Genomic DNA, 49,506 nt, shown 5'->3' with positions numbered 1-49,506 from the left:
TTCAACTGATAAGGTGCGGTTTATCATGAAAAAATATCATTCTGACTTTGTTAAATCTCGGACATTGGTGCTCGAGCCATGTTTAATCGCAGATTGAATGCCTTTTTTGGCCGCGACTTCATTATCGTGAGATTCGCTGATGCCGATAACTTGATAGTTTCTCGCTTTCAGCACGAAATAGGACTTGCCAGATTTGTTTTCTCTGATTTCGAAGTTTTTTTTCTGCCGGTGAATTTGCTTGGACAGAACGAATTCCTTTATTCGCTGCTGCCTTGGTGGTGTACATTTCACTGGTAAGGATAACTTCACCGTTCGATGCTTTTAAATTGAAGTAATACTGCTTGTTTTTTGTTCTCTTAAGATCATAATGACCTATAGCCATAAGAAATTCCTCCAATTAAAGGTAAGTATTTTTAATATAGCTGAATTTCTGACCGGTGAAAGGTTGAGAGAAATTTAATTCAGTTAAAATGTGACAGTTATAACAAACGGCATATATCCGCTTCCCATCGGTAACCAAGTCCATAAATAGAACGAATGAATGTTTTACTGTTGTCCAATTGTTCCAGTTTACGGCGTAAGTTTTTAATGTGACTATCAATAGTACGGTCTGTCACGATTCGGTGATCGTCATACAGATTATTCAGTAACTTATCGCGGGAAAATACTTGTCCTGGGCGACTTGCCATCGTTTTTAATAACCGGAATTCAACCGGGGTTAAGTCCAATATTTTATCGCGGTAACGTGCTTGGAAACAGTCCTCGTCAATTTGCAGATCGCTTTGCTTGACAATATCTTGTGGTCGATAACAACGACGAAGAATCGTTTTAACTCGCGCAACAATTTCACGTGGACTATAAGGTTTACAAATATAATCATCTGCCCCGATTTCCAATCCAAGTAAACGGTCAATTTCTTCCGTTTTGGCGGTGACCATAATAATCGGTACGTCAGAGAAGCGGCGAATGTCCCGACAGATAGATATGCCATCACAGCCTGGAAGCATCAGATCCAGCAAAATAATATCTGGAATATGTTGTTGTACGTGGGAGACAACTTCATCACCCCGCAGTAGCCACTGAGTTTTGTAATCAGCCGCCCGCAGGTAATCAACCAGCAACTGACCAAGCTTTGGTTCATCTTCAACAATCAAAACAGTATATTGTTCAAACTCTGTACTCATAACGTTTCGCCGTCGAGGGATTTAGTTAGCGGCAATTCTACGATAATTCTCAAACCACCTAAAGGTGAGGGTTTGGCATGGATTGTACCGCCATGTGCTTCAACAATGTTATAGCAAATAGCTAACCCAAGTCCTGATCCGCCACTGGCACGGTTTCGTGAGGATTCACTACGGTAGAATCGTTCAAAAACTCGTTGGCATTGCTCTGGTGACAAGCCGGGCTTACTGTCCTCCCAATTCAGAATGAAGTGGTGATCGTTAGAACAACCTTTAATGATTAATTTTCCATTATCAGCGGTATAGCGAAGACTGTTTTCCAGTAAATTGTGAAATAGCTGAGTCAATCTGCTTGGGTCAGCAAACACCATAATAGTTTCAGGAAGTTTAACATCTATTTGGATTTGTTTATCCAGGAAACGTCCACGATAAGATGCAATAGCAGCCTGAATTAACTCACTGATATTGATAAATTCTTTCCGGTATGCCAGCGCTCCGCGATCGGATAAAGAGAGTTGGTGTAGATCATCAACCAGTTTGGTCAATGTGGTAATTTCAGCCAATAACGAATTGAGCGTTTCTGGGGTGGGTTTGTGAACACCATCCTGTAACGCTTCCAATTCACCGCGCAATATAGAAAGGGGGGTGCGCAGTTCATGAGAAATATCTGCCATATAATCGCGACGCATCTGCTCGTTTTTTTCCAGGGTACTGGCGAGCTGGTTAAAATTGTGGGCAAGCTGACCAATTTCATCTTTACTTGATGGTGTGACTCGGGCGCTGAAATCGCCGGCTGCCAGTTTATGCGTTCCTTCAACCAAACGTTTAACGGGTTTTAACATACCGCGGGACAATAATAGCGTGGCTATGATTGCCAGCAAGGTAGATAAACCGGCGATGATCCAGCTTGTCAGTTGCTGTTGGCGATCAAAACTGATGTCAGCTTGACGGGTAATTTTATCTGATGTGCTGACAATGACCCAACCAACGACTTGATGATGATAGAGGATTGGTTTGCGATAGGTCTCTGCCGGGATTCTACCTTCATGACCGACCAGCAGTTTCATATCACTGTCTACTACCCAAAATTGAGTTCGCCAGCCGCGAGGAGGTGGACCTTGATAACTTTCGCTGGTTTGTTCAATGGAACGAATGATTTGAAAAATTACCCGGTCACTCCTCTTTAAGAATTTCCAGCTACCATATTGTTGATATTGTTCAGCCAGTGCTTCGGCTAACATAGCGGTACGTAACTGAATATTTTGTCTGATGTAACCAATAAAACCATGCTGGAAGCTGCTTCTTACTCCCCAGTGCATGGTGATAAGCACTAGCATACAAGTGGCGAAGATGGCCATAAACAGTTTACCACTGATGCCTGGTTTCATAATGGCTCCATAATTTGTCTGGTGGAACGCCGTTGTTGCCACTTTTCCCTTAGTCTATCAAAACAGAGATAGACAACCGGTGTGGTATATAGCGTTAAAAGCTGGCTCATGACCAAACCACCCACAATGGTTATTCCTAAGGGTTGGCGTAATTCCGCACCGTCGCCACTACTCAAAACCAGTGGCAGAGCACCAAATAAGGCGGCCAGTGTGGTCATCAGAATTGGACGGAAACGTAACAGGCTGGCTTGGAATATCGCATCACGGGCGCGGATATTACCGTTACGTTGAGCTTCAATAGCAAAATCCACCATAATAATGGCGTTCTTTTTTACGATACCAATCAATAACATGATGCCTATTAATGCTATCAGGCTGAATGGTGTGTCAAACAGTTCCAATGCCAGCAGGGCGCCAATGCCGGCAGAAGGCAGGGTAGAGAGAATAGTCAATGGATGGATATAACTTTCATACAGTATCCCTAGCACCAGGTAGACGGTAATAATGGCGGCCAGAATCAAGAATAATTGGGATTTCTGGGTTTCCTGGAAAATCTGGGCGGTACCAGCAAAAGTGCCGCGAACTGTCGAGGGTACACTAAGTTCGGTCATGGTTCTTTCAATTGCATTGACAGCATCAGAGAGGGTATAGCCTTCCGATATATTGAAAGCAATGGTTGAAGCAGCAGAAAGCCCCTGATGATTGACACTTAGCGGAGCGTTAGCCGGTTGCCAATGGGCAAAATAGGAGAGTGGAATAGCTTTTCCTTGATTGTTAATCACAAACATTTTTTCCAGCGCGCTGACATCCTGTGTATATTCTGGTGCAACTTCCATCACAACCTTGTACTGATTAAGTGGTTGATAAATAGTGGATATTTGTCGCTGACCAAAAGCATTATTCAGCAGGCTATTGGCTTCACTGACATTGATTCCCAGACGAGACATGGTATCGCGGTCATAGGTTATTGCCATTTCAGCCCCTTTATCCTCTTTATCCGAATTCACGTCGGTCAGTTGGGGCAATTGCCCTAATGCCTTACGGATAACAGGTTCCCATTTGCGAAGATCGTTTAGATCATCTGCCAGCAATGTAAATTGATAGCTAGCATTAGCCTGGCGACCGCCAGCCTTAATATCCTGTACCGGAATGAGAAACAGATTTGCCCCCGGTTCATTGGCAAGTTTAATTCTCAGGCGTGAAATAACCTGTTCAGCGCTTTCTGAACGCTCTTTTAATGGTTTCAGAGAGATAAACATAAAGCCATTATTTACCCTTCCACCACCGGTAAAACCGATAACGCTGTCTACCGTAGAATCTGCATTAATTGTCTGCATGAAGTTTTTCATTTTTTCACGCATAGATTGGAAAGAGATACTTTGGTCTGCCCGAACAAACCCTAGTAACCGACCGGTATCCTGTTCCGGGAAAAAAGTTTTGGGGATATGGATGTAGAGCCAAACATTTAGAGCAATGATGCCAGCCAAAATTAACAATACCCAACGGCTATGATTAAGAACCCACATCAGGGAGCGTCCGTAAATTTGCTGAATTTTCAGCAGAACTTTACCGAATCCCCGTATTTTCTTCTGTGCTTTGGGAAGCTGAGATTTTAGTAAATGAGCGCACATCATTGGCGTTAGTGTTAGAGAAACCAATAATGAGATGCCGATTGAGGTGGTTAAGGTAATGGCAAATTCACGGAACAGCCGACCAACCAATCCATCCATGAGTAGGAGTGGGATAAAGACGGCTACCAGTGAAATACTCATCGAAAGGACCGTAAAACCCACCTCCCGGACACCACGTAGTGCCGCTTGCAGAGGTTTTATGCCTGCTTCAAGGTGGCGGGAAATATTCTCCAGCACCACAATCGCATCATCCACCACAAATCCTGTGGCAACCGTCAGCGCCATTAAAGAAAGATTGTTCAAACTGAAACCGCACAGATACATGGCGGTAAAGGTGCCAATGAGTGAAACGGGTACCGCGATGGCCGGGATCAATGTTGCGCGACCGGAACGCAAAAACAGGAATACCACCAGAATGACTAGCCCGATAGCAATCACCAATGCACGCTCTACTTCTGCTAGTGAAGCACGAATCGTTGGTGTGCGATCTTGGGTAACTTTAAGCTGAATACTGGCAGGAATAGATTCACGTAATGTAGGTAATTGTTCCCGGATACGGTTTACTGTGGCAATAATATTCGCGCCAGCTTCACGGCGAATAATCAACAAAATAGCTGGTTCACCGCCAGACATTCCGGCTGCTCTGACATTCTGAACAGAATTTTTTACATTTGCTACATCCTGCAATCGCACTGGTGAACCGTTGTTATAGTGAACGATGATTGGGCGATAGCTTTCGGCTGTTTTTAACTCGTCATTCGTTTGAACTTGCCAGTGTTGCTGATCGGAATCCACATATCCTTGTGGACGGCGAACATTGGCATTGCTGATAGCTTTGCGTACCGCGTCTAGCGAAACTCCCTGATGAAACAGAGCGCCAGGATTTAATTCAACTCTGACTGCCGGTAATGAGCTTCCGCCAACAGAGACTTCACTGACGCCTTCAACTTGGGCGATTTTCTGAGCCAGTTGAGTAGAGGCAAAATCATAAAGCTGCCCTTGATTATAGGTATCAGAAGTCAATGTGAGGATCATAATCGGGGCGTCAGACGGATTGACTTTGTAATAATGCGGTCTGCTCGGCATACCTGAAGGCAACAGACTTTGAGCGGCATTCAGTGCTGCCTGTACATCCCTTGCTGCGCTGTTAATATCACGATTAAGGTCAAATTCAAGTGTGATATCGGTATTGCCAAGGGAGCTACTGGACGTCATTTCATTAACTCCGGCAATTCGGCCTAAGGCATGCTCCAACGGAGTAGCGACAGATGAGGCCATTGTCTCCGGTGAGGCGCCCGGTAATGAGGCGTAAACGGAGATCACCGGAAAATCCACTTGTGGCAAAGGAGAAACCGGCAACAAGGTAAATCCCAATACCCCACATAGGGTTATGGCTAAACTCAATAGCGTGGTGGCGACAGGACGTTGGATAAATAAGGCAAAAAATTTCACCGCGGCTCCTGATGATCAATAGATGAAGTGCCTGGGGTTGATAGCTGGCGATTGCGGCGATAGTGTGCCAACCGGTCAAACAGTAAATAGATCACCGGCGTAGTAAACAACGTCAGGATCTGGCTCATAATCAGTCCACCTACCATACAGATACCCAGAGGCCGACGTAATTCAGCGCCTACACCGGTGCTGAGCATTAAGGGGAGTGCTCCAAGCAACGCTGCCATTGTGGTCATCAGAATCGGGCGGAAACGTAATAAACACGCTTGATAGATGGCTTCGTAAGGCGATAATCCCTGTTCGCGTTCTGCCGCCAGCGCGAAATCGATCATCATGATGGCATTTTTCTTCACAATACCTATCAACAAGATAATGCCGATGATCGCAATGACATCCAGTTCCTGACCTGCCATCATCAGCGCTAATAGTGCACCCACTCCCGCTGTCGGCAACGTGGAAAGGATTGTTACCGGGTGGATGAAGCTTTCATACAATATGCCTAGCACGATATACATAGCGATAATAGCAGCCGCGATTAGCCACAATGTATTGCCCAGTGCGCTTTCAAATGCCAGCGTTGTTCCCTGAAATTGGGTAGAAATGTCTTTGGGCATTTTGATCAATTGTGCTGCATTACGAACAGCATTGACCGCCTGTTCGAGAGAAGCATCCTCGGCAACGTTGAAAGAAAATGTCGCTGAGGGAAATTGAGCAAGATGATTGATTGCCAGTGGGCCAAATCGTTGTTCAATAGTCGCAATGGCTCTGAGAGGTACGATGTGGCCGTCAGTTCCATTAAGGCGGATATTATCAAATGCTGCCAGCCCTGGAGTCGATGTTACATCATGTTCCAAGATGATCCGATATTGATTAGCCTGGGTATAAATGGTTGAAATTAGCCGCTGGCCGAATGCGTTGTAGAGTGCGTTATCTATAGCGGCCATTGAGATACCCAATCGGCTGGCAGTGTCTCGGTCTACTTTAACGTAAGCAATTAGCCCTTGATCTTGCCAGTCGCTGCTGATATCAACCAGTTCTGCTCTCTGTTTTAATTCAGCCAGCAATTTGGGCACCCAGATACTCAGTTCATCGAGAGAGGTTGCCTGCAAAGTGAATTGGTATTGGGTACGGGTAACCTGAGTGTCAATCGTCAAATCTTGTATCGGTTGCAGATAGAGCTTTATGCCGGGTATAGCGGCAACTTTTTCCTGCAAACGCGGAATAATGTCAACGATTCTGTCATCACGCTGATTCAGTGGTTTTAGTGTGATTTGCAGTCTCCCGTTATTCAATGTTGGGTTACTGCCATCAATACCGACAAAGGTGGCGATATTTTCTACTGCCGGGTCTTGCAGTAATAAAGATGAAACTTGCTGCTGTTTATCTACCATTGCAGCAAAGGAAATGGATTGCGGCGCTTCAAGTGTTCCCTGAATCAGCCCATTGTCTTGCGATGGAAAAAATCCTTTTGGAATCACCAGATAAAGCAGGACAGTTAGCGCCAATGTGCTTAGGGCGATGCCGAATGTGATCCACGGGTGGTTCAGCGCTCTTTTTAGCCATACGGTATAACCAGCGATCATTTGTTCAAAAAAGCGTTCACTGGCTTGTTCGAAACGATTGTGTTTTACCTGTGATTCTGGTTTCAGTATTCGAGCGCACATCATGGGGGTTAATGTCAGCGAGACAATGGCTGAAATCAGAATTGCCACGGCTAGGGTAATCGCAAACTCACGAAACAGGCGGCCAACGATATCGCCCATAAAAAGCAGCGGGATTAGCACCGCAATCAAAGAGAAAGTCAGGGAGATAATGGTAAAACCGATTTCACCCGCACCTTTCAATGCTGCTGTCATCGGTTTCTCGCCTTGTTCTATATAACGAGAGATATTTTCAATCACCACAATGGCATCGTCTACGACAAAACCGGTGGCAATGGTGAGCGCCATTAGCGTCAGGTTATTGACGGAGAAACCGCAGAAATACATCACTGCGAATGTACCAATCAGTGAAAGAGGAACGGCGATACTGGGAATGAGTGTTGCAATACCGTTACGTAAAAACAGGTAAATCACCATAACAACCAGTGCAATTGCTAGTAACAGTTCAAACTGAACATCTTTCACAGAAGCACGAATGGTTGTTGTGCGGTCAGTCAAGATTTTCATCTCGACGGATTTAGGCAAGCTGCTGATGAGTTCCGGCAACATCTGACGAATATTATCTGTGGTTTCAATGACATTGGCGCCGGGCTGGCGCTGAACATTAATCACAATGGCTTGTTTGTTATTTGACCATGCACCGAGTTTGGTGTTTTCAGCGCCTTGTTCAATGGTTGCGACATCTTGTAACCGTACCGGCGATCCGTTTTTATAGGCAACGATCAAGTTGCGGTAATCATTGACTGATTTCATTTGATCGTTAGCTGAAAGCGTGACGGAACGGGTCGGACCATCAAGGCTGCCTTTGGCGGAGTTAACGTTAGCGTTGTTGATTGCAGTGCGGATCGTTTCGCTATCCAATCCCTGTGCCGCGACTGCTTGAGCGTTTAACTTCACTCTGACGGCTGGTCGCTGGCCGCCGGCGAGTGTCACCAATCCTACACCGTTGATTTGGGAAATTTTCTGTGCGATACGGGTTTCCACCATATCTTGAATCTGTGTCATTGGCATTGCGTCGGAGGTGACCGCCAGCATTAAAATAGGCGGATCAGCGGGGTTAACCTTGCTGTAAATAGGAGGGTAAGGAAGGTCATTCGGCAGTAAATTACTGGCTGCGTTAATGGCTGCCTGCACTTCCTGCTCGGCGACATCTAACGGCAAAGTCAGTTGGAATTGTAATGTGATAACGGAAGCCCCGCCGGAACTTTGGGATGCCATCTGTTTAAGACCGGACATTTGCCCGAGTTGGCGTTCCAGTGGTGCGGTGACTGCCGAAGTCATCACATCGGGGCTTGCGCCGGGGTAGAGTGTGACAACCTGAATAGTGGGATAGTCCACTTCCGGTAATGCAGACACCGGCAGCATGCGATAGCCGATAATACCTGCCAGCAGAATTGCTGCCATAAACAGCGTGGTGGCAACGGGTCGCAAGATGAACAGGCGTGATGGTCCGCCTCCTGGGATTAGGGAGCTTACCTGCATCAGGAATTCTCCGCTTTGTCGTGTTTTTGCGGTTGAGGGTTATTTACTATCGGTGTGACAATATCCACTTTAGCGCCATCTGTCAGGCGATCGATACCATCTGTGACCACTTTATCACCTGCTGCCAAGCCGGTACTGATAACAACGCGTTTTGTATCCTGCAATTTGACCGTGACCAGATGTTTGCTGACTTTATTCTCTTTGCCTAACATCCAGACAAAATTCCCTTCATTACCCATTTGCAAAGCAGCATTTGGGATTACCACTGCGTTTTCCAGTGTATCGACTTTAATACGGACATTAACGAACTGATTTGGGAATAAGACGCTATCTTGATTGGAAAAACGGGCTTTCAGCTTAATTGTGCCGGTAGCGGCATCAATTTGATTATCAATGCTCAGTAATTTTCCTTCGGCAAGTTGTTGCTGGTTATTGCGATCCCAGGCGCTAACAACGACGTTGCGATTCGCTTTCTGAGCTTGTAAAACAGCATTGATATCGTTTTCAGGGAGTGAAAACAGCACATCTACCGGATCGGTTTGAGTAATCACCACAATAGGAGAGTTGTTGCCACTAGAGATAAAATTTCCTACATCGATCTGCTTCAAGCCCACTTTACCGGAAATAGGCGCCGTAATACGGCTGTAAGTGAGTTGAAGTTTTGCGCTATCAATTGCTGCTTGATCAACTTTTAGACTGGCCTCGTGTTGGCGGACAAGCGCACGTTGATTATCCATTTCTTGTTGGGAAATCAGGTGAGTGTTTGCCAATTTCTGGTAGCGATTGAGATCTTGACGGGCATTCGCCAATATTGCCTCATCTTTAGCCAGTTGGCCTTTGGCTTGTGCTAGCTGAACCTGAAAAGGGCGTGGATCAATTTCCGCCAGTAAATCCCCTTGTTTAATTTGTTGACCTTCCTGAAAGTGCAAAGCGATGAGCTGACCTTCAACCCGGCTGGTTACTGTGGCGGTATTGGCGGCTTGAATGGTGCCAAGCCCGGTCAGAAAGCGAGGGACCGCCTGCTCTTTTGCCGTGGCAATTTGAACCGGGGGTAACGGGTGATGCTTTAAACCAGAAGGTTGATCCGATGAGCTAAATTGTTGAGGTGTTTTAAATTGATACCAAAAAAATATGGCCGCAGCGATGGCAATGGCGGCTAATGTTGCACGGAAAATAAGGGTACGGCGTTTATTATTTTGATTCATTTCTTCGACATTCTCTCAAACGCAAGGCCAAGGTATTACTTGATTATGTCCGACTGAAATATCGGTTTAATCACATCTATTAGTTTAGACAGTGAGGATAGGCTAAAAAATGGAGAAAATGTGGAAAATATGTCAAGGAAGCGCTTTTTAAGGTAAATTTAGGCGTTTTTTGTCAGTTTTTTCGAGACGGCTCCAGAAATTATGCAAATGATGTTGCCTTTGTTACCTTCTTTTCCTTTTTCTCGTTCATATTTGAGTATAATTTTAAATAGATAAACTTAATGAAAGACGTTAATTGTCTATCTTAGGCAGCTATTTTTTCTTTATATTTTGCATGTATGTATTATTTATAACCCATAACTTCAAATGATTTATTGACGGTATATACCCAATGGATTTCAAGATGGATCGCGACGAAGGGAGCGAATCCGCGGGAGCATAGAAAACTATGTGACCGGGGTGAGTGAGCGTAGCCAACAAAGAGGCAACTTGAAAGATGACGGATATATTGTGAAATAGATCACATACTCGTTATATATCTCTATGCACATTGTTTCTTGATTTTGAAAAAAGGTCATGTGACTTTTTTTGGGTGGAGTTTATAGCCTAATGTAAGAAACATGATAAGGGAGGTAGTCTATGAGACATTTCATTATTGATACAGATACGGCTTCTGATGATGCAGTTGCATTACTGATGGCGCTTCGTGAGCCATCAGTTTTTATTGAGGGTATCACCATTGTTGCCGGTAATTGTGCTGTTGCTCAATGTAGGAAAAATGCGTTAGTTAGTATTGAAAAAGCAGGAACATATATTCCTCCGGTATATGAAGGAATGGGAAAGCCATTATTTAGAGAACATTATGCTTCATATCATATTCACGGGAAAGATGGTATGGGTAATATGAATTTACCAGAGTCTCCACTAATAGCAGAGGATAAACATGCAGTAGATGCAATTATTGATATCGTAAAAAAATTCCCCGGTGAGATAGAAATAATCACTTTGGGGCCGTTGACAAATATTGCAATGGCTGTCTTGAAAGAGCCAGATTTATATAAATTTGTCAAAATGATTTATATTATGGGTGGGTCAGGGATGAAGCCAGGTAATATTACACCGTTAGCTGAATTCAATATTTATGTTGATGCTGAAGCAGCACATATAGTATTGAATTCTGGATTGCCTCTTATATTTTGTGGATGGGAGCTAGGTATGGAAGAGGCTTTTATTGATGAATTCGATATGGATAAATTAAATTCTTTAGGTGATCTTGGTCAGTTTGCAGTGAACTGTAATAGAACATTGGTTGAATTTAATGCGGGAAGGACGAATAGAAAAGGGTTTGATCTGCCTGATCCTATAACAATGGCTATTGCTTTATATTCGAATGAAATGATAGAGGATAAGTTAGAGGCGTATGGTTATGTTGAATATCAAAGTGTACGTTCATATGGGCATTTAGTTATTGATTCAACCGATCTTCTCAATCATCCCCATAATATGACTGTGGTGACTAAAATCAAAGGTAGAGTATTTAAGAATAAATTATTTGCATTATTATCATAATTTTAATCATATAGGCGGATAAAAGATGAATTTTAATCCTGATTTACTGAGAAAGGTGGAGTTACATACACATCTTGATACTGGGTTGAGCTATTATTTCGTTAAAAAACTTATTCCTGATATTACCCAGAAGTCGTTTTTTGAAAAATATATTGCCTCTGAAAAATGTCATGATTTAGGTGATTTTTTAAATAAGATTACCCCTTCATTAGATTTGTTACAAAAAAGGGACGTCATAGCCGATGCTGTAGAAGATCTTTTCATACAATTAAAAAGCGATAACGTAGTCTATGCTGAGGTTAGATTTGCCCCTTTACTGCATCTTCGTTTAGGGTTAAGTGACTGTGATATTGTGGAAATTGTTTTGGAGGCAATGAAAAGTTCTTCAATTAAATATGGTATAGCAGCCGGTTTAATATTGTGTACATTGCGGCATTTTTCAGAAGATCAAAGTTTGAGAACTGCATATCTAGTCAATGAATATGTTAAATATGGTGTTGTTGCTCTTGATCTTGCTGCCGATGAGGCAAGATATCCACTCAATGCGCATTTGAAGGCGTTTAGAATGGTGTTGGAAAGTGGTGGAAATGTTATTGCACATGCAGGCGAAGCGAAAGGGGCTGAGAGTGTACGTGAGACTATTAATAAATTAAATATCTCTCGTATAGGACATGGTGTCAGAAGCATTGAAGATCGAGATGTTATTGATCTTATTATAGAAAGAAATATACATTTAGAAATATGTCCGACATGTAATATTGTTTGCGATATTTATGATATCTATGAAAACCATCCAGTTAATCTTTTAAAAGAGATTGGTGTCAATATTGGGATTAATACGGATGCCCGGACAGTTGCAAATATAACTTTATGTGAAGAATATTTGAGGATTAATCGATATTTTGGTTGGCAATATAGTGATTTTATTGAAACAAATTTTAATGCATTACAGGCTTCCTTTTGTAGTAATGAATTGAAAAATCGATTGGAAAAGGAAATAGTGAGATTATCGTAGTGAAAAATTGCATTTTATTCATCTTTATATATAATTGGAAAAGTTTATATTAAATCTGTAATCTGTAATCTGTAATCTGTAAATATTTTAGTGGGGAAATTTATGGAGAATAAATGGAAAGATCGGAAATATTTAAATATACTTAGTTATGATGTGATTTAAGATATAGTGGATTAAATATGTGTCTGGATAAACAGAGGAAGCTGAAAAATTATATTGATAAATATCATCTTGATAGCATTTTTCCATTAGAATTTATGCAAAAGTTGGATGTGGTTGATGTTAAGAAAAATGCTTATCTTACGCATCAGTCATCGAATTTTACTCATCTCTATATTTTGGTTGAGGGGAAACTTAAGGTTGAGTTTTATAATGTTAATGGCAAATTCTTTGTTTTTGCCTTTGCTACTCCTCTTTTTCTTATTGGAGATTTAGAGCTTTTTCATTCCCAAGAGAATAACATAATTAATACTATTTTTGCTCAGGAGCAGTCAGTACTTCTATCAATACCGTTAGAGACGGTGAAAACATTTGGCTTAACGGCTCCTGGATTTCTTGAATTTGTTTGTAAACAACTCAGTAATAAGCTTTTCGAGTCATTTTTGTTTCGGTCGGGAGTATTTTTGACTGTTGAGGATAAATTAAAGCGATTTCTTTATTATAATTCGAAAAGAAATGGATTTGTACAGATATTAGAGAGAAGGGAAGACTTAGCATCTATTTTAGGTGTTTCAGTTAGGCAATTAAATAGGGCTATTAAGAGTTTGAATGAGAAAGGAATCATTATGTCAAAAAATAAGAGAGTTGAAATTATTGATTATGATTTTTTAAAAAAGGATATTGAGTTCCAGTTAGATGTTAAGTGATGTAAATAAGAAATTCTATTTTCCCAAATAGCTGCATTGTTAGTAGGATAAACAATGCAGCAATCAACATAATTTAAATTACAGTCTCACACAATGTTGAAATTATGATATGAAATTAAAGTAACCTGATTCTGAAAAATCTTTACCAGATTCTTTGAAACGCTCCTTTGGTAGTGGATAGCCTAGAGAGAGATATTTTTCAGCGAAATAGAGAGTGCTTTGGCTGGTTAAGCCGATAGTATTAAGGTTGTCAACAACGCTCTTTGGTAGATCGCATTTAATATCTTTAATGTAATCTATGATAGTATTTTTTACCCCACTGCCATCTGGCATTCTTATTTTGGGTCTGTCAATGATATATTCGGGTATTTTTCCTCTGAATGCTTCACGTAAAATATGTTTTTCTACTCCGTTATTGAGTTTGTAAGAAAAATCCAGACTTAAAACATAAGGAACCAATGCTGAATCCATAAAGGGAACTCGTGCTTCAACCGTATTTCTCATGCTTGCCCGATCGACTCTTTGTAAATCAGTTCTATGAAGATTATTTAATCTATATAGGGAGAGATAATGGGGATCGGGATATGTCTTAAATAGATCGTAGCCAGCAAAAATTTCATCACTGCCTTCTCCACATAGAGCGATTTTAAAGCCGAGGCGGTTAGCGATATAATAACCAAAGTGAGCAATATTCGAATCAATTGCATCAATTTGTTCGAAAAATTCACCATAATAGATAGCATCTTGGATGTTATTAATTAATTCTTCCTGAGTAAAGGTATAGATAATGTGTTTTATCTTATTCTCAGAACAATATCTTTGGGCAATTTCAATATCTTTTGAGCCGGGTAATCCAAATGAAATTGCTGTAACATTGTGGTGATATTTGTGTGCAAGATAGAGCACAATGGTACTATCTATACCGCCGCTAAACATGATTGATATAGGTAGATCTGTATCAACCCTCTTTTTGACGGCATTATCTAAAAGTGAATAGACTTTTTCTTTTGCCTGTTCGAAGTTATCGTTGCTTGCGGAAATATTTGTGTCGTAGCTAATATATTTTTCACTGGTAAAGCCGTCGAAAATTGAACCGGGTTCAACGGGTTTAATTTCTGAATTAAACTCGATCAATGATTTTATTTCTGATGCTACATACCAGCTACCCTCTTTTTGGGTGTAATAGAGTGGTTTTATGCCGACGTGATCTCTTCCTAAGAAGAATTTATTATTCTTATTATCAAATAGAATAAAACTAAACATTCCATCTAACTTTTTAATAAATGACTTGCCATAGCGAATGTAGGCGATTAGGGCAACTTCTGCGTCGCCACCATTTTTAAATTGGTAGCCTTGTTTAATTAATTCATTTCGAAGAGACTTATAATTATAAATTTGACCATTCAGCACAAGATGAAGATCATGTTCCTGATTTGATATGGGTTGATAGGCTGAATCACGTTCGACAATCGCCAGTCTGTTGGTTGCGATTGCAAAATTATTTCTGACAACCTTTTCATTAAACCGAGATGAATCACCTCGATGTGCTATTTTTGACATTATAGTATGTAGCTTATTCTCAATATCATCAATAAGCCTGTTTTCTGTATTAAAAATACCACCAATTCCACACATAGTGAATTCCTTTGGTTAAGAGTTATCAATGATATTTAAATATCTTCTGGTATAGGGCCAGAATATTTTAATTCATTCACGTTGGCGCCCAATGTGGATATTTCAGCGAAATATTCTGGATAGGTTTGACCAACATGATATGGCTCACTAATAATAAGTGGCTCATCACAATGTAAACCTATTGTTGTGAGCGCCATGATTAATCCATGATCGTAATGACCATCAACAATAACACCGCCTTTATATCCATATGGATTACCATAAATAATTAATTGATCTAGCTTTTCTTCTGATCTAATTCCTATTTTGTCTAATTCTCGCCGAAAATCGGAAATTCTATCTGATTCTTTATAGCGGATATGCTCAATGTTATAGAAAACGCTTTTACCATCGGCAAACGCAGCTAATGCAGCAAGTGCAGGTACCGCATCTGGCGCCAGTGAACCATCGAAATCCTGTGCTTTCAGGGGGCCGCCAGAGCGAATATTGAGACAATCTTCTCTGATAAAGCTGATTTTCGTTCCACTGTTAATTAAATAATCCACTACCGCGCCGTTACCTAATTCTTCCTCAAAGAAACCGTTTAGGGTGACGTCAGAATTCAGTGAGGCGCAAAGTGCAAGGATCGCTGCCGTGCTGGCGGGATCAGCGCCGACGCTAAATTCTGATGGGATAAATCGACTTTTTCCTGTGGTAAAGAAATTGCGGAATTTATCGTCATATTCAATATTGATGCCGGCTTTGCGCAAATTATTAATTGTCGTGTGAACCATCGATGGCGCGGTAATTGTGTCGGTGACTTTTATTTGTAGATCTCGTTCACTGATAGCGCCTAAGTAAAGTAGTCCACTCAGGAATTGAGAGCTTTTTCTGCATGAAATCTCAGTGTAATTACCGATATTTCTGTTTGATTTTATGCTTATTGGTAAAAGTGAATCTGGCCCAACGGCGGTACACTGAATATTGAGTAATTTGAGTGCATTGACCATTTCTGATTGTGAACGTGTACCCAGGGAGTGACGGTATTCTGTAATAAATTCAGTATCAGGTAAATAACCGGATACACCCATTAATAGTCGTAACACAACGCCAGAATTATTTGGGTTGAAGATGATTTTTTTATCAATCTTTCTGATATCTGTACCTTCTACGATTGTTCCTGTAATATCACTATTAAATGATGCTCCTAAACGGGAACAGTTTAATTTCATTGCTGTTGTATTGTTCCCTGATGCCATGTTATTTATTTTACTTGTACCTTCCGTTAATGATGCAGTCAGAATGGCGCGAGTTGAAGAACTTTTTGAGGCAGGTAAAGTTATTGAACCATTTAGTGATTTAGTTTTATTTATTTCGATAAATGGCGGATGATTATTACCATAATACTTCATATTTTTATCTCGCTTATTATACTGTTAGCTAACTTATTCTAGCCCCGAGAGAATTTAAGGATTGGATAAATCCAGGAAAACCATCATCTAATTTATGTATATGATTAACGGTTGTTCGTTCTCTTGCCCCTAATGATGCAATAATATTGGATGCGCAAATCCGATGATCATAGTAGCTAAATATTTCAACGCCTCCGTTTAATGGCCCGTTACCGTTAATCCTTATTTTGTTGAAAGCCCCAGTATCATTAAAAATTAAATAACTTTTGCCTCCCATCATGCGTATGTTTTCGTTGATAATAAATGCCCGTTGGCATTTATGATTATTTATAGCATTAAGACCGGAAAATGTGATATCCCCATTACCATTAATCGCCGCCGCGATGATATTAGTGGCAACGGAAGGGAGTTCATTTAAATGGATTTCATCTGTAATGGCGTTATATTTCCCCTCCAGGCTGATATTAAGTTCATTCTTAATTGGATTATAGTTTAAATTCATACCAAATTTTTTATATATGTCAAATAGTACTCTTTCGTTAATGGTATTCCCAAGATAATAACTTTTTATGGTGACTTTGCTTGGTCGATTAATACTTAATATTGATGAAGCAATGTAGCTTAGTGATGTGAAATCCGAAGGGATATTAATAGTAATATCCTTTGATTGATATTCAGTTGAAATAAATGTACTGCCTATGCGGGTGATTTTGCTCCCCAGTAACGCCATCATGTTAGTTGTTATATCGACATATCCATTCTTAATTTCACCGTTGTTGTTAATGATAAGACTTTTTCCTTTAATAAATGGTGAAACCAAAAGAGAGAATGACAGGAATTGGGTGCTCTTATTGAAGTTTAATGGTGACTGTGATGGATATATTCTCTTGGAAACCATGACGATATTTTCTTTTTGCTTTTCTGCAAGTACATTTAGGTATGAAAAAAATGATTCATCATATAGGCTTTCTCTGTTAAACAGTGAATCATTGCATTTTATATAAACTTCTTTTTCCGTCAGTGAGGCCAAAGCGACGCTGATTCTAAATAACATACCAGAGCCATTAGCATTAATAATCCCATTACAATGATATATTGGACGTGCTCCTTTCAATATGATGTGATTTTTACCTCTGTCCAGAATTTGCAGCCCAAATTGTTGTAAAGCAATAAGGAGATCTTCTGTTTCGGTACACCACGATATATTATTTACGGTAGTTGTTTCTTCATTCAACAGTGCTAATAGTAGCGCTCTTTGGATATGAGGCTTAGATGATGGTATGACTATTTCCCCATTAAGAGTAGAGCCGGGGAGCACGTTAATTTTATTCATGCCAAGCCTCCAGGTAGATCAATTACCATTGGTATTATTCTTTAATTTAACTATTTGCTGTCGATGGCAATAGTTGTAATTTCAACATAATGTTCTGGCTTCACCATCGATTTAACGGCAATGGTGGTATTGACCGGCCGTATATCGCCAAATTTCTCATTAAATGCTCGACAATAATCATCAAAATGTTGGAAATCTGTTAAATGTGTTACTGTGCTGACAACATCAGTCAGTTCTGCACCAAGTTCTTTTAAATATTTCTCAATTTTTTCTATGATAAATAGAGTTTGTTCGTAAGCATTTTCTCCCATAACATTTCCATCACCATCTGAGGCGACACATCCTGCAATAAAGATTTGATTGCCAACTCTTTTTCCTCTTGAATATCCCATTTTATTTTCCCACGGGGAAGGGCTGAATACTGTTTTTCTAACTTCATGAGATGACATAAATACTCCTATAAATGAAAATATATAAGAAGAAGATTTGGGAATAATAAATTAATTTAAACAATTTATTCCATTAACTAAAAAATATCCGTAAATCAATGTAGTATTAATAAAAGTATACAAAGTCTGATATGTCAAATAAAACTAATTATTAAAATGGAATAATTGTTTATTTCCTTATTAAAAAAATGAATAAATATTTTATCTTGACAATAAAATTGTTTTTTATGGAAAAATTTCTATTATTATTGAATTGGTTATATATTAAAGAGATGAATCTGGTTGTATTTTGACTATTTTGTATTTGAAAGTCACCTTAGTTGGAACTATACATGATGATTAGGTTGTCTTAATTTTGATGAAAATTTTATTTATTAATAAAAATAGATAATTTAAAGAGTGAATAAAATGGGTATAAAATAATAATTGTTAACTGATGATGGGGTGGATATGGGCGTTTTTATTTTTATTGAAGCAAGACCGGTTGAATGCTCAGCGATTGATTATATTAGAAATTTAGGGTTTTCTCCTGTATTGTTTACGTCAATGGAATCGATGAATAAAGGATTATATGATGATTTGAAGACGGAATTATTTGATAATGTTTATTATTTAGATACGAGAAGTAGTACAGATATCATTAATTTAATTAAAGATATCTGCATTCCTATTGCCGCGATCTTGGGCTGTTATGATGATTTTATGATTGTGGCGTCTGAAGTGGCGTTAGAATTTGGTTTACCTCACCCGGATATAAATGGTTTGAGGAACGCATTTAGTAAGAAGAATGTTAGGGATATTCTGGCACAACATGGTTATGAACAACCGACCTACGAGGTTTTTTCTTATAATAATATTCCAGAAAATCCTAAAGTTCCTTTTCCGTTTGTTATTAAGCCACTTCGTGATGCGGGGGCTTATGGAGTATCACTTTGTAAATCTCTAGATGATTACCTCCATGTAATTTCAGAAATTTCATCTAATGGCACAATGTCGATGCTTGGAAAAGTCAATGAGGAATTCTTGATAGAAGAGTTCCTGCAAGGAAATTTTTATGGCGCGGAATTAATTTATAGTCATGATGAATGGCATGTAATTGGTATCAATAGAATTTTTGTTTCTCCTGACGATGACCTGTGTATGATAGGTTTATCTCATCCTGCTGAGCTGCCTGAATTTGAGTTTACAATGGTTTGTAAGCTTATTAAAGAGTGGGTAACTGTTTTGGGATTACGAGGTGGCGCAATAAATGTAGAGTTTATTTATACTTCTCGTGGGCCTGTATTAGTTGAAATCAATTTACGCATAGCGGGTGCCAGAGCTGCTCAACAGATTTTCATGACCTCTGGGATTAATATGGTCAAATACTTGGTGGACTTTGTTTGTGGTATTAAAAGTTCTATATCACCAGAATCGGAAAGAGTTTATCCATTTGTCGCTGATGCATTTGTTTTTTATCGTGGTGATGGGATGGTAAATGATATCAAGATAGATGCTGATATCCCTTATTTCATCTCCGCAGGGTTTAAAAAAAACGCCTTTTACTATTTCATTTAAAAGTGAAAGTTCATCGAAAAGTAAAAATTCATCAAAAAATAAAAACTTTGGTTCTATTGTCGGTTATGTTCTGGCTTATGGTAGTAGTTGTGAGGAAGCGATGGAAAATGCGACACGTATTGCTAGCAGAGTACAGTTAAAAACAAATTAATAAGAGATCATCATTATGGCTATTTTAATGGGGTTGATTTCAGCATTGTGCTGGGGAAGTACTGATTTTTTGGCAGGACAAGTGGCAAGAAAAGTCGGCGTTGCTAAATCTTTATTCTACAGTCAGCTATTTGGTTTTTTTGTTTTATCGTTGCTGCTGTTTTTTTATTTTGAGATGTCGTTTGTTAATGTAAGCTTCTTTCAACTGACTATATGTGTTGTTGCTTCGGTTTGCAATTTAATGGCAATGGTGTTTCTGCTTAAAGCGTTATCGATCGGCAAAGCCTCTATTGTCGCGCCGATTGTTTCGCTTTATGGGGCCGTTACCACGATTTTGTCACTGATAAATGGGAAACCAATGACCGCTTTGGTTTTGTTTAGTCTATTTATTTGTGTTGTTGGCGCCTGTCTAACCAGTATACCGAAATCAAAAGATGGACAACGAGAATCATCTGGTTCAATTTTCTTCGCGCTTTTATCTTCATTGATGTTTGGTTTGGGCTTCTGGCTGCAAGGGGAATTTGCTGTTAAAGATCTGGGTGTTATCAATGCATTATGGGTTTACTATTTAACCGCTGTGGTTCTTTTGTTCCTCACGTTGTTACAAAAAGGGAATTTATCATTACCGCCGATTTCAATTATCGCTCTGGTTTTTTCAATTAGTTTCTTTAGTTTGATAGGGTTTGCTTCATTAGCTTACGGCTCTGCTACGGGACATGTTGCAGTTGTTACCGTTTTGAGTTCATTGGCAAGTGGCGTCACCGCATTATTAGGTTTTTTTATTCGCGGAGAACGGTTGAGCCAAATTCAGTGGATGGGCATTGTGATAATAATAGTGGGTGTTATTCTTCTGAAATTATGACGTTTATGATAGTTTGTTTCCCCGAATTCTTCGGGGAAACAGTGAAATAATTACATTGATTTAGGCGCTAGCTTGATTATTTCATTTGATGATTTTCACTTTTCTCTATTATGACCTTTTTATTTTGCTGATGATGCTCTAATGCCGCTATGGATGAGTAAATGAAACGGCCAAATAAAATCAGAAAGCTGATAAGTAAAACCAATTTAATGATCTGAGATCGCTTCTTTTTTTTTCATAGTTTAAAATCGCTATATTGATTCCTCGGCTATTTCTAATTGCCAACCCGTAACGTTATGCCAGTAACCTTGCTCTTTTTCCAGATCGAGCTGCATCAGCGTGTTTTCTGATAAATAATTATAAGGCAGGTAGAGCGCCCAATGACTATCATCAGTAACGAGTCTGAGTGATTCAGGGGTGGTTGTGGATTGACGTTGATTATTGAGTAACGTTGCCAGACGTAGGATTTGAATTAATGGCAGATACTGTTTTTTCTTGAATAAATTGAATCTTGGTAAATCATCCAGTTTTATTGTTTTGCGATGACAGCGAACCAGGGTTGCCAACAGTAATTGTTGTTCCTGATTAAAGCCCGGTAAATTGGTGTTTTGCAGAATATAGGCAGAGTGTCGTTGTAATCCGCTTAAGTTAATACTTAATCCAACTTCATGTAGCATTGCCGCCCAGTGTAAAATCGCTTCGAGTTGAGGTTGTACCAGTTTGGGATTCTGCATTGCCCACTGTTGGTAAAGTGTTTCAGTCGTATTAAGTACGCGCTTGGCCTGTTCTCTGTCGATATTATAGTGTTCAGCTAAACTTTTTGCGGTTCTCTGGCGAATATCTTGATGGCGGAAACGGCCTTCCATTTCATACAAAACACCTTCACGTAGTGCGCCGTCTGAGAGTTGTAGTGTTTTTATGTGCAGAGCATCGAATATACCGCATAAGATAGCCAGACCAGGAATAAAAAAAATGTTTGCGATCGTCTGATAATCCAGGTAGGTCAAAGGTTTTTAATTTTTTGAATTTGAGTATTTCTTTGACTAATATCTCCAATCGTTCAGGAGTGATTAATCCGTCTTTTTCTCCCATTGCGACCAGTACTTCATATACGGCTTTAATCGTCCCTGATGCGCCAAGGGCTGAGTTCCAGCCCGTGATGCGGTATTGCCATGAGAGATTTTCCAGTTTTTGCGCGGCTTCGAGCCGCGCTCTGCGGAATTTCTCTGTGCTAATTTCGTCATCGGGAAAAAATTGGTGAGCGAAACTAATGCATCCCATTCGGCGGCTTTCTACTAATAATGGTTCAAAATTTTCACCGATCACCAGTTCAGTGGAGCCGCCGCCAATATCAATCACCAGTTTACGGTCTTTTTCTGGTTGCGTATGTTCCACTCCCATGTAGATTAGACGGGCTTCTTCATGGCCGGAAATAATTTCAATCGGGTAGGGGATAACGTCTTTAGCGCGTTCAATAAATTCTTTTGCATTACTGGCTTCACGTAGGCTGTGAGTGCCCACCAGACAAACATTATCAGCAGAAAATCCTTGTAATCGTTCAGCAAATAGAGCCAGACAAGCAAGACCGCGCTCCATCGCTTCTTCGCTTAATTGATTGTTGTGGTCAAGGCCGTCGGCAAGATGGACGCGTTGTTTTAAGCGGCCCAGGATCTGAAATGCGCCGTTAACAATTCGTGCGATAATCATATGAAAACTGTTTGAGCCCAGATCAATAGCCGCAATTTCTATTGGTCTGGGTGTTGGCTTGTCGTGTGTTAGCGGCATAAATTAAGCTCTTGGTTCAGGTTGTTCGAGGGCTTTTATATAGTCATAAATAGCCAGTTGTGCCCGGATTTTCCGCTTATTTCCTCGTGGCACATAACTATTGCTCAGTTCTTTATCAACGTAACGGGCTTTGACCGTATCATTGAATTGTAATTCGAGAATATCCAATACCCGTTGTTTTAATTGTGGATCAAGTAGGCAAACCGCAACTTCAATTCGGTAGTCGATATTACGGGTCATCCAATCGGCAGACGAAAGAAAGACTTTTTCATCTCCGTCATTAGTGAATACGTAAACCCGATCATGCTCGAGGAAACGGTCAACAATACTGATGATCTGAATATTTTCGCTAAACCCGGGCTGATTGGGCACCAGTGAACACATACCACGTATCAGCAGACGTATTTTTACCCCCGCTTCTGAAGCGTCGTATAAGCGGTCCACCAGCTCTTTATCAACCAGATTATTAATCTTTAACGTAATGCCTGCGGGCTTATTTGCTTTGGCGTTGGCGATTTCCTGTGAAATAAGCTGGTTGAGCATCGCGCGGGAATTTTGCGGCGAGACCATCAGGTTTTCAAATTTAACTGGACGGTAGGGATTCTCAATGAAGTTGAATACCCGGCGCACTTCGTTAGTAATTTGTGGATTGGCTGTCAGCAAGGAGTAGTCGGTATAGAGGCGAGCTGTTTTTTCATTAAAATTACCCGTACCAATATGGGCATAGCGAACAATTTCTTCGCCTTCCAGACGGGAAATAAGGAACAGCTTTGCGTGAATTTTTAGTCCCGGTGCTGAGAAAATGACATGTACACCCGCTTCGGTTAGCCGTTTGGCCCAATGAATATTGGCTTCTTCATCAAATCGTGCCTGTAATTCAACCACGACGGTCACTTTTTTACCGTTATGGGCAGCATGGATCATGGAATCAATAATGCGGGAGTCTTTTGCTACCCGATAAATATTGATCTTGATGGAAAGTACACTTGGGTCGAAAGAAGCCTGACGTAATAATTCCAACACATGTTCAAAGGTGTGATAGGGATAATAGAGCAGCACATCTTGTTCACGAATCGCATCAAATCCATTGCGGAAATTATCAAACCAAGTGTGTCGTAATCTCGGCAAGGGTTTATTGAGTAGATTTCTCTTCCCCTCGTTGGGGAATTTAATGAAATCTTTAAAATTGTGATAGCGTCCGCCAGCAATCACCGAGTCATCATTTGATAAACCAAGTTTGCTACGCAGTAATTCTACCATTTCATCTGGCATTTCTCGTTGGTAAACGAATCTTACCGGTTCCGCTGTCAGCCGTTGTTTCAGCGTGGATGACATCAGTTCGAGCAAGCTTGATTCCATCTCTGTGGCTAGATCATATTCAGAATCACGGGTCATTTTCATTGAATAGGCGTTCAGGGAATCATAATCGAAAAAACCTTTGAAAATTTCATCAAGACAATAACGCATAATATTGTCTAGCAGGATCATTGATTTGCGGCGGTGGGGCATTTCAGGCGGCAAGTTAACAAAACGTGGCACCTTATCTGACGGAATTTCCAATAGCGCATATTGAATATTCTGGCCGTGGACAATTTCAACCGCCAGGTAAGTGTAGTCATCTTTCAGAAATTCAACCAGATTGGTTTCTGGATTGATTAAGATTGGCGTAGTGTGTGGTCGCAGATGTTGACGAAAATATTGGCGTAACCAGATTTGTTGATTGGGTGAAATTTGTCGTTCATTGATTAGAAAAATTTGATTACGAGCGATTTCTAATAGCAATTCATTATAGAGCACATCAAATTCTTGATCGGTTTTAGCCACTTTAGCTTGAATTTTTTTCAGTACATTTCGAGCGCTGGTGGCCGATCCTCGTTCTTCATTAATTAATATTCGCCGTTTCACATCAGCAAAACGGACTTTGTAAAATTCATCCAGATTATTGGAGTAAATACCAAGGAACCGCATCCGTTCTATTAATGGATTGCTCTTATCCGCTGCTTCTTGAAGCACACGTTCGTTGAATGATAACCAACTAAGTTCTTTCTCGGTATAGAGCCTGTCTTGGGACATTGTTACTCCAGGTGTTAAGGTAAAAGTATTAAAACTTTGAATACGACAGGGCGTCGTTTGTCGCTATATTCTTGTCTGTAGTTGTTGACTCACTTTTTCATCTTCCTTGGATACAAAATATTGATGTTGGAAAACGCACATGCGAATGGCTGTGCGGTAACTACCGTTAATAAAGAATTCGTCTATTAATTCGCCTTCAGTATAGAAACCTAGCTTATTATAGATATGAATGGCCTTGGCGTTCTCTTTATCAACAATCAGGTAGAGTTTATACAGATTAAGGACGGAAAATGCATATTCCATCGCCAGTTTTGCCGCTTTGGTTGCATGACCTTGGCCCTGATGTGCCGGATCGATAATAATCTGAAATTCTGACCGGCGGTGGATATAGTCGATTTCGACTAATTCAACTAAACCCACTTTGGCGTCAGAACCTTCGATAATAAACCGGCGCTCGCTCTGGTCGTGAATATGTTTGTCATAGAGATCGCATAGTTCAACGAAAGCTTCATAAGGTTCTTCGAACCAGTAACGCATTACGCTGGCGTTGTTATCTAATTGATGGACAAAAGGGAGATCTTCCCGTTCAAGGGGACGTAACCTAACAGGTGGGGTATGAGAACCACCAGACATTTGACACCTCAGTGTTTTTAGTAAAAAAGGAGCATAATTAATAATAGTTCGCAGTGCCGGGTATGTTACCACAGCACTGTAATTAGCCGTTAATGCCGTTAATATACCCATTAGGGTATAAGTAAATTATTCTGCGGCATAGCCTTCTGGAGGGAGAATCTTTCCATCCAGATACGCTTTGCCATTAACCATACTTAGGCGCCCTTCGATAAACCAGTTGATAACTAACGGATAGATGTCGTGTTCCTGAGTCTGAACTCGTTTAACAACCTCATTTTCCTGATCACCGGCAAAAATAGGAACTTTAGCTTGCAGGATCACCGGACCGCCATCCAGTTCTTCTGTTACAAAATGGACGGAAGTACCGTGCTCTGTATCACCATTTTCTATCGCTTTGCGGTGAGTATGCAGGCCAGGATATTTGGGCAACAGAGAAGGGTGAATGTTTAGCAGGCGGCCAAGATAGTGCTGAACAAAATCTGGCGTCAGAATACGCATATAACCCGCTAGGATCACCAAATCTGGTTGATACTGATCAATGGCATGTTTCAACGCTTCATCATAAGCCTGACGATTTGCATAGTCTTTTGGGCTAATAACATGAGCGGGAATATCCGCCTGTTTAGCGCGTAACAGACCGTAAGCATTTGCTGTATTACTAAATACCGCGCAAACTTGCCCATTGATTCTGTTCTGCTGGCAGGCATCAATCACCGCCTGGAGATTGCTTCCGCTGCCAGAGATGAGTACAACGATATTTTTCATTTAATAACAACCTGTTGTTCACCCTCTTGCAGTGTCGCGATAGAGCCGATATGCCAGGCTTTCTCACCGGCGGCAGTGAGTAATTCAATGGCCTGTTCGACGGCTGTTGGTGGTAATGCAATTACCATCCCGACACCACAGTTGAATGTACGGTACATTTCATGGCGGCTAACATTGCCTGTCTGTTGCAGCCAATTAAATATGGCCGGCCACTGCCAACTGGATTCGTTAATCTGTGCTTGGGTATTTTCAGGCAGAACACGCGGAATATTTTCCCAGAAACCGCCGCCGGTTAGATGAGCAATAGCGTGAACATCAACGTGTTCAATCAAGGATAAAAGAGATTTCACATAAATTTTTGTCGGGGCGAGCAGGTGATCTGCCAGTGATTTACCTTCAAGCTCGGTTGCTTCTGGATCTGTGTTGCTGACGGCCAGAATTTTGCGTATCAGAGAATAGCCGTTTGAGTGAGGGCCGCTGGCGGCGAGGGCAATCAAGGCATCACCCGCTTGAACCTTACTGCCATCGATAATTTCTGATTTTTCAACCACGCCAACGCAGAAGCCAGCAACATCATAATCTTCGCCGTGGTACATCCCCGGCATTTCTGCGGTTTCTCCACCGACCAGAGCACAGCCGGATAATTGACAGCCTTCCGCGATACCGGTGATAACGCTGGCGGCAGTATCAACGTCCAGTTTTCCGGTTGCATAGTAATCGAGGAAAAATAGGGGTTCTGCGCCTTGAACAACCAAGTCATTAACGCACATTGCAACTAAGTCAATGCCGATAGTGTCATGGCGTTTGAGATCCATTGCCAGACGTAACTTGGTGCCGACGCCATCAGTACCAGAAACCAGAATAGGTTCGCGGTATTTTTGTGGTAATGCGCATAAAGCGCCGAACCCGCCTAAACCACCCATAACTTCTGGGCGACGGGTCTGTTTTACAACACCTTTAATACGGTTGACTAAGGCATTACCAGCGTCGATATCGACACCGGCGTCTTTATAACTGAGAGAGGTTTTGTTGGTCACTCGAAGCCCCCAAGGCGGTTGCGTTTGATAAATTAAGACAGAATAGTAACAATTCTAACAGTCTAAGCAAACGTTTGCGAGACTCTTGTTTAGGATCAAAATTCTCGCAAGTAGGGCTGTGTTTGATGAAAATCAACGGATTGGTAGTGGTGTTATGGTTAAAAGAGGGTATAATCTCGCGGTTTTTTTGTCTGCTGGCGACATGACATACAGTAGGAGAAGTCCATGAAGATCGTTGAGGTGAATCACCCACTTGTTAAACATAAACTCGGTCTGATGCGAGCGAATGATATCAGCACCAAACGCTTTCGTGAACTGGCCGCAGAAGTTGGAAGCCTTCTGACTTATGAAGCAACTGCTGATTTAGAAACTGAAAAAGTCACTATTGATGGCTGGTGTGGTCCAGTGGCAGTTGAGCAGATTAAAGGTAAAAAAATAACTGTCGTACCTATTCTGCGTGCTGGGTTGGGGATGATGGATGGTGTATTGGAGAATGTTCCCAGTGCCCGGATCAGCGTCGTAGGGGTTTATCGTAATGAAGAAACCTTAGAACCTGTCCCTTATTTCCAGAAACTGGCCTCCAATATTGATGAACGTATGGCTCTGGTGGTTGACCCTATGTTGGCAACCGGCGGCTCTATGATTGCAACTATCGATTTACTGAAAAAAGCTGGCTGCCAGTCGATTAAAGTGCTGGTTTTGGTGGCCGCTCCTGAAGGTATTGCTGCGTTGGAAAAAGCCCATCCTGATGTGGAACTGTATACAGCCTCTATTGATGAGAGACTCAATGAACAGGGATACATTGTGCCTGGCCTGGGGGATGCAGGCGATAAGATATTTGGTACGAAATAATAAGTTAGCCGACTTTTGAGTCGGCTTTTTTTTTGGTTCTAGCGCAAGAATATTAAGAGGATAAAGAAAATGACCCGTCGTACGATTGGAATAGATGAGCGGCCTCCTTTTTTACAGACCATTCCACTCAGCTTCCAACATCTTTTTGCTATGTTTGGTGCGACGGTATTGGTGCCGATTTTGTTTAAAGTCAACCCAGCGACAATTCTGCTGTTTAACGGTATCGGTACATTGTTGTATCTGGTGATTTGTAAGGGAAAGGTTCCGGCGTATTTGGGATCGAGTTTTGCTTTTATTTCGCCGGTTTTATTGTTGTTGCCGCTGGGATATGAGTTGGCTCTAGGCGGGTTTATTCTGTGCGGTGTGCTATTTTGTCTGGTTTCACTGATTGTCAAGGTGGCAGGGAGAAGTTGGATTAATGCGCTGTTTCCGCCTGCGACAATGGGGGCGATTGTGGCTGTTATCGGTCTGGAACTTGCGGGTGTTGCGGCTGATATGGCGGGTTTGCGTCCGGCGGAAGGTGCCAGTATTGATCCGACAACGTTGACAATTTCTCTGGTAACGCTGGCGGTAACTGTGCTGGGTTCAGTGATGTTCCGTGGGTTTCTGGCCATTATCCCGATTCTCATTGGCGTATTGGTAGGTTATGCGTTGGCGTTTCTGATGGGGGTAGTTGACCTGACGCCAATACGTGAAGCGCCGTGGTTTGCATTGCCAACTTTTTATACCCCACGTTTTGAATGGTTCGCTATTATGACGATCTTGCCTGCGGCGCTGGTTGTGATAGCGGAGCATGTTGGTCACTTAGTTGTGACGGCGAATATTGTGAAGAAGGATTTGTTAAAAGAGCCGGGTTTGCATCGTTCTATGTTCGCAAATGGTTTATCAACTGTGATTTCCGGTTTCTTTGGTTCAACGCCGAATACGACTTATGGTGAAAATATTGGTGTCATGGCAATTACCAAAGTGTACAGTACCTGGGTTATTGGTGGTGCTGCGATATTGGCGATTTTGCTCTCCTGCGTCGGTAAATTGGCGGCGGCAATTCAGGCCGTGCCGGTTCCAGTCATGGGCGGTGTCTCGCTGTTGCTTTATGGGGTTATTGGCGCATCAGGTATTCGGGTGCTGATTGATTCCAAAGTGGATTATAATAAAGCACAAAATCTTATCCTAACTTCTATTATTCTTATCATTGGCGTCAGTGGGGCGAAAATTAATATCGGTGTCGCTGAACTTAAAGGTATGGCGCTGGCAACGATTGTAGGTATCGGGATGAGTTTGATTTTCCGACTGGTCGCTATTTTCCGTCCCGAAGAACGATATATTGAATCTTCCGTTGAATCTGTTAAGCACGGTAAATAACAGAGCAATAAACTTGGGCTGATTTCCCCGCTTTGGGTAGTTTTCATTATTAAGAGGCGGGGATGATGGTCATTATTTTATTCGTAAGGGAGGCAGGAAAGCAAATGTTCGCCACCAATGAGAGGAATGAGTTTTAACAGAACTTCATCGTGGAGTCCAGGTTCTGACGCAGTGATGAATTTTACTTTGCGTTGCCGCCAATCTAGAGTTTGGATCAAAGTTGTTGCTACTATGCAAGGTTGTTCCAGATTAGTAACAGGTACTTCTGTAGGTGCTCCTCTGATACTGGTGCTAATAGGACAACAGATAACTAATCCAGTTAGTCGGTTATAGGTTTCATGCGATAATATGAGTGTTGGGCGATATTTGCCAATTTCTTTGCCTTTTGTTGGTTCGAAATCAAGCCAGCAAATATCTCCACGTTTAGGAACAAACATCAGTAATTGAGTTCCTTGTGATTCGGAGCTGCCAGTTCATCAGCATGCGCAGTGTAAGCGGATAAGCCATTTAATAAATCAGACTCGGTTAACCGTTTCTTGACGGCTTTTTGAATAACTAATCCTTCTTCACTGATGTTAATGTTTACGATATCACCCGCTTCAAGATTAGGTATCGTTTTCAGATTTCCCGATAATCGTAGAGCAATACTGTTTCCCCATTTTTGCAAAACTGCTTGAGTGCGCATATCTATGCCTCCATAAATGTTTCTTCATGTCTAGTAAGTATACATTATAACCGTATGAGTATCTACTAAGTAGATACAAAAGAAAGCCATTATCTAGGGTATCAGATTTGTTTAGTGTGGAGTAAAAAAGGAGCGAAAAGCTCCCTTCAAGTGTTTATCGGACTACGTACCAGTTTCGTTTTTCATTGAGATACTGAACAGTACCCTCTCTTTCGGATTTTTTTAGGGCGCTGTAAGCAGCTCTCATACGTTCCGCTTTTTTAGCTACCGCTTTTTCGAGTTCAAGCTTTTCTTTTTCAGCTTGTTCGTTATGTATGTATGACATAACCCCTCCCGTTTGGATCTAACTTATCTATTATGGTAAAGCCGTTTTGTGTCACAAATCGATATATATACCGCTTATAGACCCTGTTTAGTCGCTCATCTGCGGCTAGTAAAATGTATCCACTAGGGCTGACCGCATTATAGTGCTCATTAATCAGCCTTTCAACTGCGTACATAATTCCTATCATCTGATTATGGTTATTTGTAGGACACCTCTCAAATAGCGTGTTGTTATCTAAATTGTTTTTTGCATCAAATGAGACTTCGAAAAAATTGTTTAAATCGAAGCTGTAATTTTCAGGTAAAAAGACAGAAGGATCTCCCTTTGAAATAATCTCCATTATCCCCGTCATCTTTCAAGTTGCCTCTTTGTTGGCTGCACTCGCTCACCCCGGTCACATAGTTTGCTATGCTCCCGGGGATTCACTCCCTTGCCGCCGCGATGCACCTTGAAATCCATAGGGTATATAATCAAGGTATATTCCACGCCAGACACCTCAAAATCTGAGATATGTGCTTCACCATATCCCAAGTTTTCTATTTTAAATGGCATAGATTTTCCTAAAATTTCAACGTATTGAAACTTTATATTCCAATATTCTTCAATCAATTGATTTCAGCGCAGTATAATACAGAATCTCTTGTTCAAACTTAACGTGAAAAATAAATGCGTGCGGCGCCGCAAAAAAAGAGGTTACAAAGTCAGTTAGCGATATCTGTTAGTCAGAAGTAACAGATATCGTTTTAACTTTATGTTTATTCATTGAAATTGCGGTAGATAATCACGGTTTATTGTTAATACGTCATTCAACAGTGGTGAAGCAATGTCTACATCGGCAACCAGTGGGTTGGTGATCAGTGCCAATAGTGCGGCGTGGCGGTCGCCATGAACTGCTGCTTTGATCGTCAAACGTTCGTAAGTTTTTATCTGTTGTGTCAGAGGATACATACTGTCAGGCAGGCGGCCGAACGTTAGCGGGTGGGCGCCTTCTGCATTAATAATACAATTGGTTTCGATGACGGCATCGTCCGGTAAACCCCGAATAGCGCCGTGGTTTGTGGTATTGACTACCAATTGGCTATCGAGATTGTTATGAATGGCGCAAATCAGATCCAGTGCAACCTCAGAATAGAATGCGCCACCGCGGAAACTGAGTTGCTCTGGCTTGTGATCAAGTTCTGCGTCAGCGTACAGTTCAAATAGTTCCTGTTCTACTTTCATGACCTGTTCTGCCCGGGTGCCTTGTGCGACAGCGGCTTCGCGCTCTTCCTGTAACATATTGCGAGTTTGGTAGAAGTAGCGGTGATAAGGGCAAGGGATTGCGCCTAGTGCTTTAAGTAGTGGCGGAGGCCAGGGGGCCTCTTGAATATTATTCATGGTTAAGACTGCACCATTGCATAGCATATCAAGTACCTGTTGAGTTTTATCCTGACCTGCAACCAGTACTTGGTGTACCCAGACCATATGATTCAGCCCGGCAAAGTGTAGCTGCACGTCCTGATAAGGGCGTTGTAGCATATTAGCTATCATGTGATGCATTGTGACCGGGACATTACATAAACCAATGATTTTTGCTTTGCTATAGCGGGAAATTGCTTCGGTAACGATCCCGGCTGGATTGGTGAAGTTAATAATCCATGCGTCCGGTGCAAGTTGTTCAACTTTATGGGCAATATCCAGCAAAATGGGGATGGTGCGTAATGCTTTGGCAAAGCCGCCTACGCCGGTAGTTTCCTGACCGATCAAGCCATATTTTAGCCCCAGACGTTCGTCCGCAGCGCGAGCCGGAAGCTGGCCGACACGTAATTGAGTTAAAATAAAATTAGCCCCGCGAATGGCGTTATCTGGTGTGAAATGGACGCTGACAATAACGTGTTCCATGCCATGACGAGCTAACATACGGCGAGTAAGCGCGGCGATAATTTCTACTTTCTGTTTTCCACTGTCAATGTCAACTAATGCCAGCTCGGATAGTGGAATGTTTTTTTGGTGTTGAATAAGCCCTTCGACTAATTCAGGGGTATAACTGCTACCGCCGCCAATAACGGCTATTTTGATTCGTTTCATACCTTTTCCTCTTGTGATGGTATTCGGCGATAGAGTTCAATCATATCGCTGGCAAGATCTTGAATAACCATTGCGTTCATTAAATGATCTTGCGCATGGACAGTGATGAGATTGACAGGTAATTTACCGCAGCCTTCATCCAATCCGATGAGGGTGGTTTGAATCGTGTGTGCTTCTTTGATTGCCTGTTGGGATTCAGTCATCAGTGTTTGTGCCGTTTGAAAGTCGCCGTTTCTGGCATGTTGTAATGCCATTAGCGCATGACTGCGCGCGCTTCCGGCATGAACCAGCAGTTCTACAATAATTTTTTCTAAATCAACAAATTGTTCTAAATCCATGTGTAAATCCTCCGAAAATTAGGGTTGGGATTGAGTTTCTACACCGGTGGATGCTGTGTTTTCTCGCTGTTTATTTTCTTCGTTGACCAACTGTTTTTCATAAATTTTGAAGAAGGGATACCAGATAAAGAGGTCGATTATCATTAGTATGAACACTAGCACTGCCGCACGATAATCCCAGGCAGCGGAAATCATTGCGCCGAATGGCGCTGGCGTAGTCCAGGGGGAAAGGGCGACCATTTTATGCACCAGGCCAAGATGCAGAGTGCTGTAGGACAATACTGCATTGACCAATGGCACAACCAGTAGTGGAATGAATAAGGTTGGATTCATCACAATCGGTGAGCCAAATAACAGTGGTTCGTTAATATTGAATATGGATGGAACCACACCTAGTTTTCCGATAGTACGCAAATGTATAGAACGGCTGCGCAGATAAAGAATCGCCAGAACCAGCGTAGAGCCAGAGCCGCCAATACAGATATAAAACGACCAGTAAGGATCAGTAAAAATTTGTGTTGCAGCCGTACCTTGAGCCATTAATGTTGCATTGGCAGCAATATTTGCCATAAAAATAGGGGCCATCAAGCCAGTGACAATGTTGGCGCCATGAATACCGGCAAACCACAGTAAGTTAGCAATGAGTAGCGCCAATATAATGGCGGGCAGAGTATCACCGATGGAAATGAGTGGATGGAACATCTGCATTATGGCTGCGGGAATAAGTAGATTGAATTCACTCTGTAATAGCAAGCTGGCAGGATAAACTGTCAACAAGATACCTATGACTGGGTACAGAAGTTCAAAAGAACGGGCAATTGCTGGCGGCACTTGTGTTGGCATTCGGATGGTGATGTTATATTTTTTTAGTAAACGTGTTAGTTCAACTGACCAGATAGCGCAAATTAATGCGGTAAATACACCCGTGCCACCGAGGAAATCGAGTGCTATTTTATTTTCTATCTGCGGTGCTGCTGCTAGCAAAAACGCCATTAGTGACAGTAAAGCAGAAGTTAGCCCGTCCAGACCGTAAGATTTAGCTAAACTGTAGGCGGTGCCGACCGAAACAAAGACACTCATTAAACCCATAGTCATAAAGTAAGGCATAGTTATGGTGTCCCAGTGGGTTTTGGCAAAGGACAACCAGGCTTGGCCGAATGAGGATGCAGTCTGTAAATCGAAGGGTGGGTTTGCCACAATTAACATCATGCTGCCGATGATCAAAAATGGCATGGCTGAGATAAAGCCGTCACGCATTGCAATGATATGCCGTTGGTTACCGATTCGCCCGGCAATCGGGATAATATAGCTTTCTAAGACGCGCGTAAAAGAGGTATAGAGACTCATGGGAGGACTCCGAGTGGTGGTGAAATTGATTATTCCAACAGGCTTAATGCCTTATCGAGAACCTTATCACCACGAAGAGTGCCATAATCCGTCATGTCAATAACGTCTATTGGTTTGCCGTGTGGTTTGGCGATAGCGGAAAGATGGGCTAATTGATATCTCACCTGTGGGCCAAGTAAAACAACGTCAGCGTCGGTTATCTGGTGTTCTAATTCAGCCGTGGGGGCAGCTTTGATCTCAATGTCCAATGCCCGTTTTATCACTTCTGCTCGCATACGTTGTACCAACATGCTGGTGGACATACCGGCCGCACAACACAATAGGATTTTTTTCATTGCTAAGTCTCCAGTTTGTTATATTGTTTCTTATGGGATAAGTGGTTAATCAAAGCTTTCACCTTTTATTAAGACTAGCAATTTATGTTAAATATGTTGCGATTTTGTTCGCATATTAATCAAGAATAGTTTAAGAAATAGGGATAGAATGTGATCTTCGTTTGTATTGTATAGGTATTGTACATGGCGTGAAAATGTCAAATTATATAGGATGTTGCAGCGAGATTTTTCACTTATGGAGTAAGAGTGAGTGTTTGGATACAGTAAGTATTGGCAACTGGTGATGAAGCAATGCTAAAGTTAATCCCTGAAACAGATTTCTATATCAAACTTAACATGACAGAGAAAAATGCAGAACACACTCAGGCTTTCATTGAACGCAGAGTGAAAGATTTTTCTTTGCCTGGATTTGTTACTCCACACGGTTACCGCTTACTGACATCTGTTTCTGGCAATCAATATAGATTGGTGACTGATGCAGATATGCCGGAGACGGTTTACGCGGTAAAGCTCGAATTTATGGAACATATTGTTCCATCAAAAAAAACATGCACACAGATACTTGTATGGCGTACAGTCCTTCCTCAACATGACGGGGCAGTGCGAGGTTTGCCACAAGAGTTTTTTAGATTTTTCCTTGAAAGATACTCCATTGTCGTGTCTGACAGTGAGCAAACGCTAGATGGACGTAGGTTTTGGGAGCGTATGATTGCTTGGGCTATCAGCATTAGTGGGTATCATGTGTATGTTTCTGATGGCACTAAAGAGGAACGTCCACTGAACCTGATTACCTCGTGGGATGACTTCTATGTAACCTGGGCTAATTATTGCTGGGGTTATGATAAGGATTATCACTATCATCGCCTTTTTGTTATCAGTAAAGAGCTATTACGTTGATCTCTGCTAAGAATGAATAAAACTCACTATCTGATGGCTTTTTCTTAAATAATATAGCTCTTAAATAACATAATTCTTAAATAACATAGGACTGAAAACTTAGATTTTTCCTGCTCTTACATGGGGAATATTTTATAGGAATTTGCGATCCGTTCTGTGCTATGACGAGATATTATGCGCTGCTGGGGCTGGAATGGATTTAACTTATTGAATCCTAAAAATAGTTTTTTTATTCTTTACCTATACAGTTCATTTACAACTATTTTCTGTGATAAACTTGTTGGCGTTTATTACCAGCTCTGTTTGAGGTGCTTCTGAACACACCATCGCAGCTTTCGTTACCTTTGTATCTTCCCGATGATGAAACTTTTGCCAGTTTCTTTCCGGGGGAAAATGCCACCCTGTTAGCTGCAATCAAATTGGCCATTAATCAGCCGCATGGCAGCTATATTTATTTTTGGTCCCGTGACAGTGGGGGCCGAAGTCATTTGTTGCATGCCGCCTGTGCTGAGTTGTCCCTGAAAGATGAAGCTGTGGGTTATGTTCCGCTGGATAAACGTGCCTATTTTATCCCTGAGGTGCTTGATGGCATGGAACACTTATCACTGGTTTGTATCGATAATATTGAGAGTATCGCTGGTGATGAAGAGTGGGAAATGGCAATTTTCAATCTTTATAATCGCATTCTGGAGATTGGCCGCACTTGTTTGCTTATTAGCGGCGATCGTCCACCTCGCCAGATTAATCTTAAGTTACCTGATTTGGCTTCTCGTCTAGACTGGGGGCAAATTTATAAATTACAACCGCTTTCCGATGATGAGAAATTACAAGCTTTGCAATTGCGAGCGAAGTTACGCGGCTTTGAATTGCCAGAAGATGTAGGGCGCTTTTTACTGAAAAGATTGGACAGAGAAATGCGGACTCTGTTTATGGCGTTAAATCAGTTAGATCACGCTTCGATAGTTGCTCAGCGCAAGCTGACGATTCCATTTGTGAAAGATATTTTGCATCTTTGAAGAAGAAGATGATGGTGGTGTCACCATCATCATATCTATTCTTAATCAATCAAGAAGTTCTTTTACTTTTTCCGGTGGGCGCCCAAGTCTAGCTTTATCACCGCAAACGACGATTGGGCGTTCAATCAGTTTAGGATTGGCAATCATCGCTTTCAGTAAATCATGCTGAGTGAGCTTTTCATCAGCCAGATTCAACTCCTTGTATAGATCTTCTTTCGTTCTCATCAATTGGCGAGCATCATGGAAACCAAGCTGTTCTAGCAGAACGGATAATTGCTCTACAGTGAGAGGAGCCTCCAGATAGAAAATAATCTGTGGTTTAATTCCTCGTTCTTCAATAAGAGCCAAAGTTTCACGGCTTTTGGAGCAGCGGGGATTATGATAAATCGTCACCTGTTGCATGAGAGTTCCTTAACGTTTGTATTGACTGTAACGCTGTTGTAGCTGGCGTAATTGATCGATACGAGCATCATAACGTGCTTGATCGTAACTGCCTAATTTTACGAGTGCGCTGGCACTACTGAGATACTTGATGGCATTGTCAAATTGACCGCGAAGTGCCATTTCTTCAGCATACGCTGATAGTTCTTCATGGCGTTTGCCTTGTTTGGCGGCAGCTTCGGCCATCAGGCGCCAACCGTTTGGATCATCCGGGTTATTGAATGTATAGCGATGGAGCAGCTTTAAAGCTTGTTGATATTGTTTTGCGTGAATAAACGCATTAGCGAGATTAATTTGTAATACCAAATTGTCCTTTTGTTTTTGTAAGGCGTTCTGTAACCGGGTGATAGCTTGAGCAATTCGGTTCTGTTCAATGTCGATATCAGTCATTGTGTCAATAAACCAGACATTATCCGGCTGTTTTGCTAATAGTGGTTCCAGAATAGCCCGTGCCTCAGTGTATTTTTTATCTTGAGAAAGCAAGATTGCCCGGCCATAAGCGGCGGCAAGTTGCTCTTTAGCTGTGCCTCTACGGTAATTTTCTAAAATTTGCTCAAGATAGCCGCGTTGCTCTGTGCTGTACATGCCCATAACCCGGACTCTGGCGAACAGAAAATCTTGAGATTGTGGAATGTTCTGGGCCGGATATTGATTAGCACGGTTACGCGCATCAGCAAGACGGCTGTCAGGTAACGGGTGAGTGAGTAACATTTCCGGTGGTTTAGAACTGTAACGGGTTTGATCTACCATGATTTGCATAAAAGCTGGCATACCTTGAGGATCAAAGCCAGCTTTACGTAGTGTCTGCATGCCAATGCGATCAGCTTCTTGTTCATTGGATTGAGTAAAACTGATCATGCCTTGTTGTACACCGGCAAGAGTACCACTGAGGGCTGCCATTCCTGCTTGCGGGTTAGCCATTAGCAAAAGGATAGAACCCAACGTGCCTGCCCAGGCTAACGGTGCTGTACGTTGCTGATCTTCCATCATTCGTGCCAGGTGGCGTTGAGTGACGTGAGAAATTTCGTGAGCCATTACGGAGGCAAGCTCGCTTTCATTACGGCTATAACGAAAAAGTGCGGCATGGAGTACCACATTTCCGCCAAAGAAAGCGTAAGCGTTGATATTCGGGTTATCAATCAGATAGAAATGGAAAGGCGTTTTAACCGAGTCAGCATGAGCCACTAACCTCTGTCCAATGGCATTAATATATTGTGTCAACAATGGGTCATAAATCAGCGGAGCGTTGTCACGCATTTGGCGAACATAGAAATCTCCCATTGCCAGTTCCTGATTGATGCTCAGGATTGAACCTGCCGTGGTGCCGATATCCGGCAATGAATCTTCAATAGAGGCGCTGAGAACTGAGGGACTTGTGAGCAATAATGTACTGATTAATATTGCTGTCAGAGATTGATTAGACATTATTTTCATAAAACAAAAATGCTCTCATTTGGCCATCGTCTTAGATAATGCGTGTATGATAAATAAGGGTACCTTAAAATTAATCAATTAGTACAATTTTTAAGAAAAATAGAAATATGAATATTGCTATCAAGGAGCCTGGTCAATGCTGGATATGATTATACAGTGGTATCGCCGTCGGTTTACTGATCCGCAAGTTATTGCGTTATTTATCATCCTTTTAGCAGGGTTTTGTATTATTTATTTCTTACATGGCATTTTAGCGCCTTTGCTGGTAGCGATTGTTCTTGCCTACTTGCTGGAATGGCCAACTGCTAAACTTGAAAGATTGGGATGTTCGCGCACAGTGGCTGTTTGTATTGTGCTGATTATTTTTTCCGGTATTAGTTTGTTGGTTATCTTTATTGTAGCGCCAACCGCATGGCAGCAGGGGATTAATCTGTTGTCAGATATACCCAATATGCTTAATCGGTTTAATGAATATGCCCAAACATTACCGGCTCGTTATCCGGTTTTGGTTGATGCTGGCATCATTGATGTGATGGCTGAAAATCTGCGTAGCAAAATTTCAACGGCTGGGGAATCTGTGGTGAAGTTTTCGGTGGCTTCATTGATTGGTTTATTAACGCTGGCTATCTATCTGATTCTTGTGCCACTGATGGCCTTTTTCTTGCTAAAAGATAAAGCCCAGATACTGCAAGCATTGCAACGAGTCCTGCCACGTAACCGCATTTTGGCCGGACAGGTATGGCGCGAGGTGAATCAACAAATTACTAACTATATTCGGGGTAAAGTCACCGAGATGGCGATCGTCGGTATTTGTACCTACGCGGTGTTTGCATTTCTTGGATTGGATTATTCATTGCTGCTTTCTGTTTTGGTTGGGCTATCAGTGTTAATTCCCTATGTGGGGGCGCTTATTGTCACGATTCCTGTTGTATTGGTTGCGCTATTTCAATGGGGAGTCGGGACAGATTTCTGGACCTTGATTATTGCTTATTTGGTCGTTCAGGGGCTGGATGGTAATTTGCTGGTGCCGATTTTATTCTCCGAAGCGGTGAACTTGCACCCTTTGGTAATCATTCTTTCTGTGATTACTTTTGGTGGTTTGTGGGGATTCTGGGGCGTATTTTTTGCTATTCCGTTGGCGACGCTGATTAAGGCGGTTATTCATGCATGGCCGGAAGAGATAGTTATAACAGAAGACGATGAAATAAAAGAGTAAATCTATTTTTAATGATACTGGTACCCGTATTAGAAGAAGCACGGGATGGGGATATCCCTCCCGTACTTGCCTTTGGCATCTTGAGCTGTTAAATAAGCGTGATTAAATTTTGAATCATTTTCTATTTAAGGATGCTGTTTCAGATAATCCACCACGACTTGGTGGTGATCACTGGTCTTAAATTTATCAAAAACGTGCTCAATATTGCCGTTGGTATCGATCAAGAAACTGATACGGTGGATACCATCATAGATTTTTCCCATAAACTGTTTCTCGCCCCAGACACCAAACTGTTCAGCAACTTGATGATCCTCATCGGACAACAATGTGAAGTTCAGCATTTCTTTCTCCACAAAGCGTGACAATTTACTTGGGGTATCTGTGCTGATGCCTAGCACTTCAACACCGGATGCCTTTAATGTATCCATTTCATCGCGCAGACCACAAGCTTGTACAGTACAACCAGGAGTCATTGCTTTAGGGTAAAAATAGACTAAAACACGCTGACCTTCGAAATCAGATAAATTGATTGTTTCTCCATCTTGGTCAGGAAGGCTGAACTGAGGGGCCTTATCACCGGCTTTCAATGGGTTCATCCCGTATTCTCCGTTTAATCTTTCAACTAAAGTGGTTCAAGAATACTAATACTGCCTTGTGCATTTAGATCTGTACATAACTTATTAAACGCCTGCTTAATAATTATGCCGTCATCCTCTAATAGACTATGGGCGGTAATCTGGATCTGCAACCGAGAAGGGATATCGCCTTCTGGCGGCTGTGTTTTTGATACCAGTTCAGCAATATTAAAATCCTGTGTGGTAAACAGATTGGTAAACTGCTCGACAATACCGGGTGAATCATCAACATCAACCTTAACGAAAACCGTGGAAGGAAATGTTGTATGGGCATCGCACTTTGTGCGTTTCATGACGATAAGAAGATCGAGCTCGGCTCCTTTCTGTGGCAGTGAAGATTCAATCATTGTGATAGCGTTCCAGCTACCGGAAAGCAGCATAATGAAGGTGAATTCCTCACCAAACATGGCTAAGCGGCTGTCTTCAATGTTACAACCACACTCACTCACAAGACGAGTAATGGTGTTGACGATACCAGGACGGTCAGCGCCTAAAGCGGTTATAACGAGAAAATGTTGTTGTGATTGTGGCAAAGTCACTTTTCCTTCTCTGCTATGGTTTCGTTAAGGTAAACATAAAAAGGCTATACTGCCAAGGCCAATTGCACCAAAGTTGTTCTATTGTGTTCCCATATTGTGTTCCCATTCACTGACATTGAATTTCAACAAATTACTTTGATTATCACTTCTTTTTAATGGGGGTTATCTGGTATTAACAAAATTCATTGAAATTCCGTGTTAAATAGTTTCCTTCTGGATGACTAAAAAGTACCATTGAGTTCTTGTTTGTATAGGGGGTAATGTAATGTCTAGCGGGAGATTTGAATTTACAGGTAGCATTGTTGCGCTGGTAACACCAATGGATGCAAATGGTCAGGTTGATAAGGTCAGTTTGAAAAAGTTAATCGATTACCATGTTGCTAGTGGGACATCAGCGATAGTCTCGGTCGGGACAACCGGAGAATCAGCCACATTGAGTCATGATGAGCACGGTGATGTTGTTTTGACAACCGTAGAATTGGCTGATGGGCGTATTCCGGTTATTGCCGGAACAGGTGCAAATGCGACTGCTGAGGCAATATCCCTAACGAAACGTTTTGAAAACAGTGGTGTTGTTGGTTGCCTAACGGTAACGCCTTATTATAATAAGCCGTCGCAAGAAGGTTTATATCAGCATTTTAAAACGATTGCTGAAAATACGGATTTACCACAAATTCTGTATAATGTGCCTTCTCGTACCGGGTGTGATCTGCTGCCGTCAACTGTAGCCCGTTTGGCGAAAATTAAAAATATTGTCGCAATTAAAGAAGCTACAGGGAACTTAAATCGTGTCAGTCAAATCCAAGAATTGGTTAATGATGATAGTTTCATCTTATTGAGTGGTGATGATGCAAGTGGGTTGGATTTTATCCAGCTTGGTGGCAAAGGGGTTATTTCTGTTACTGCAAACATTGCAGCGCCTGATGTTGCTAAGTTTTGTGAATTGGCATTAAACGGCCAGTTTGCAGAGGCGCGTAAGGTAAATAATCGCCTGATGGATTTACATCGTCAGCTATTTGTTGAACCTAATCCGATTCCAGTTAAATGGGGATGTTACAAATTGGGTTTGATTGCTGATGACACCGTGCGTTTGCCGATGACGCCATTGACAGATGCAGGAAAAGTCTCAGTTGAAAAAGCCTTGAAAACGGCCGGATTACTGTAAAATTTAGGGAATTTTAATGGCAATATTGTTGCAAAAATCGAAGGTGATAAAGGTTGCTGGTATGTCACTTGTCGTGTTATTGGCGGCCTGTTCTGGCGACCAGAGCTATAAGCGCCAGGTCAATGATGATGACACATATCTTGAAACACCTCCCCTGAAGGCGTTGAAAGTTCCTGCGGGTATGGTATTGCCATTGCAGAATGGTGAATATGATATTCCAGCAATAGCTTCTAAAGGGCAGGTTGGGAAAGCGCTTGATATTCGCCCGCCATCTCAAGCATTAGCCTTGTTGAGTGGTTCCCGTACTGAAAACAGTGCCAAGAGCAGTAAGTTGCTACTTGAAGACACGCCTGAGAATAGCCATTTGTGGTCACAGATTAACAATGTTTTGTTGAAAAAAGGTTATCAAGTTAGCCAACGCGATGATGCTAGCCAGACATTGACAACTGATTGGATCGATTGGCCGCGTGCAGATGAAAATGTTTCCTATCAGACTCGTCATCGTATTAGTGTTGCACGCCAGAGCTATCAGATTGAATTATCCGTGACTAATGAAGGACTGAGACAAGGTGATCAACAGGTCACTGATCCTATTGAAATCCAGCGTTATAACTCACTGATGCTCAATGAATTAATTGAGGGTGTGAACCAGCAGCGCGAACGCGTTAGCGATGATGCCGTGGCGCGTAATCTAGGTCCATTGGATGTACAGAGTGGCGGTGACATGTCTGGATTACCTCAGATAATTGTTCGTGCGCCATATAATATTGTTTGGGATCGATTACCGGCAGCACTGGAAAAAGTAGGCATGAAAGTGGGTAGCCGCAGCCGTTCAACAGGGGCTATTACTGTGACGTATAAAAGCCTCAGCTCATCTAGCTGGAAATCAATGGGTGTTAGTGAACCATCCATTAGTGAAGGTGATTACAAATTACAGGTTGGTGATTTGAATAACCGGAGCAGTTTACAGTTTATTAGTGATAAAGGTAAACCGTTGACCCAATCACAAAATGATGAATTAGTTGCAGCGTTGAAGGCCGCTTTTAGCCAGACAACGGGATTATAGGTTTAATAAAGGGGTGAAAAGCCCTCGGATTATTGACAAAGCGCTGGCTGTCTAGCTAGCGTTTTGGTTTTTATATAAAAAACGAGTTTGGCGCGAGATTAAGAAAGCTCCCAACGCAATTTTTCCTCGAATCCTCGATAGTCAATTTTGAATTTATCTGTGATAAAGCGGTTATCTGTAACTGCCTACCGGTTGCTAATATACAAAAGATAGACTATATCTGACAGTCATCATATTTCTGAAAGCTTAAAATCCTGTCATCAAAATAATTGATTTTCTTTTCTCTACTATGAATGATCATCTCACTAATATATTAATGACTGAACTGGCAACTAAATTAGGCATGAATAGACTCTCCTTTGATGAAGAGGGGAATTGCTTCTTACTTGTCGATAACTCTCTGCCTGTTATTTTGCGTCGCCAGGAAGAACATTTAGTCATTATTTGCCAAATAGATATGGTACTTCCAGATTCAGCAGATGCTGATACTCTTCGTTATTTGCTCAATACGGCACTTAATCCATTAAATAATCAGCTACCTGGTATTGGTTGGCATCAGGAGCTTGGGGTTGTTGCGTATAAGATATTGCCCTTACTACATCTAACGGCCAATAAGTTGGAACATGAATTATCTGAATTTATTACTTGGGCAAATAAATTTCCATCGTCACTATCACAGAAAAGTACCTTGCCGTCGTCTTATGACAGGAGAATGATTTATGATCGAATTTAAGAATCTTGCTGTATTACAACATGCCTCGCCACAAATACAAGAACAGGTTCGTAGCGAAGGTAAACTGCAAATTGCTGGCCGTGAATACCATATTAATGCAGATCTGCAACAGGTTCTGCGTACGCACCCAAAAGGCAATCACTTTGCCCGCTTCTTTGAAGGGGTAAGTAAATTTTTCTTACATGGCAGTAGTGCTTCAGTAGCCAAAGAGGTGACTAAAACCCTCTTTTCTACAGAGGGGGCACAGCAACAGCGTTTACAGAGTACAGATTCGGTCAGCCATGCTCGTATGTTGTTTAAGGATGGTAATTTGCAGACATCAGAACAAGTACTAGAAAAATTAAGGACGGTAGATACACATAAAATGACAGAAGCCATGTTGGCTGAACATACTCTTTTACTACAGCGTACTATGTCAGAATCGCTACAAAATACAGAGACGGGTAAAAAATTACAGGATTTGATGGGACATCAGGCAACAGCCCAATTGACCAACAAATTGGTTGCCCCCCAACAGTCTTTTGTCAGCCTTGAACAATTGCGTAAGCAATCTTCGGCTGCTAATGCTGTTGCCAGTCTTGAGCCAGTTTTGATGATGGAGGAGAAGAACTTGCTGGCAGCCCAACATCATCAAGAAGCAATAAGAGGCCAAGATCTTAGCCAAGGCATTTACGCAGAAACACTTTCTGAAGAGTTTTATAACCCAGGTAAATTAACTGATAATGTTGATCGGGCTGCGGCTTGGATACTTAAGGCATCGACTTCGGGGGGGAATGAGTGGAGTAACTTCACAGCGCTACTCAAGGAGTATACCCATAACGGCAAAGATCTGACTGATAGCCAAGTCCTCAAGGAACTTCATCATAGATTGGTTCCAAACATAGAGCGTGATTATCGTGGTCCAGCAATCAGCGGCGGGAGTCTTCCTTCTAGTATAGGTGGTGCAGCAATGCTGGCACAGCATTTGGAAACATTGGATAAGGAAGTTCCCCAGATTGGAAAACAGCTTTTTGCTGCTGTCGTTGGTTTTCACGGTTTCACTGATGGTAATGGCAGGATGGGACGCCTCCTCTATGCGCTGACAGAACTGAGAGCGGATCAATTTACCCCCCTTTCGGTCAAAGCAGAAAATGCTTTGCATGGGATTCACTGAAAAAAAGCCTGCATATGTATGCAGGCCAGCTTATTGACCTGGCGCTGTGTTAAGCATGTCCCCTTCATGTAATTTCTTCCTAAAACTCAGGAAATTCAAGTTAATATCGCTTATTACCGCTGCTTACCATACTGCTAAGGTATTGACGATATTTTGGTTTTGTAACTGCTTAGTAATTTAGAAATGCAGAATCGATTAATTTTTTTATTAGCTTTACTTACCGGATGGACTTTTGGCTAAGTTTTTCGAAGGTTATCAGCTTGCCTTGAAACTGATTAGGGAATAGAGGAAGTTTTTTAGCATGATGTTTGGCTGTTTTTTAGACTAACCAGATAACTATAGAAAAAATCAGCCCTTTGGACAGGATTTTATCGACAATCTGTTTTATTATTTATCTATGGTATTTATACAGTAGTAATATCTCTGGAGATATAAGATGCAAAAAAAAGCTGAGTTGTATCGTGGAAAGGCAAAAACGGTGTATACCACGGATGATCCTGATTTGCTCGTGCTGGAGTTCCGTAATGATACATCAGCATTGGATGGCGAACGTATTGAACAGTTTGATCGTAAAGGGATGGTGAACAATAAATTTAACCATTTCATTATGAGCAAATTGGCAGAAGCAGGGATTCCGACACAAATGGAACGGCTGTTATCGGACACTGAGGTATTAGTTAAAAAGCTGGATATGGTGCCGGTTGAATGTGTTATTCGCAATCGGGCTGCGGGCTCATTAGTTAGACGCCTTGGTGTTGAAGAAGGTTTGGTATTGAATCCACCTCTGTTCGACTTGTTTCTGAAAAATGATGCTAAGCACGATCCAATGGTGAATGAGTCTTATTGTGAAACTTTTGGTTGGGTTAGCAAAGAACATCTGGCTGAAATGAAGGAATTGAGCTACAAGGCCAATGAAGTATTGAGCAAATTGTTTGATGATGCGGGTTTGATTTTGGTTGACTTCAAACTGGAATTTGGTTTGTTCAAAGGCCAGGTAGTTCTGGGGGATGAATTCTCTCCTGATGGTAGCCGTTTGTGGGACAAAGAGACTTTGAACAAAATGGATAAAGATCGCTTCCGCCAAAGCCTTGGTGGCCTGATTGAAGCGTATGAAGAAGTAGCGCGCCGTATCGGCGTTATTTTAGACTAATTGCGCAAACGATTACTTGGGCCGAAAGGCCCTTTTTATTGGCCTCTTATGACCAAATCTCATCCGACTACTAAGTAGTTAATATGAATTAATCCAATTATAGAATAGACTAGCCCTTTGCAAGAGATAATTTGCTTAAACTTAGAACAATTTAAGGCATGTTAATATTGAATAGGAATTCATTTATATAATCGCTATATATTTTAAAATCAATATAATTCATTGTAATTATTGGTATTATTTATCCCATCTACGATTCTTCGTTTGGAATAAGTTACTTATTATTCATATTGGCGATATATTTTTCAATTAGTGCATTAAATAACCTAACAAAGGTATTGATATTGTCGGATAAAGTATCAATTTTATTTTTCGGCTATTTTCTTGTGATAGCGTTTATAAACATTTCAATCAGATCGTGATAAATGCGGGTATTTTGCGATAATTACATTTTGCTAAATGTGAACCAGATCTTGCTGTTGTGATCGATCTGTTATTAATAACCTTGATGTTGGCTGCATACACTGATGTTGCAAATAACATCGCTAATTTTGATGAGGTGCCATAACCTAAAGATGAAAAGCGTGATGTCAAAGAAGTTAACTGTATGGCGGATATTGCTACAGAGCGCCATACCATTTAAGGGGACTGTTTTATGTGCGTTTTTGGCCTTAGCCGTTACATTATCGTGCGATCTAAGCGGTCCTTATATTATCAGGAATTATGTTGATAAGGCGACATCAGGGACGACTGTTGATCAACTTATCATGTTGGCAATCATCTATGTTTTTATTGCGTCGATTGGTGTTATTGGCAGTTTAGTCACCAGTTACATGAGCACCAAGGCCGGTTGGGGGATTGCTGATACCATTAGATATAAGCTCTTTCATCATGTGATGACAGTTTTACCTGTATTGGAAATAGAACGGCGATCGCAGGGAGAATTGCTGGAAAATATCGAAGGTAACGCTGATATTATAGGAAAAACGATTTCTAAAGCAGGCTTCAAAGCCATTGCTAATTTAGCGCTGACATTAGGAACATTGGTAATTATATTCAGCGTCATGCCTCAGGCAGGTATTGCCATAGCAATCGTCGTCATACTGGTGGCGTATGTATTGATTCAGTTAACCAGACTTTCTGTTCGTCGTTGGCTAATTGCGAGAAATGAAAAAGCCAAAATTTTTGGTTTTGTTGGTGATTCATTACATGCAATGGATGATTTACAGCCATTGTCGCAGGCGCATTGGCCTGCCATTGCATTTCGTAAGATGCTGTCAATGTTGCTCAAATTTGAACGCAGTGCTTATATTGGCGGCAGGGTTTTTTGGCCAATTACCCAGATCTTCTTTGCACTCTGTTTCGGTATAGGTTTTGGTTTTGGGCTACAGTTACTTGGTGTGGGCAGCTTAAGCATCGGTACATTAACGATGGTTTATCTCTACGTTGATAAACTTCGGGAACCGGTGGAGGATATGTCATCAGAAATAGAGCTGATACAGAAATTATTTGCTGCTTTGTCACTTTCGGCAAAAATGTTAAATGAAGGTACCCCAGATAAATCATCGAATAATTTACTGCCTGATGGCCCTCTCTCTATCCATTTCGATAATGTTGATTTCAGTTATAACGGAGAAGAAACGCAGGTTTTGCATGGCGTTAATTTTTACGTCGCTCCGGGGAGCAAAATTGGCATTATTGGTAGAACGGGAGCGGGAAAAAGTACCATTCTTAATTTGATGTGTGGATTTGCGCGACCCGATTCAGGAAGAGTGACCATTGGCAATGTCGATGTCTCAACGATTAATCCGGAAGAGTTTGCGAAAAAGATTGCTGTTCTTAGTCAACGTTCTCATCTGTTCTCCGCAACGTTGCGGGAAAATTTAACGCTTTTCAGTAATGAAATATCTGACGATCAAATTTGGGAGGTTCTTCAAGAATTAGATGCGCTTGAATGGGTTAGGGCACTGCCAGATGGCCTTGATACACAGGTTGGTACTAATGGTCTGATGCTATCAGCAGGAGAAATTCAAATGATAGCGGGCGCCAGAGTGATGTTACAGCATTGCTCGTTAGTGATTATTGATGAAGGAACTTCTCAGCTTGATCCCCGAACGGAAGAGAGTTGGCTAAAATTGCTTGAAAAGTTAAGCCGCAATTGCACCGTAGTGATGGTTGCACATCGCCTTCACACGCTTTCGGTCGTTGATGAAATTATCATTATCGATGATGGACGGATTCAACAACGAATCCCTGAAACAGAAGTCGCAATGTTAACGAGTAATCATGGGCTTATGGTATGACTATATCCAATGTATCAACTAAACTTAAAATGTTACCGGCTTTGACTGAGCTGATAAAAAAGTTTGCTCCTCTCTATTTCATTACCATGTTTGTGTGGACACTAATGCATGGTTTTCCTCTGTTGATTGGTTATCAAATCAGCAAATTACTCGATAGAGCGATGAATGAGCCAACTAACCCTGTCGTCTGGTGGTTGCTGGCCTCTGCGATTGCGACTATGGTCTTGCGATCACTATTTCTATTCTTGGGATTAACCTTTGATTTTACATTGATTTTTAAGGTCAGTGCTTACCTGAAAGAGCGAGTTTTGTGGGGAGTGAGCCATTGCTCCCATAATCAGAGACAAGCTTTCTCTCAAGGCGATATTCTGAACCGTATTCGTGATGATAGTGATGAAATTGCGGAATTTCTGAGTTGGACCTCTGATTTTATTTACCGTGCATTACTTTTAATTATCGCATTAGTTGTGCTTATCAACACTGACATAATAACCACACTTGCTCTTATGCCTATGATTGTGGGTCTTTGGGTCGGGGCGATACTTAAACGCAAGGTAGGGAATTTACAGAAGAGTAAACGTCAATCGCAAGGGGACATTGCCGGCAAGATTACTGATGTCTTAACGGGGATACGCGACTTGCGCCTCGGTAACAAAATGGAGGGGCAGATTGAGCGGTTATCGCAGAAATTTGTCAATCGACGAGTGATTCAAGCCAAACATCAGGTATTTACTGACCTTCTTTCTGGGCTGTTCAAAAATATTGTCATACTTGGAACATCGGCTGTTTTACTGATAGTGAGTAAACGAATCGTCGATGGCAGCTTTACGGTAGGTAATTTGGCATTATTTTTGACCTATATCGGCTGGATAAGTGAACAGATACTTTTCTTTGGTCGGTCAGTTGCCTATTACAAAAATGCTGATGTGTGTTATGGCCGAATTAGGCAGTTTCTGGCAAATAAAGTCGATAAAAAAGAAACCAAAGAATATGGACAAGATGAAATTCTGCATAAGCTAAGTGTTAATCATTTAGCTTACTCAAAAACTCAGCCCCCTGTTTCATTTGAGGCAACAGCTAATCAGGTTATTGGCATTGTCGGTGATATTGGCTCGGGTAAAACCACCTTTTTGCGCTACCTGATCGGTCTGGAAAAATCCAGTTCCGGCAGTGTACTTTGGAATAACCGAGAGGTTCTGGGCAATGAAAACTGGTGGCGGAATCCACGTATCGGATATGCCAGACAGAAAGCGGGTTTTTTTGGTGGAACCGTAAGGCAAAACCTCGCGTTGGGTGATAAGGATATCGATGATGATGTCATGGTGCG

At 41.5% G+C, this 49,506-nt stretch carries 43 protein-coding genes and 2 pseudogenes (1 of these 45 cut by a window edge); 17 read left to right on the top strand and 28 right to left on the bottom strand.

Annotated features, from left to right (window positions below; translation table 11 throughout):
• Positions 1-36: 36 nt before the first annotated feature.
• The 6 genes and pseudogenes from C6H66_RS11415 to C6H66_RS11390 form a co-directional block, all read right to left on the bottom strand.
• Positions 37-382, bottom strand: a pseudogene (locus C6H66_RS11415) (YegP family protein).
• A 97-nt stretch (positions 383-479) separates the two neighbouring features.
• Positions 480-1,184: an envelope stress response regulator BaeR gene (baeR, locus tag C6H66_RS11410; RefSeq protein WP_046396929.1), complete on the bottom strand. Its 705-nt coding sequence runs from the start codon at positions 1,182-1,184 to the stop codon at positions 480-482.
• On the bottom strand, positions 1,181-2,569 hold the full coding sequence (gene baeS, locus C6H66_RS11405) for an envelope stress sensor histidine kinase BaeS (RefSeq protein WP_046396930.1): 1,389 nt from the start codon (positions 2,567-2,569) through the stop codon (positions 1,181-1,183). The genes baeR and baeS overlap by 4 nt, the downstream gene beginning before the upstream one ends.
• Complete coding sequence (gene mdtC, locus C6H66_RS11400) at positions 2,566-5,652, bottom strand: multidrug efflux RND transporter permease subunit MdtC (RefSeq protein WP_105395646.1); 3,087 nt, start codon at positions 5,650-5,652, stop codon at positions 2,566-2,568. Before mdtC ends, baeS begins: the two co-directional genes overlap by 4 nt.
• The gene (locus C6H66_RS11395) at positions 5,649-8,795 is read right to left on the bottom strand and encodes an MdtB/MuxB family multidrug efflux RND transporter permease subunit (RefSeq protein ID WP_105395645.1); all 3,147 of its coding nucleotides are present in this window, start codon (positions 8,793-8,795) and stop codon (positions 5,649-5,651) included. The genes mdtC and C6H66_RS11395 overlap by 4 nt, the downstream gene beginning before the upstream one ends.
• Positions 8,795-10,000: an MdtA/MuxA family multidrug efflux RND transporter periplasmic adaptor subunit gene (locus C6H66_RS11390; RefSeq protein ID WP_105395644.1), complete on the bottom strand. Its 1,206-nt coding sequence runs from the start codon at positions 9,998-10,000 to the stop codon at positions 8,795-8,797. The genes C6H66_RS11395 and C6H66_RS11390 overlap by 1 nt, the downstream gene beginning before the upstream one ends.
• A gap of 639 nt (positions 10,001-10,639) precedes the next feature.
• On the opposite strand from C6H66_RS11390, the gene C6H66_RS11385 reads away from it, so the two are divergent.
• The 3 genes from C6H66_RS11385 (at position 10,640) to C6H66_RS11375 (ending at position 13,450) form a co-directional block, all read left to right on the top strand.
• Entirely contained in the window at positions 10,640-11,569 is a 930-nt protein-coding gene (locus C6H66_RS11385; protein ID WP_105395643.1) for a nucleoside hydrolase, read from the top strand.
• 25 nt (positions 11,570-11,594) lie between these two features.
• Positions 11,595-12,584: an adenosine deaminase gene (gene add / locus C6H66_RS11380; RefSeq protein WP_105395642.1), complete on the top strand. Its 990-nt coding sequence runs from the start codon at positions 11,595-11,597 to the stop codon at positions 12,582-12,584.
• A 179-nt stretch (positions 12,585-12,763) separates the two neighbouring features.
• A complete protein-coding gene (locus tag C6H66_RS11375; RefSeq protein WP_248000660.1) occupies positions 12,764-13,450 on the top strand; it encodes a Crp/Fnr family transcriptional regulator in 687 nt (228 codons plus the stop codon).
• A gap of 102 nt (positions 13,451-13,552) precedes the next feature.
• Here the strand turns inward: C6H66_RS11375 and C6H66_RS11370 are convergent, their stop codons facing one another.
• The 4 genes from C6H66_RS11370 to C6H66_RS11355 are packed head-to-tail and all read right to left on the bottom strand — an operon-like array spanning position 13,553 to position 18,258.
• Positions 13,553-15,085 (bottom strand): asparagine synthetase B family protein, encoded by a 1,533-nt coding sequence (locus C6H66_RS11370; protein ID WP_105395641.1) that lies wholly within the window; start codon positions 15,083-15,085, stop codon positions 13,553-13,555.
• Positions 15,086-15,120: 35 nt separating this feature from the next.
• On the bottom strand, positions 15,121-16,476 hold the full coding sequence (aroA, locus tag C6H66_RS11365) for a 3-phosphoshikimate 1-carboxyvinyltransferase (RefSeq protein ID WP_105395640.1): 1,356 nt from the start codon (positions 16,474-16,476) through the stop codon (positions 15,121-15,123).
• A 28-nt stretch (positions 16,477-16,504) separates the two neighbouring features.
• Complete coding sequence (locus C6H66_RS11360; RefSeq protein WP_105395639.1) at positions 16,505-17,809, bottom strand: 3-phosphoshikimate 1-carboxyvinyltransferase; 1,305 nt, start codon at positions 17,807-17,809, stop codon at positions 16,505-16,507.
• 50 nt (positions 17,810-17,859) lie between these two features.
• Positions 17,860-18,258 carry a RidA family protein gene (locus tag C6H66_RS11355; protein WP_036805111.1) on the bottom strand — a complete coding sequence of 133 codons (399 nt, stop codon included), beginning with the start codon at positions 18,256-18,258 and terminating at the stop codon, positions 17,860-17,862.
• Between the two features lie 450 nt (positions 18,259-18,708).
• On the opposite strand from C6H66_RS11355, the gene C6H66_RS11350 reads away from it, so the two are divergent.
• Together C6H66_RS11350 and C6H66_RS11345 are read left to right on the top strand one after the other, a co-directional pair.
• Entirely contained in the window at positions 18,709-19,815 is a 1,107-nt protein-coding gene (locus C6H66_RS11350; protein ID WP_219847613.1) for an ATP-grasp domain-containing protein, read from the top strand.
• A 166-nt stretch (positions 19,816-19,981) separates the two neighbouring features.
• Entirely contained in the window at positions 19,982-20,827 is an 846-nt protein-coding gene (locus tag C6H66_RS11345) for a DMT family transporter (RefSeq protein WP_105395638.1), read from the top strand.
• A gap of 251 nt (positions 20,828-21,078) precedes the next feature.
• Here C6H66_RS11345 and ppx read toward each other — a convergent pair.
• The 5 genes and pseudogenes from ppx to purM form a co-directional block, all read right to left on the bottom strand.
• Positions 21,079-22,612: pseudogene (ppx, locus tag C6H66_RS11335) on the bottom strand (exopolyphosphatase).
• A 3-nt stretch (positions 22,613-22,615) separates the two neighbouring features.
• A complete protein-coding gene (gene ppk1, locus C6H66_RS11330; protein WP_036805124.1) occupies positions 22,616-24,685 on the bottom strand; it encodes a polyphosphate kinase 1 in 2,070 nt (689 codons plus the stop codon).
• A gap of 63 nt (positions 24,686-24,748) precedes the next feature.
• A complete protein-coding gene (speG, locus tag C6H66_RS11325; protein WP_046396314.1) occupies positions 24,749-25,318 on the bottom strand; it encodes a spermidine N1-acetyltransferase in 570 nt (189 codons plus the stop codon).
• A gap of 126 nt (positions 25,319-25,444) precedes the next feature.
• Positions 25,445-26,083 carry a phosphoribosylglycinamide formyltransferase gene (gene purN, locus C6H66_RS11320; RefSeq protein ID WP_105395636.1) on the bottom strand — a complete coding sequence of 213 codons (639 nt, stop codon included), beginning with the start codon at positions 26,081-26,083 and terminating at the stop codon, positions 25,445-25,447.
• A complete protein-coding gene (gene purM, locus C6H66_RS11315; RefSeq protein ID WP_046396304.1) occupies positions 26,080-27,120 on the bottom strand; it encodes a phosphoribosylformylglycinamidine cyclo-ligase in 1,041 nt (346 codons plus the stop codon). The genes purN and purM overlap by 4 nt, the downstream gene beginning before the upstream one ends.
• Positions 27,121-27,345: 225 nt before the next feature.
• Here purM and upp point away from each other — a divergent pair, with 225 nt between their 5' ends.
• Together upp and uraA are read left to right on the top strand one after the other, a co-directional pair.
• A complete protein-coding gene (gene upp / locus C6H66_RS11310) occupies positions 27,346-27,972 on the top strand; it encodes a uracil phosphoribosyltransferase (RefSeq protein WP_036805138.1) in 627 nt (208 codons plus the stop codon).
• A gap of 69 nt (positions 27,973-28,041) precedes the next feature.
• A complete protein-coding gene (gene uraA / locus C6H66_RS11305; protein WP_105395635.1) occupies positions 28,042-29,334 on the top strand; it encodes a uracil permease in 1,293 nt (430 codons plus the stop codon).
• A gap of 77 nt (positions 29,335-29,411) precedes the next feature.
• Here the strand turns inward: uraA and C6H66_RS11300 are convergent, their stop codons facing one another.
• From C6H66_RS11300 to C6H66_RS11270, 9 genes are all read right to left on the bottom strand, one after another.
• Positions 29,412-29,771 carry a type II toxin-antitoxin system PemK/MazF family toxin gene (locus C6H66_RS11300; protein WP_036805143.1) on the bottom strand — a complete coding sequence of 120 codons (360 nt, stop codon included), beginning with the start codon at positions 29,769-29,771 and terminating at the stop codon, positions 29,412-29,414.
• Complete coding sequence (locus C6H66_RS11295; RefSeq protein WP_036805145.1) at positions 29,771-30,019, bottom strand: AbrB/MazE/SpoVT family DNA-binding domain-containing protein; 249 nt, start codon at positions 30,017-30,019, stop codon at positions 29,771-29,773. Before C6H66_RS11295 ends, C6H66_RS11300 begins: the two co-directional genes overlap by 1 nt.
• A gap of 154 nt (positions 30,020-30,173) precedes the next feature.
• Positions 30,174-30,344 (bottom strand): hypothetical protein, encoded by a 171-nt coding sequence (locus tag C6H66_RS25930; RefSeq protein WP_160297038.1) that lies wholly within the window; start codon positions 30,342-30,344, stop codon positions 30,174-30,176.
• Positions 30,328-30,696, bottom strand: a complete 369-nt coding sequence (locus tag C6H66_RS11290) for a hypothetical protein (RefSeq protein ID WP_105395634.1) — start codon at positions 30,694-30,696, stop codon at positions 30,328-30,330. Before C6H66_RS11290 ends, C6H66_RS25930 begins: the two co-directional genes overlap by 17 nt.
• On the bottom strand, positions 30,693-30,953 hold the full coding sequence (locus C6H66_RS25635) for a hypothetical protein (RefSeq protein WP_146111045.1): 261 nt from the start codon (positions 30,951-30,953) through the stop codon (positions 30,693-30,695). The genes C6H66_RS11290 and C6H66_RS25635 overlap by 4 nt, the downstream gene beginning before the upstream one ends.
• 150 nt (positions 30,954-31,103) lie before the next feature.
• Positions 31,104-32,411, bottom strand: coding sequence for a 6-phospho-beta-glucosidase (locus C6H66_RS11285; RefSeq protein WP_105395633.1), 1,308 nt, complete (start codon positions 32,409-32,411; stop codon positions 31,104-31,106).
• Complete coding sequence (locus C6H66_RS11280) at positions 32,408-32,749, bottom strand: PTS lactose/cellobiose transporter subunit IIA (protein ID WP_036805154.1); 342 nt, start codon at positions 32,747-32,749, stop codon at positions 32,408-32,410. The genes C6H66_RS11285 and C6H66_RS11280 overlap by 4 nt, the downstream gene beginning before the upstream one ends.
• 18 nt (positions 32,750-32,767) lie before the next feature.
• On the bottom strand, positions 32,768-34,096 hold the full coding sequence (locus C6H66_RS11275) for a PTS sugar transporter subunit IIC (RefSeq protein ID WP_105395632.1): 1,329 nt from the start codon (positions 34,094-34,096) through the stop codon (positions 32,768-32,770).
• A gap of 29 nt (positions 34,097-34,125) precedes the next feature.
• Positions 34,126-34,431 carry a PTS sugar transporter subunit IIB gene (locus C6H66_RS11270; protein ID WP_046397324.1) on the bottom strand — a complete coding sequence of 102 codons (306 nt, stop codon included), beginning with the start codon at positions 34,429-34,431 and terminating at the stop codon, positions 34,126-34,128.
• Between the two features lie 291 nt (positions 34,432-34,722).
• Here C6H66_RS11270 and C6H66_RS11265 point away from each other — a divergent pair, with 291 nt between their 5' ends.
• Together C6H66_RS11265 and hda are read left to right on the top strand one after the other, a co-directional pair.
• Entirely contained in the window at positions 34,723-35,328 is a 606-nt protein-coding gene (locus C6H66_RS11265; RefSeq protein ID WP_181150189.1) for a hypothetical protein, read from the top strand.
• A gap of 308 nt (positions 35,329-35,636) precedes the next feature.
• On the top strand, positions 35,637-36,344 hold the full coding sequence (gene hda, locus C6H66_RS11260; RefSeq protein WP_011146972.1) for a DnaA inactivator Hda: 708 nt from the start codon (positions 35,637-35,639) through the stop codon (positions 36,342-36,344).
• Between the two features lie 45 nt (positions 36,345-36,389).
• Here hda and arsC read toward each other — a convergent pair whose 3' ends face one another.
• Entirely contained in the window at positions 36,390-36,746 is a 357-nt protein-coding gene (arsC, locus tag C6H66_RS11255) for an arsenate reductase (glutaredoxin) (RefSeq protein WP_046397323.1), read from the bottom strand.
• Positions 36,747-36,755: 9 nt separating this feature from the next.
• The gene (gene bepA, locus C6H66_RS11250; RefSeq protein WP_046397322.1) at positions 36,756-38,219 is read right to left on the bottom strand and encodes a beta-barrel assembly-enhancing protease; all 1,464 of its coding nucleotides are present in this window, start codon (positions 38,217-38,219) and stop codon (positions 36,756-36,758) included.
• A gap of 136 nt (positions 38,220-38,355) precedes the next feature.
• Between bepA and C6H66_RS11245 the strand changes: the two genes are divergently transcribed.
• The gene (locus tag C6H66_RS11245; protein WP_105395630.1) at positions 38,356-39,435 is read left to right on the top strand and encodes an AI-2E family transporter; all 1,080 of its coding nucleotides are present in this window, start codon (positions 38,356-38,358) and stop codon (positions 39,433-39,435) included.
• A 125-nt stretch (positions 39,436-39,560) separates the two neighbouring features.
• On the opposite strand, the gene bcp is transcribed toward C6H66_RS11245, so the two are convergent.
• Both bcp and C6H66_RS11235 read right to left on the bottom strand, forming a co-directional pair.
• Positions 39,561-40,031 carry a thioredoxin-dependent thiol peroxidase gene (bcp, locus tag C6H66_RS11240; RefSeq protein WP_046397320.1) on the bottom strand — a complete coding sequence of 157 codons (471 nt, stop codon included), beginning with the start codon at positions 40,029-40,031 and terminating at the stop codon, positions 39,561-39,563.
• 26 nt (positions 40,032-40,057) lie between these two features.
• Positions 40,058-40,603, bottom strand: a complete 546-nt coding sequence (locus C6H66_RS11235; protein WP_046397329.1) for a glycine cleavage system transcriptional repressor — start codon at positions 40,601-40,603, stop codon at positions 40,058-40,060.
• 271 nt (positions 40,604-40,874) lie between these two features.
• On the opposite strand from C6H66_RS11235, the gene dapA reads away from it, so the two are divergent.
• The 7 genes from dapA to C6H66_RS11200 all read left to right on the top strand — a co-directional run.
• Positions 40,875-41,774 carry a 4-hydroxy-tetrahydrodipicolinate synthase gene (dapA, locus tag C6H66_RS11230; protein WP_040153502.1) on the top strand — a complete coding sequence of 300 codons (900 nt, stop codon included), beginning with the start codon at positions 40,875-40,877 and terminating at the stop codon, positions 41,772-41,774.
• Positions 41,775-41,790: 16 nt separating this feature from the next.
• On the top strand, positions 41,791-42,840 hold the full coding sequence (gene bamC, locus C6H66_RS11225; RefSeq protein ID WP_105395629.1) for an outer membrane protein assembly factor BamC: 1,050 nt from the start codon (positions 41,791-41,793) through the stop codon (positions 42,838-42,840).
• 289 nt (positions 42,841-43,129) lie between these two features.
• Positions 43,130-43,573: a type III secretion system chaperone gene (locus C6H66_RS11220; protein ID WP_046397318.1), complete on the top strand. Its 444-nt coding sequence runs from the start codon at positions 43,130-43,132 to the stop codon at positions 43,571-43,573.
• Positions 43,560-44,726, top strand: a complete 1,167-nt coding sequence (locus tag C6H66_RS11215; RefSeq protein WP_105395628.1) for a VopS family T3SS effector adenosine monophosphate-protein transferase — start codon at positions 43,560-43,562, stop codon at positions 44,724-44,726. The genes C6H66_RS11220 and C6H66_RS11215 overlap by 14 nt, the downstream gene beginning before the upstream one ends.
• Positions 44,727-45,162: 436 nt before the next feature.
• On the top strand, positions 45,163-45,876 hold the full coding sequence (gene purC / locus C6H66_RS11210; protein ID WP_036779728.1) for a phosphoribosylaminoimidazolesuccinocarboxamide synthase: 714 nt from the start codon (positions 45,163-45,165) through the stop codon (positions 45,874-45,876).
• 587 nt (positions 45,877-46,463) lie between these two features.
• Positions 46,464-48,179: an ABC transporter ATP-binding protein gene (locus C6H66_RS11205; protein ID WP_248000659.1), complete on the top strand. Its 1,716-nt coding sequence runs from the start codon at positions 46,464-46,466 to the stop codon at positions 48,177-48,179.
• Positions 48,176-49,506 carry the 5' portion of an ATP-binding cassette domain-containing protein gene (locus C6H66_RS11200; RefSeq protein WP_105395627.1) on the top strand. Its footprint extends 322 nt past the window's final position, so 1,331 of the gene's 1,653 nt are visible here — the first part of the coding sequence; the start codon lies at positions 48,176-48,178; its stop codon lies off the right edge, out of view. Before C6H66_RS11205 ends, C6H66_RS11200 begins: the two co-directional genes overlap by 4 nt.

This window comes from Photorhabdus hindustanensis (assembly GCF_002968995.1).
Classification (GTDB): domain Bacteria; phylum Pseudomonadota; class Gammaproteobacteria; order Enterobacterales; family Enterobacteriaceae; genus Photorhabdus; species Photorhabdus akhurstii.
Note: the sequence above shows the minus strand (reverse complement) of the source record. Positions and strands in the feature narration are given on the sequence as shown.

Bases quoted from the DNA above. Each gene is read 5' to 3' on its own strand.
- C6H66_RS11280 (WP_036805154.1), bottom strand. From the start codon at position 32,749: ATGGATTTAGAACAATTTGTTGATTTAGAAAAAATTATTGTAGAACTG.
- C6H66_RS11355 (WP_036805111.1), bottom strand. From the start codon at position 18,258: ATGTCATCTCATGAAGTTAGAAAAACAGTATTCAGCCCTTCCCCGTGG.
- C6H66_RS11295 (WP_036805145.1), bottom strand. From the start codon at position 30,019: ATGCGCACTCAAGCAGTTTTGCAAAAATGGGGAAACAGTATTGCTCTA.
- baeS (WP_046396930.1), bottom strand. From the start codon at position 2,569: ATGAAACCAGGCATCAGTGGTAAACTGTTTATGGCCATCTTCGCCACT.
- C6H66_RS11375 (WP_248000660.1), top strand. From the start codon at position 12,764: ATGTGTCTGGATAAACAGAGGAAGCTGAAAAATTATATTGATAAATAT.
- C6H66_RS11290 (WP_105395634.1), bottom strand. From the start codon at position 30,696: ATGACGGGGATAATGGAGATTATTTCAAAGGGAGATCCTTCTGTCTTT.
- C6H66_RS11270 (WP_046397324.1), bottom strand. From the start codon at position 34,431: ATGAAAAAAATCCTATTGTGTTGTGCGGCCGGTATGTCCACCAGCATG.
- bcp (WP_046397320.1), bottom strand. From the start codon at position 40,031: ATGAACCCATTGAAAGCCGGTGATAAGGCCCCTCAGTTCAGCCTTCCT.
- add (WP_105395642.1), top strand. From the start codon at position 11,595: ATGAATTTTAATCCTGATTTACTGAGAAAGGTGGAGTTACATACACAT.
- arsC (WP_046397323.1), bottom strand. From the start codon at position 36,746: ATGCAACAGGTGACGATTTATCATAATCCCCGCTGCTCCAAAAGCCGT.
- bepA (WP_046397322.1), bottom strand. From the start codon at position 38,219: ATGAAAATAATGTCTAATCAATCTCTGACAGCAATATTAATCAGTACA.
- purN (WP_105395636.1), bottom strand. From the start codon at position 26,083: ATGAAAAATATCGTTGTACTCATCTCTGGCAGCGGAAGCAATCTCCAG.
- purC (WP_036779728.1), top strand. From the start codon at position 45,163: ATGCAAAAAAAAGCTGAGTTGTATCGTGGAAAGGCAAAAACGGTGTAT.
- speG (WP_046396314.1), bottom strand. From the start codon at position 25,318: ATGTCTGGTGGTTCTCATACCCCACCTGTTAGGTTACGTCCCCTTGAA.
- baeR (WP_046396929.1), bottom strand. From the start codon at position 1,184: ATGAGTACAGAGTTTGAACAATATACTGTTTTGATTGTTGAAGATGAA.
- C6H66_RS11360 (WP_105395639.1), bottom strand. From the start codon at position 17,809: ATGAATAAAATTAACGTGCTCCCCGGCTCTACTCTTAATGGGGAAATA.
- C6H66_RS11245 (WP_105395630.1), top strand. From the start codon at position 38,356: ATGCTGGATATGATTATACAGTGGTATCGCCGTCGGTTTACTGATCCG.
- dapA (WP_040153502.1), top strand. From the start codon at position 40,875: ATGTCTAGCGGGAGATTTGAATTTACAGGTAGCATTGTTGCGCTGGTA.
- C6H66_RS11390 (WP_105395644.1), bottom strand. From the start codon at position 10,000: ATGAATCAAAATAATAAACGCCGTACCCTTATTTTCCGTGCAACATTA.
- upp (WP_036805138.1), top strand. From the start codon at position 27,346: ATGAAGATCGTTGAGGTGAATCACCCACTTGTTAAACATAAACTCGGT.
- C6H66_RS11205 (WP_248000659.1), top strand. From the start codon at position 46,464: ATGTCAAAGAAGTTAACTGTATGGCGGATATTGCTACAGAGCGCCATA.
- C6H66_RS11370 (WP_105395641.1), bottom strand. From the start codon at position 15,085: ATGTGTGGAATTGGTGGTATTTTTAATACAGAAAACAGGCTTATTGAT.
- C6H66_RS11285 (WP_105395633.1), bottom strand. From the start codon at position 32,411: ATGAAACGAATCAAAATAGCCGTTATTGGCGGCGGTAGCAGTTATACC.
- uraA (WP_105395635.1), top strand. From the start codon at position 28,042: ATGACCCGTCGTACGATTGGAATAGATGAGCGGCCTCCTTTTTTACAG.
- bamC (WP_105395629.1), top strand. From the start codon at position 41,791: ATGGCAATATTGTTGCAAAAATCGAAGGTGATAAAGGTTGCTGGTATG.
- C6H66_RS25930 (WP_160297038.1), bottom strand. From the start codon at position 30,344: ATGTCATACATACATAACGAACAAGCTGAAAAAGAAAAGCTTGAACTC.
- aroA (WP_105395640.1), bottom strand. From the start codon at position 16,476: ATGAAGTATTATGGTAATAATCATCCGCCATTTATCGAAATAAATAAA.
- C6H66_RS11350 (WP_219847613.1), top strand. From the start codon at position 18,709: ATGGGCGTTTTTATTTTTATTGAAGCAAGACCGGTTGAATGCTCAGCG.
- C6H66_RS11300 (WP_036805143.1), bottom strand. From the start codon at position 29,771: ATGTTTGTTCCTAAACGTGGAGATATTTGCTGGCTTGATTTCGAACCA.
- C6H66_RS11215 (WP_105395628.1), top strand. From the start codon at position 43,560: ATGATCGAATTTAAGAATCTTGCTGTATTACAACATGCCTCGCCACAA.
- C6H66_RS11275 (WP_105395632.1), bottom strand. From the start codon at position 34,096: ATGAGTCTCTATACCTCTTTTACGCGCGTCTTAGAAAGCTATATTATC.
- C6H66_RS11345 (WP_105395638.1), top strand. From the start codon at position 19,982: ATGGCTATTTTAATGGGGTTGATTTCAGCATTGTGCTGGGGAAGTACT.
- C6H66_RS11265 (WP_181150189.1), top strand. From the start codon at position 34,723: ATGCTAAAGTTAATCCCTGAAACAGATTTCTATATCAAACTTAACATG.
- C6H66_RS11220 (WP_046397318.1), top strand. From the start codon at position 43,130: ATGAATGATCATCTCACTAATATATTAATGACTGAACTGGCAACTAAA.
- ppk1 (WP_036805124.1), bottom strand. From the start codon at position 24,685: ATGTCCCAAGACAGGCTCTATACCGAGAAAGAACTTAGTTGGTTATCA.
- C6H66_RS11385 (WP_105395643.1), top strand. From the start codon at position 10,640: ATGAGACATTTCATTATTGATACAGATACGGCTTCTGATGATGCAGTT.
- C6H66_RS11395 (WP_105395645.1), bottom strand. From the start codon at position 8,795: ATGCAGGTAAGCTCCCTAATCCCAGGAGGCGGACCATCACGCCTGTTC.